The sequence below is a fragment of the Mycobacterium scrofulaceum genome, assembly GCF_002086735.1.
Taxonomy (GTDB): domain Bacteria; phylum Actinomycetota; class Actinomycetes; order Mycobacteriales; family Mycobacteriaceae; genus Mycobacterium; species Mycobacterium scrofulaceum.
Genome location: NZ_MVIJ01000019.1, coordinates 1 through 56330, shown reverse-complemented (window position 1 = coordinate 56330; position 56330 = coordinate 1). Strand labels below are relative to the sequence as shown.

General features: G+C 69.8%; 56 protein-coding genes and 1 pseudogene (1 of these 57 running past the window's edge). 28 read left to right on the top strand and 29 right to left on the bottom strand.

The features are described 5' to 3' along the window. The 5 genes in view from BST44_RS14350 to BST44_RS14330 are tightly spaced (at most 18 nt apart) and all read left to right on the top strand, a layout consistent with a single transcriptional unit that may run on beyond the window. A protein-coding gene (locus BST44_RS14350; RefSeq protein WP_083177768.1) for a CaiB/BaiF CoA-transferase family protein crosses the window boundary here: on the top strand, nt 1–1959 show its 3' portion. The gene continues 375 nt to the left of window position 1, outside the view; 1959 of the gene's 2334 nt are visible here — the last part of the coding sequence; the start codon falls outside the window, past its left edge; the stop codon is at nt 1957–1959. Nucleotide 1960: 1 nt separating this feature from the next. Then, entirely contained in the window at nt 1961–2290 is a 330-nt protein-coding gene (locus BST44_RS14345) for a hypothetical protein (RefSeq protein ID WP_083177767.1), read from the top strand. A gap of 18 nt (nt 2291–2308) precedes the next feature. Beyond that, nucleotides 2309–3469, top strand: a complete 1161-nt coding sequence (locus BST44_RS14340; RefSeq protein ID WP_083177766.1) for a thiolase family protein — start codon at nt 2309–2311, stop codon at nt 3467–3469. After that, nucleotides 3466–3888 carry a Zn-ribbon domain-containing OB-fold protein gene (locus BST44_RS14335; RefSeq protein WP_083177765.1) on the top strand — a complete coding sequence of 141 codons (423 nt, stop codon included), beginning with the start codon at nt 3466–3468 and terminating at the stop codon, nt 3886–3888. Before BST44_RS14340 ends, BST44_RS14335 begins: the two co-directional genes overlap by 4 nt. Nucleotides 3889–3895: 7 nt before the next feature. Then, nucleotides 3896–4549 carry a PadR family transcriptional regulator gene (locus BST44_RS14330; protein WP_083177764.1) on the top strand — a complete coding sequence of 218 codons (654 nt, stop codon included), beginning with the start codon at nt 3896–3898 and terminating at the stop codon, nt 4547–4549. Here the strand turns inward: BST44_RS14330 and fadD1 are convergent. From fadD1 to BST44_RS14315, 3 genes are all read right to left on the bottom strand, one after another. Then, nucleotides 4488–6131: a fatty-acid--CoA ligase FadD1 gene (gene fadD1 / locus BST44_RS14325; protein ID WP_083177763.1), complete on the bottom strand. Its 1644-nt coding sequence runs from the start codon at nt 6129–6131 to the stop codon at nt 4488–4490. The two genes, BST44_RS14330 and fadD1, sit on opposite strands and share 62 nt — an antisense overlap. A gap of 402 nt (nt 6132–6533) precedes the next feature. Further along, nucleotides 6534–7304, bottom strand: a complete 771-nt coding sequence (locus tag BST44_RS14320) for an SDR family NAD(P)-dependent oxidoreductase (protein ID WP_083177762.1) — start codon at nt 7302–7304, stop codon at nt 6534–6536. Between the two features lie 32 nt (nt 7305–7336). After that, entirely contained in the window at nt 7337–8167 is an 831-nt protein-coding gene (locus tag BST44_RS14315; RefSeq protein WP_083177761.1) for an alpha/beta fold hydrolase, read from the bottom strand. Between the two features lie 66 nt (nt 8168–8233). Between BST44_RS14315 and BST44_RS14310 the strand changes: the two genes are divergently transcribed. After that, nucleotides 8234–8842 carry a TetR/AcrR family transcriptional regulator gene (locus BST44_RS14310; RefSeq protein WP_083177760.1) on the top strand — a complete coding sequence of 203 codons (609 nt, stop codon included), beginning with the start codon at nt 8234–8236 and terminating at the stop codon, nt 8840–8842. On the opposite strand, the gene BST44_RS14305 is transcribed toward BST44_RS14310, so the two are convergent. Next, a complete protein-coding gene (locus BST44_RS14305) occupies nt 8837–11869 on the bottom strand; it encodes an MMPL/RND family transporter (protein ID WP_083177759.1) in 3033 nt (1010 codons plus the stop codon). The genes BST44_RS14310 and BST44_RS14305 overlap by 6 nt on opposite strands. A 213-nt stretch (nt 11870–12082) precedes the next feature. Between BST44_RS14305 and BST44_RS14300 the strand changes: the two genes are divergently transcribed. After that, the gene (locus tag BST44_RS14300; RefSeq protein WP_083177758.1) at nt 12083–12775 is read left to right on the top strand and encodes a TetR/AcrR family transcriptional regulator; all 693 of its coding nucleotides are present in this window, start codon (nt 12083–12085) and stop codon (nt 12773–12775) included. Here the strand turns inward: BST44_RS14300 and BST44_RS14295 are convergent. Further along, nucleotides 12741–13373 (bottom strand): TetR/AcrR family transcriptional regulator, encoded by a 633-nt coding sequence (locus BST44_RS14295; protein WP_279628977.1) that lies wholly within the window; start codon nt 13371–13373, stop codon nt 12741–12743. The two genes, BST44_RS14300 and BST44_RS14295, sit on opposite strands and share 35 nt — an antisense overlap. A gap of 1 nt (nt 13374) precedes the next feature. After that, nucleotides 13375–14670, bottom strand: a complete 1296-nt coding sequence (locus BST44_RS14290) for a lipase family protein (RefSeq protein WP_208619795.1) — start codon at nt 14668–14670, stop codon at nt 13375–13377. A 48-nt stretch (nt 14671–14718) separates the two neighbouring features. On the opposite strand from BST44_RS14290, the gene BST44_RS14285 reads away from it, so the two are divergent. Both BST44_RS14285 and BST44_RS14280 read left to right on the top strand, forming a co-directional pair. After that, nucleotides 14719–15093: a MarR family transcriptional regulator gene (locus BST44_RS14285; protein ID WP_083177757.1), complete on the top strand. Its 375-nt coding sequence runs from the start codon at nt 14719–14721 to the stop codon at nt 15091–15093. A gap of 76 nt (nt 15094–15169) precedes the next feature. Continuing rightward, entirely contained in the window at nt 15170–15439 is a 270-nt protein-coding gene (locus BST44_RS14280; RefSeq protein WP_083177756.1) for a nickel-binding protein, read from the top strand. 5 nt (nt 15440–15444) lie between these two features. Here BST44_RS14280 and BST44_RS31335 read toward each other — a convergent pair whose 3' ends face one another. After that, complete coding sequence (locus BST44_RS31335) at nt 15445–18354, bottom strand: helix-turn-helix transcriptional regulator (RefSeq protein ID WP_083177755.1); 2910 nt, start codon at nt 18352–18354, stop codon at nt 15445–15447. A gap of 156 nt (nt 18355–18510) precedes the next feature. Here BST44_RS31335 and BST44_RS14270 point away from each other — a divergent pair, with 156 nt between their 5' ends. Beyond that, entirely contained in the window at nt 18511–19887 is a 1377-nt protein-coding gene (locus BST44_RS14270) for an FAD-binding oxidoreductase (protein ID WP_083177754.1), read from the top strand. 115 nt (nt 19888–20002) lie between these two features. Next, nucleotides 20003–20800, top strand: coding sequence for a pyridoxamine 5'-phosphate oxidase family protein (locus BST44_RS14265; RefSeq protein WP_142274493.1), 798 nt, complete (start codon nt 20003–20005; stop codon nt 20798–20800). A 21-nt stretch (nt 20801–20821) separates the two neighbouring features. Here the strand turns inward: BST44_RS14265 and BST44_RS14260 are convergent, their stop codons facing one another. The 5 genes from BST44_RS14260 to BST44_RS14240 form a co-directional block, all read right to left on the bottom strand. Next, on the bottom strand, nt 20822–21631 hold the full coding sequence (locus tag BST44_RS14260; RefSeq protein ID WP_083177807.1) for a polysaccharide deacetylase family protein: 810 nt from the start codon (nt 21629–21631) through the stop codon (nt 20822–20824). A 194-nt stretch (nt 21632–21825) separates the two neighbouring features. After that, the gene (locus BST44_RS14255; protein WP_083177752.1) at nt 21826–23214 is read right to left on the bottom strand and encodes an alpha/beta hydrolase; all 1389 of its coding nucleotides are present in this window, start codon (nt 23212–23214) and stop codon (nt 21826–21828) included. A 126-nt stretch (nt 23215–23340) separates the two neighbouring features. Further along, nucleotides 23341–25590 carry a heavy metal translocating P-type ATPase gene (locus BST44_RS14250; protein ID WP_083177751.1) on the bottom strand — a complete coding sequence of 750 codons (2250 nt, stop codon included), beginning with the start codon at nt 25588–25590 and terminating at the stop codon, nt 23341–23343. After that, nucleotides 25587–25799, bottom strand: coding sequence for a heavy-metal-associated domain-containing protein (locus BST44_RS14245; protein ID WP_083177750.1), 213 nt, complete (start codon nt 25797–25799; stop codon nt 25587–25589). The genes BST44_RS14250 and BST44_RS14245 overlap by 4 nt, the downstream gene beginning before the upstream one ends. 185 nt (nt 25800–25984) lie before the next feature. After that, nucleotides 25985–26806, bottom strand: a complete 822-nt coding sequence (locus tag BST44_RS14240; protein WP_083177749.1) for a mycofactocin-coupled SDR family oxidoreductase — start codon at nt 26804–26806, stop codon at nt 25985–25987. Between the two features lie 80 nt (nt 26807–26886). On the opposite strand from BST44_RS14240, the gene BST44_RS14235 reads away from it, so the two are divergent. Further along, nucleotides 26887–27360 carry an SRPBCC family protein gene (locus tag BST44_RS14235; RefSeq protein WP_083177748.1) on the top strand — a complete coding sequence of 158 codons (474 nt, stop codon included), beginning with the start codon at nt 26887–26889 and terminating at the stop codon, nt 27358–27360. Nucleotides 27361–27377: 17 nt separating this feature from the next. Here BST44_RS14235 and BST44_RS14230 read toward each other — a convergent pair whose 3' ends face one another. After that, complete coding sequence (locus tag BST44_RS14230; protein WP_083177806.1) at nt 27378–27995, bottom strand: TetR/AcrR family transcriptional regulator; 618 nt, start codon at nt 27993–27995, stop codon at nt 27378–27380. A 99-nt stretch (nt 27996–28094) separates the two neighbouring features. Between BST44_RS14230 and BST44_RS14225 the strand changes: the two genes are divergently transcribed. Beyond that, nucleotides 28095–28826, top strand: coding sequence for a peroxiredoxin-like family protein (locus BST44_RS14225; RefSeq protein ID WP_244184814.1), 732 nt, complete (start codon nt 28095–28097; stop codon nt 28824–28826). Nucleotides 28827–28857: 31 nt separating this feature from the next. Then, complete coding sequence (locus BST44_RS14220; protein ID WP_083177747.1) at nt 28858–29364, top strand: YkgB family protein; 507 nt, start codon at nt 28858–28860, stop codon at nt 29362–29364. A 19-nt stretch (nt 29365–29383) separates the two neighbouring features. Here the strand turns inward: BST44_RS14220 and BST44_RS14215 are convergent, their stop codons facing one another. After that, a complete protein-coding gene (locus BST44_RS14215) occupies nt 29384–30022 on the bottom strand; it encodes a TetR/AcrR family transcriptional regulator (protein ID WP_083177746.1) in 639 nt (212 codons plus the stop codon). Nucleotides 30023–30163: 141 nt separating this feature from the next. On the opposite strand from BST44_RS14215, the gene BST44_RS14210 reads away from it, so the two are divergent. Genes BST44_RS14210 through BST44_RS14200 form a run of 3 tightly spaced genes read left to right on the top strand, consistent with a single transcriptional unit; the run spans nt 30164 to nt 34285 of the window. Continuing rightward, nucleotides 30164–30823 carry a TetR/AcrR family transcriptional regulator gene (locus BST44_RS14210; protein WP_083177745.1) on the top strand — a complete coding sequence of 220 codons (660 nt, stop codon included), beginning with the start codon at nt 30164–30166 and terminating at the stop codon, nt 30821–30823. 49 nt (nt 30824–30872) lie between these two features. Beyond that, entirely contained in the window at nt 30873–32672 is a 1800-nt protein-coding gene (locus BST44_RS14205; protein WP_083177744.1) for a flavin-containing monooxygenase, read from the top strand. Further along, nucleotides 32669–34285: a flavin-containing monooxygenase gene (locus tag BST44_RS14200; RefSeq protein WP_083177743.1), complete on the top strand. Its 1617-nt coding sequence runs from the start codon at nt 32669–32671 to the stop codon at nt 34283–34285. Before BST44_RS14205 ends, BST44_RS14200 begins: the two co-directional genes overlap by 4 nt. Here BST44_RS14200 and BST44_RS14195 read toward each other — a convergent pair. From BST44_RS14195 to BST44_RS14165, 7 genes are all read right to left on the bottom strand, one after another. Next, on the bottom strand, nt 34169–35326 hold the full coding sequence (locus tag BST44_RS14195; protein ID WP_083177742.1) for a Zn-dependent alcohol dehydrogenase: 1158 nt from the start codon (nt 35324–35326) through the stop codon (nt 34169–34171). The two genes, BST44_RS14200 and BST44_RS14195, sit on opposite strands and share 117 nt — an antisense overlap. Before the next feature lie 87 nt (nt 35327–35413). Beyond that, nucleotides 35414–35602, bottom strand: coding sequence for a hypothetical protein (locus tag BST44_RS14190; RefSeq protein WP_083177741.1), 189 nt, complete (start codon nt 35600–35602; stop codon nt 35414–35416). Between the two features lie 70 nt (nt 35603–35672). After that, nucleotides 35673–36512, bottom strand: coding sequence for an SDR family oxidoreductase (locus BST44_RS14185; RefSeq protein WP_083177740.1), 840 nt, complete (start codon nt 36510–36512; stop codon nt 35673–35675). 34 nt (nt 36513–36546) lie between these two features. Beyond that, nucleotides 36547–37839, bottom strand: a complete 1293-nt coding sequence (locus BST44_RS14180) for a calcium:cation antiporter family protein (protein WP_083177739.1) — start codon at nt 37837–37839, stop codon at nt 36547–36549. A gap of 261 nt (nt 37840–38100) precedes the next feature. Then, the gene (locus BST44_RS14175) at nt 38101–38919 is read right to left on the bottom strand and encodes an SDR family NAD(P)-dependent oxidoreductase (RefSeq protein ID WP_083177738.1); all 819 of its coding nucleotides are present in this window, start codon (nt 38917–38919) and stop codon (nt 38101–38103) included. After that, complete coding sequence (locus BST44_RS14170; protein ID WP_083177737.1) at nt 38920–39333, bottom strand: nuclear transport factor 2 family protein; 414 nt, start codon at nt 39331–39333, stop codon at nt 38920–38922. Further along, a complete protein-coding gene (locus tag BST44_RS14165; RefSeq protein ID WP_083177736.1) occupies nt 39330–40175 on the bottom strand; it encodes a zinc-binding dehydrogenase in 846 nt (281 codons plus the stop codon). Before BST44_RS14165 ends, BST44_RS14170 begins: the two co-directional genes overlap by 4 nt. Before the next feature lie 122 nt (nt 40176–40297). On the opposite strand from BST44_RS14165, the gene BST44_RS14160 reads away from it, so the two are divergent. The 4 genes from BST44_RS14160 to BST44_RS14145 all read left to right on the top strand — a co-directional run bounded on the left by BST44_RS14160 (nt 40298) and on the right by BST44_RS14145 (nt 44411). Beyond that, nucleotides 40298–41161, top strand: coding sequence for a helix-turn-helix domain-containing protein (locus BST44_RS14160; RefSeq protein ID WP_083177735.1), 864 nt, complete (start codon nt 40298–40300; stop codon nt 41159–41161). 8 nt (nt 41162–41169) lie between these two features. Further along, the gene (locus BST44_RS31330) at nt 41170–42099 is read left to right on the top strand and encodes a LysR family transcriptional regulator (RefSeq protein WP_083177734.1); all 930 of its coding nucleotides are present in this window, start codon (nt 41170–41172) and stop codon (nt 42097–42099) included. Between the two features lie 112 nt (nt 42100–42211). After that, nucleotides 42212–43600, top strand: coding sequence for an MmgE/PrpD family protein (locus tag BST44_RS14150; RefSeq protein WP_083177804.1), 1389 nt, complete (start codon nt 42212–42214; stop codon nt 43598–43600). Between the two features lie 46 nt (nt 43601–43646). After that, complete coding sequence (locus tag BST44_RS14145; RefSeq protein ID WP_083177733.1) at nt 43647–44411, top strand: DUF2127 domain-containing protein; 765 nt, start codon at nt 43647–43649, stop codon at nt 44409–44411. A gap of 2 nt (nt 44412–44413) precedes the next feature. On the opposite strand, the gene BST44_RS14140 is transcribed toward BST44_RS14145, so the two are convergent. Beyond that, nucleotides 44414–45028: a PaaI family thioesterase gene (locus BST44_RS14140; protein WP_083177732.1), complete on the bottom strand. Its 615-nt coding sequence runs from the start codon at nt 45026–45028 to the stop codon at nt 44414–44416. A gap of 41 nt (nt 45029–45069) precedes the next feature. Between BST44_RS14140 and BST44_RS14135 the strand changes: the two genes are divergently transcribed. Both BST44_RS14135 and BST44_RS30420 read left to right on the top strand, forming a co-directional pair. Next, a complete protein-coding gene (locus tag BST44_RS14135; RefSeq protein ID WP_083177731.1) occupies nt 45070–45921 on the top strand; it encodes an SDR family oxidoreductase in 852 nt (283 codons plus the stop codon). Between the two features lie 256 nt (nt 45922–46177). Beyond that, nucleotides 46178–46342 (top strand): hypothetical protein, encoded by a 165-nt coding sequence (locus BST44_RS30420; RefSeq protein WP_167380203.1) that lies wholly within the window; start codon nt 46178–46180, stop codon nt 46340–46342. Between the two features lie 47 nt (nt 46343–46389). Here BST44_RS30420 and BST44_RS14130 read toward each other — a convergent pair whose 3' ends face one another. Beyond that, the gene (locus BST44_RS14130) at nt 46390–46932 is read right to left on the bottom strand and encodes a CGNR zinc finger domain-containing protein (protein ID WP_083177803.1); all 543 of its coding nucleotides are present in this window, start codon (nt 46930–46932) and stop codon (nt 46390–46392) included. Between the two features lie 148 nt (nt 46933–47080). Here BST44_RS14130 and BST44_RS14125 point away from each other — a divergent pair, with 148 nt between their 5' ends. Together BST44_RS14125 and BST44_RS14120 are read left to right on the top strand one after the other, a co-directional pair. Next, nucleotides 47081–47776 carry an SDR family oxidoreductase gene (locus BST44_RS14125; RefSeq protein WP_083177802.1) on the top strand — a complete coding sequence of 232 codons (696 nt, stop codon included), beginning with the start codon at nt 47081–47083 and terminating at the stop codon, nt 47774–47776. Nucleotides 47777–48017: 241 nt separating this feature from the next. Further along, nucleotides 48018–48482 (top strand): SRPBCC family protein, encoded by a 465-nt coding sequence (locus BST44_RS14120; protein ID WP_083177730.1) that lies wholly within the window; start codon nt 48018–48020, stop codon nt 48480–48482. Nucleotides 48483–48492: 10 nt separating this feature from the next. Here the strand turns inward: BST44_RS14120 and BST44_RS14115 are convergent, their stop codons facing one another. The 3 genes from BST44_RS14115 to BST44_RS14105 all read right to left on the bottom strand — a co-directional run bounded on the left by BST44_RS14115 (nt 48493) and on the right by BST44_RS14105 (nt 51354). Beyond that, complete coding sequence (locus BST44_RS14115; RefSeq protein ID WP_083177729.1) at nt 48493–49236, bottom strand: methyltransferase domain-containing protein; 744 nt, start codon at nt 49234–49236, stop codon at nt 48493–48495. Nucleotides 49237–49343: 107 nt separating this feature from the next. Beyond that, nucleotides 49344–50720 carry a bifunctional lipase/adenylate cyclase LipJ gene (lipJ, locus tag BST44_RS14110; protein WP_083177728.1) on the bottom strand — a complete coding sequence of 459 codons (1377 nt, stop codon included), beginning with the start codon at nt 50718–50720 and terminating at the stop codon, nt 49344–49346. 40 nt (nt 50721–50760) lie between these two features. Further along, nucleotides 50761–51354, bottom strand: a complete 594-nt coding sequence (locus BST44_RS14105; RefSeq protein WP_083177727.1) for a TetR/AcrR family transcriptional regulator — start codon at nt 51352–51354, stop codon at nt 50761–50763. A gap of 111 nt (nt 51355–51465) precedes the next feature. Between BST44_RS14105 and BST44_RS14100 the strand changes: the two genes are divergently transcribed. Continuing rightward, nucleotides 51466–52431 carry an oxygenase MpaB family protein gene (locus BST44_RS14100; RefSeq protein ID WP_083177726.1) on the top strand — a complete coding sequence of 322 codons (966 nt, stop codon included), beginning with the start codon at nt 51466–51468 and terminating at the stop codon, nt 52429–52431. Between the two features lie 12 nt (nt 52432–52443). On the opposite strand, the gene BST44_RS14095 is transcribed toward BST44_RS14100, so the two are convergent. Further along, nucleotides 52444–52878, bottom strand: coding sequence for an SRPBCC family protein (locus BST44_RS14095; protein WP_083177725.1), 435 nt, complete (start codon nt 52876–52878; stop codon nt 52444–52446). A gap of 204 nt (nt 52879–53082) precedes the next feature. On the opposite strand from BST44_RS14095, the gene BST44_RS14090 reads away from it, so the two are divergent. Further along, nucleotides 53083–54177, top strand: a complete 1095-nt coding sequence (locus tag BST44_RS14090) for an AMP-binding protein (RefSeq protein WP_083177724.1) — start codon at nt 53083–53085, stop codon at nt 54175–54177. A 35-nt stretch (nt 54178–54212) separates the two neighbouring features. Next, the gene (locus BST44_RS14085; protein ID WP_083177801.1) at nt 54213–55577 is read left to right on the top strand and encodes an aldehyde dehydrogenase family protein; all 1365 of its coding nucleotides are present in this window, start codon (nt 54213–54215) and stop codon (nt 55575–55577) included. Between the two features lie 15 nt (nt 55578–55592). On the opposite strand, the gene BST44_RS14080 is transcribed toward BST44_RS14085, so the two are convergent. Together BST44_RS14080 and BST44_RS30915 are read right to left on the bottom strand one after the other, a co-directional pair. After that, on the bottom strand, nt 55593–56162 hold the full coding sequence (locus tag BST44_RS14080; RefSeq protein ID WP_083177723.1) for a VOC family protein: 570 nt from the start codon (nt 56160–56162) through the stop codon (nt 55593–55595). A gap of 50 nt (nt 56163–56212) precedes the next feature. After that, nucleotides 56213–56330 (bottom strand): annotated as a pseudogene (locus tag BST44_RS30915) (cutinase family protein); the annotation flags it as partial.

Below are 56330 nucleotides of genomic sequence, written 5' to 3'. Positions count from 1 at the left end.
CGCGTGATCGCCAACGAGTTCATCCTGCAGGCGTTGTGCGGCTCGACGGCCGGCCGCGGCTGGCCGGAGGACGAGCCGGTGCAGGCCGGCGGCCAGCTCGGCGAGTGGCTGGCCGGCACCTTTGCGGCGGCGGTGGCCGCAGCGACCGCGCGGCATGCCGCGCGCAGCGGCCGCGGCGAGATCGTCGACGTCTCCACGTACGAGGCGATGGTGATCGCGATGGGCGGACTGTCCGCCATGTCGGCCAGCGTGCTGGGGGCGGATTCGCTTTTGGGGCAACGCAGTCTGGAGCTGCCGTCGATCGTCCCCACCGCCGACGGGATGGTCGGTTTCTGCACGATCACCGCCCAGCAGTTCCAGGACTTCCTGGTCCTGATCGATCGCGCTGACCTGCTCGACGACGCCGAACTCGCCTCGTTCGACGGCCGGGTCGCCCGCCGCGACGAGTTCCTCGACACGGTCACGCGATGGACCCGGGCCCGCACCACGCGGGAGGTCGTCGACCTCGCGGTCGGCTTCCGGATCCCGGTGGCCCCGATCGCGACGCCCGAAATGCTACCCGCGATCGACCATTTCGTGCAGCGCGGCGTGTTCGTTCAATCGGAGGCGGGGGTGTTGCAGCCGAGGGTGCCATATCGCAGCGGCGCGATGGCGACCCGGCCCCCCGGGCGGGCCCCCGGACTGGGCGCGGACAACGGTAAGGTCCACTGGCCGCCGCGATCCCGTCCGACCGCCGTCGCCGACGCCGACGCACTGCCGTTGGCCGACACCCGGATCACCGACTTCACCGCGTTCTGGGCGGGACCGGTCGCCACCCAACTGCTGGGCACCCTGGGCGCCGACGTGATCAAGGTCGAGGGGGTCCGCCGGCCCGACGGCATGCGCTTTTCCGCCGGCCGCCCGCCGACATGGGACCAGTGGTGGGAATGGGGCCCGGTCTTCCTGTGCAGCAACAACAACAAGCGTGGCGTCAGCATCGAACTGAGCACCGACGCGGGGCGGGCCACGGCGCTGGAGCTCATCGCCGCGAGCGATCTCGTCATCGAGAACTTCTCGCCCCGGGTGATGGCGAACTTCGGCCTGGACTGGGCTGCCGTGCGGGAGGCCAACCCCCGCGCCATCATGGTGCGGATGCCCGCCTTCGGCCTGGACGGTCCCTGGCGCGACCGCGTGGGCTTCGCCCAGACGATGGAGCAGGCGACCGGGATGGCGTGGATGACCGGACACGCCGACGGCCCCCCGGTGATCCCGCGCGGGGTCTGCGACCCGATCGCGGGGCTGCACGCCGCCTTCGCCGCCGTCGCCGCGCTGGCGATCCGCGACCGGGACGGGACCGGCATGCACGTCGAATCCACCATGGTGGAGGCGGCACTGAATGTGGCCGCCGAGATGCTGGTCGAATACTCCCGCAGCGGAGTGACGATGCGGCGCAACGGGAACCGCGGGCCGGACGCCGGCCCGCAAGGGGTCTACCGATGCCGGGGGGAGGACGACTGGGTCGCCCTGGCCGCGACGGACGATGCCGCCCGCACGGCGCTGGCCCGGCTGCTGGGGCGGCCGGACCTCCGCGCCGGTGACTGGCGAGAGCAGGCGGACGAAGCCGACAAGCTGATCTCCGCCTGGACGGCCCGGCGACCGGTGGCCGAGGCGGTCGAAGCGCTGCGCGCCGCCGGCGTGGCCGCGGCGCGGGTCACTCCGGCCCCCGAATTGCTGCGGGATCCGCACCTGCACGCGCGGGGCTTCTGGGAAACCGTCGACCACCCCGTCGCCGGGTCGTTCCTGTGTACGGGGATGCCGTTCGCGTTTCTCGGCAAGCCCCGGCGCTGGATCCGTCGGGTGCCGCCGCTGTACGGGCAGCACACCGGCGAGGTCCTGACCGGACTCCTGGGACGCGGCGACGACGAGTTGTCCGCGTTGGCGCGGTCGGGGACCATCAGCGACCGACCGGCGGGCCTGTGACATGGCGGTCACCCTGTGCGTGCCGCCGCGCCCCGGCGAATTATGCGCGCCCGTACGGTTTCTGGTCCGCGAGGACTCGGTGGTGATGGAGTTGACCGCCCGGCACCGCATCACCAGCGTCGAATGGGACGAGCACGAGCGGGCGGTGGCGATGGTCGTCGAGATCACCGACCCGCAGACCGCGCGGCCCGTGGACGTGCGCATCGACGTGGTGGACGGGGGCGCGGCGTCCACCGACGCACGAACCACGACGATCGGGACCATCACCCGCGACGGGCGACGCTACGACGTCGTCGGCACCTACCTCGGTGTCGTGGCGGACGAGAACTAGACGCGAAGGATCACCGAAGTGGCAGGCAGAAAACGCACCGCGGCGATCGTCGGGGTGCACAACACCCGGCAGGGCCGACGCCTGGACGGCGAGACGTCACGCAGCCTGGCGCTCAAGGCGATCCGCGGCGCCCTCGACGACGCGGGCCTGCGCCTCGAGGACGTCGACGGGATCAGCGCGGGGCCGCTGTCCACCGCGCTCATCTACGACCTGCGCCTCGGCCCGGCCTGGCAGGGGCTCGCGTTCGGCGTCGGCATGGTCACCGAAGCGGTCACCGCCATCGAACACGGCATGGCCGACGTGGTGGTGCTGGTGGCCGCCCAGGCCGGCGAGTACCGCGACCACGAGGCGACGGCGCCGTGGACGCGGCCCGAGAACGAGTTCGTCGCGCCGTGGGGCATGTTCACCACCGCGGAATTCGCGCTCATCGCGCGCCGGCACATGCACACCTACGGCACGACGCGCGAACAACTTTCGATCGTCGCCGCGACCATCCGCAACAACGGGTCGCGCAACCCCGAGGCCGTCTACTACCAGCGTGGGCCCTTCGCGCCCGACGACATCACCGGGTCCCGGCCCATCGCCGAGCCGTTCCACCTGCTCGACTGCGCCACCACGTCCGAAGGCGGGTGCGCGCTCGTGGTGGCCAACCTCGAAAAAGTGGATGGCGCAAGCCAGCCCGTCTACGTCTTGGGCAGCGGCGCCGACTTTCACGGCCCCTCCTACCAGCATCCGCCGGCGTGGGATTTGACCGGGCGGCGGGACCGGCACGTGAACGGTGTGGTCGGCCGGCGTGCGGCCGGGCGCGCGTTCGACCACGCCGGGCTGCGGCCCGACGACGTCGACGTGCTGGAGCTGTACGACCCGTTCTCCTTCGAGATCATCCGGCAGCTCGAGGCTTTCGGATTCTGCGGCGAGGGCGAGGGCGGGCCGTTCGTCGCGGACGGCCACATCGCCATCGACGGCAGCCACCCCATCACCACCGACGGAGGAACCATGTCGTTCAGCCACGCGGGCTCCAATCCCCAGATGATGCAACGGGCCATCCGAGCGGTCCAGCAGCTGCGCGGCCAGGCCGGCGAGCTTCAGGTCCCCGACGCGCATATCGCGTTGTGCAGCAACGGGGGAGCGGGGGCATTGTTCACCACGCTGCTGATCCTGGGGGACGAACCGCGGTGAGTTCCGATGCCCTGCGCCCACAGGCCGGACCGGTGCCCCACGCCAGTAGCCACCTCAGCCTCCCCTTCTGGGAGGGGTGCCGGTCGGGCGAATTGCGCTACCAGCGCTGCGAAGCCTGTGGGTTGGCGAACTTCCCGCCGACCGAGCATTGCCGCCAATGCCTTGCGGCGCAGCTGCGCTGGGAGCGCGGCGCGGGCCGCGGCGAGATCTACAGCTGGACGGTGGTGCACCGGCCGGTGACGGCGGAATTCGAACCGCCGTACGCGCCGGCGATCGTCACGCTGGACGAGGGCTACCAGATGCTGACCAACGTCGTCGGGGTGGCGCCGCGGGAGTTGCGGATCGGCATGCGCGTGCGGGTGCAGTTTCATGCCGTCGGCCCCGACGTGACGCTGCCGTACTTCACCGGACAGGAGTAGGCCGGCCGTGAGCCCCCGACACACCAGCGACGGCCTGCCGGTGACCGCCTACCTGGTGCTGGGCGTGCTGGCCGCCAACGACGAGCAACTCACCGCGGGTGAGATCAAGATGCGCGCCGAATTATCAGTGGGCCACTTCTACTGGTCCCCGTCGGTCAGCCACGTGCGGCGCGAGCTGAACCGCCTGCTGGCGCGCGGCATGGTCGGCGAGATCGGCGCCCGGTCCGGCAAGCGGGCCATCACGCTGTACGAGACCACCGACACAGGGCTCGACGCGCTGCGCCGTTGGGTGCAACACTTCCCGGGCCAGGACCAGGTGGTCGTCAAGCACCCCGTCATCCTCAAGACCTGGCTCGCCCGCGGCGAGGACCCGGAACTCATCGTGGACACGCTGGACCGGCACCTGGAGGCGACCCGGGCGCGGCTGGACGAGGCGTTGTGGTCACGGCAGCGGTCGCGCGACCTCGGCATCAGCGACGACCCGGATCAGCGGTTCTCGTTGGCCGTCCTGGACTATGCAATCCGCGGCCTGTACGCCGAGCTCGCCAACATCGCGCAGCTGCGCGACGAGATAGCCGCGGGCACAACGCGAGACCCCGTCAGACGGGTGAAGCGGTCGAAGGGGCAGATCCGCCGCCGAGTGCCCCAAGGTCCTGGCTAGACGCCGTGACCGCGTAGGCCGTGCCGCGCGACTCGCGCTCCCACAGCGCTTCCCCCGCACCGATGGCCGTGCCCTCGGCGATCAGTTGGCGTTTGAGCACCTTGTGGGTGGCGGTGCTGGGCAGGTCCGTGGCGATCCGGACGTAGCGCGGTCGGGCCTTCGGCGACAGGTCGGGCTGCGCGTCGAGGAACGCCTCGAACGCGTCGGGGTCGAGGGTGTGTCCCGCGTTGAGGACGATCGCGGCCATCACCTGATCGCCGACCCGCTCGTCCGGAACCGCGTACACCGCGACACGGTTGATTGCATTGTGCCGCAGCAGGATCCGTTCGATAGGCGCCGCGGCAAGGTTCTCGCCGTCCACCCGCATCCAGTCGGCGGTGCGACCGGCCAGATAGATCCAGCCCTCGGCGTCGCGGTAGGCGAGATCGCCGGACCAGTACATGCCGTGGCGCATGCGCTCGGCGTTGGCTTCGGGGTCGTTGTAGTAGCCGGTGAAGAAACCCGAACCGGCCGTGTTGACCAACTCGCCGATCGCTTCGTCGGCATTCGTCAGTGCGCCGTCGGCGTCGAACCGCGCGACCGCGCACTCGGTGACGGTGTCGCTGTTGTAGATCGCCACCCCGTCCACCCCTTTGCCGATCGAGCCCTTCGGCGTGCCGGGCTCGCGGATCACCATCACGGCGTTCTCGGTGGAGCCGAAGCCGTCCTCGACCTGGACACCGAAGCGGCGCGCGAACTCCTCGATGTCCTTGTCGTTGGCCTCGTTGCCGAAGGCGACGCGCAACGGGTTGTCGGCATCGTCGTCGCGTTCCGGGGTGGCCAGGATGTAGGCGAGCGGCTTGCCGACGTAGTTCATGTAGGTCGCGCCGTAGTGTCGGACATCATCGAGGAAGTTGCTCGCCGAGAACCTGGCCGGCACGATCGCGGCGCCGGAAACCACCGCGGGTGCCCACCCGGCGACGACCGCGTTGGAGTGGAACAGGGGCATGGACACGTAGCAGGTGTCCCGCTCGGTCAGGGCGAAGCGCTGCGCCAGGTTGAGGCCGGCGAAGGTGGCCATCAGGTGGGAAACCTGCACTGCCTTCGGGTTGCCGCTCGTGCCGGACGTGAAGATCATCATGAACGGGTCCATCGCGGTGACCTGCCGATGGGGCACGAGTTCGCCGGCCTCCTTGACGAACTCGGCCCACTCCGGCGCCGAGGTGTCGAGGATCCGGGTTTCCTGCAGGTCCAGGCCGTCGAGCAGGGGCAGGTGTTCGGCGTCGGTGACCAGGAACTGGCAGTGCGCGCGCCGGATGTCGGCGGCGAGCGCCTCGCCTCGCCGCGTGGTGTTCAGGCCGCACAGCACGTAGCCGCCGAGCCCGGCCGCCGCCATCTGGGCCAGCATCTCGGGGTTGTTTCCCAGCAGGGCGCCCACGTGCATCGGCCGGCCCGGGTCGGCAGCGGCGATCAGGGCCGCCGCCCGCGCCGCCGCCCCGGCCAGGTACCGACTCCAACTCCATTGCAGCCCAAGGTGTTTGACGGCGAGCCCGGGATCGGACAAGCGCTTGCGCAGCAGCGCCTGAATCGTGTCGTCAGTCATCGATCGGATTCACCTTCACTATGCATGGCCACTGCGAGACGAGACGGTCCGTCTTATGGTAGCGGCGGGCCGAAGGCCGTCACACCGCGGCAGTCGGTGGGCGCCGCCCACGCTCGCGACCCCAAGCCTTCGCGACCTCACGCGGTGCAACATTTCATCGCAATTTCTCCAAGGATTCCCGATCGAAGACTGCGTGTATAGCTTCTTGGTTCGCATCGAACGGCGAACATGGCCTCATGCTGTTTGAGTTGCACCGCTCGCTGATCCTGCTCAGGAACCGGGCGCGACATTTCCTCGCCGAGTCCTACACCCGGGGTCGGCGCGCCCACCTGGCCGGTGACGTCACGGTGGTCGGCCGGCGGCCGGGAAAGACCACGCCCAAGGCCAGAAGCCGGGACCGGATCAACCGCCCACCATCATCAGGCCGCCGTCGACGGCGAGCAGTTGCCCGGTGATGAATCCCGATCCGGGGCCGGCCAGGAAGACCAGCATCGGGCCGAGATCGCGCGCGGGGTCGCCCAACTTTCCGCCCATCGGAATCATCATTTGCATCTGTTGGTCGATGAACGCGCTCGCGTCGGGGCCGAGGAACTCGCGCAACCGGTCCGCGCCGGCCGTCTGCACCGCCGGCGCCAAAGCGTTGACGGTGATCTTGTCGGCCGCCCATGCCTTGGCGGCCGACCGCGTCCACGCCTGGACCGCACCCTTGGTGGCGGCGTAGACGGCCGAGATCGGGCTGCCCATCACGGCTTCCGACGAGCCGAAGTTGATGATCCTGCCGCCCTTGGGGTCCTGCTCCTTCATCACGGCGTAGGCCGCCTGATTGGTCAGGATGGTCGCCTTGACGTTCGTGTCCAGCAGGGAGGAGATCTCCTCGACGCCGATGTAGCCGGGAATTCCGGCCTGCCACAACCCCGCGGCGTGCACCAGCACGTCGAGTCCGCCCAGGCGGTCGGCGGCCGCCCGCACCATGCCGGAGACGGCGTCGGCGTCGCGTACGTCGCATTGCAACCAACTGGCCGCGAGGCCGTCCGGCGGCGGGGTGTTGTGATAGGTGGCGGCGACCTCGGCGCCCGCCTCGGTGAGGGCTCCCACGGCGGCCGCGCCGATTCCGGTTGCGCCGCCGGTGACCAGGATCCGCCGCCCTCGCAGCGATGACGTCGTAGCTGACATGGGCAAGACGCTACCGCCGCCGGCGTAGCTGGTTAAGTGCGCACCGCGATCGTCGACAACAGGTCGGCGAGCCGGTCCGGCTGGTCGATCATCGAGAAGGTCCTGGCGCCGTCGATGACCTCGAGGCGGGCGTTGGGGACGGTGGCCGCCAAGCGGGCACCGTCCTCCTGCTCGAAGAACACGTCGTCGGCCGACCAGGCGATCAGGGTGGGCTTGTCGAACTCCGGGAGCCGGGCCGCCACACCCGTCGTGACCTCCGTGCGCATCGACAGCGTGAACCGGCGCAGGTCTTCGGAGATGCGGTGATCGGAGAGCCCCGGCTGCACCCACGCCTCGGTGAGGTCGTCGATGTTGCGATGCGCGAGCCCGTCGAACGCGCGCTTGCGGGCCGCGGGCAGCCGCATGGCCTGGGCCACGGCCCGGAACGTCGCCTTCGACTTGGCGGCCAGGATCACCGGTTTGAGGATCGGCGGCGGAAAGTGTTCGAAGGCATCGCAACTCGTGAGCACCAGCGCCCCGAGCCGGTCGGGGTGGTGCACGGCCACCAGCTGGGTGACGACCCCGCCGGTGTCGTTACCGACCAGCACCACGTCATGGAGGTCGAGCGCGGTCAGCACCTCGGCGACCATGCCCGCGACGCCCGTGATGGTGCGATCGGCGCCGCGGCGCAACGGCTCGGGGTGCGCGCCCAGCGGCCAGGTCGGGGCGATGCAGCGCAGCCCGAGGCCGGCCAGCCGTTCACCGACCTGACGCCACAGCTCGCCGCCCATCATGTACCCGTGCACGAAGACCACCGGCCTGCCGCCTTCGGGTCCGGTTGCTTCGTAATGGATGGTTCCGGCGCTAATGTCGATCGTCGACATAGAGAACTCCTACCTCGGGATACACTTACAAACAGGCTGTCTGTTCGTAAGTTACCAACAGGCTGTATGGAAAGCAAGAGACGGACCCAGGAACAGCGCTCCGCGGCGACCCGCGACGCGCTGATCGCCGCTGCCCGCAAGCTGTGGGGGCTACGCGGTTACGCCGAGGTCGGCACGCCGGAGATCGCGACCGCGGCGGGTGTGACGCGCGGGGCAATGTACCACCAATTCGCGGACAAGGCGGCGCTGTTCCGCGAGGTCGTCGAGGCCGTGGAGCAGGACGTGATGGCCCGGATGGGCACCCTGGTGGCCGAGTCGGGATCGACGACGCCGGCGGGCGCGATCCGCGCCGCGGTCGAGGCGTGGCTGGACGTTTCCGGCGACCCGGAGGTGCGCCAGCTGATGCTGCTGGACGCGCCGAGCGTGCTGGGCTGGGCGGGTTTTCGCGACGTCGCCCAGCGGTACAGCCTGGGCATGACCGAGCAGTTGCTCACCGAGGCAATCCGGGCCGGCGAGTTGCCGAAGCAACCGGTACGGCCGCTGGCGCACGTGTTGATCGGTGCGCTCGACGAGGCGGCCATGCTGATCGCCACGGCCGAGGACCCGAAGCGCATGCGCCGGGAGACCCGGCAGGTGTTGCACCGGCTGATCGACGGGATGCTGGCGGGGTCATGAGGCGCCGGATCGATGCGGCCACCAGCTCCGCTCCCGTAAGAGGGTGGCGATGGCCGGAACGGTGAGCGTTCGCACCACGAACGTGTCCAGCAGCAGTCCGCATCCGATGACGAATCCGGCCTGGACCATCATGTCCAACGATCCGATCATCAGTCCGAACATGCTGGCGGCAAAGATCAGGCCCGCCGAGGTGATGACGGAGCCGGTACGGGTGACGGTGCGTAGGACACCGACGCGCATGTTGACGGAAGACTCTTCGCGCAGGCGCGAGATGACCAGCATGTTGTAGTCGGCGCCGACGGCGATCAGCAGGATGAACGCCAGGAGTGGGACGGGCCAGGCGATGGCGTGGCCGAAACCGTACTGGAAAACCAGCACTCCCAGGCCCAGGGCGGCGAAATAATTCAACACGACGGTGCCCAGCAGGTAGAGCGGGGCGACGACTGCGCGCAGCAGCAGCATCAAGACCACGCCGACGATCAGCAGGGTAGCGGCGGCCAGGCGGTTGAAGTCCGCGGACAGCAAGTGCTGAAGATCGGAATTGACCGCGGTAAAGCCGGCCATCGACATGGTGGTCCCATCCAGCGTGGTGTTGGGTCGGGCGGCGTTCGCCGTGTCGACGATCCGATGGTTCAGCGCCATCGCGTCAGCCGAGTAGGGATCGTACGACGATGTGATGGCGAATCGGGCGGTGCGCCCGTCGGCAGAGATGAAATGCTTTGCCAGGTCGTTGAATCGGCGGTTCTCGAATGTCGCGGCAGGTAGGTAGAAACCCGAGGCGGCATCTGATCCCGAGGTGGCGCGCGCGGCGTTTTGCAGCTGGGCGGCGATCTGGCCCATGCCGCTGAGCAACCGAAGGTTGCTGTCCGCGAGGGCATGCACACCGGTGGCGAGTGCCTGAGCGCCCGCGGCGAGCCGGCCGACACCGTCTTGCAGGCGGTGGATGTCGCCGATGAGGTCAGCGGGGTTGCCCGTCGCACCGAGCGTCTGCTGCATAGCGGCGGCTGCGGCTCGGATGTCGGTGAGTGTGCCTGCAAGAGTGGTGCTTTGGCGAAACGGGTCGCTCAGAGCGGCGACCCGCTCGAAGAACCCACCGTCGCGCAGCGTGACGAGCACCCGTGTTTCGTCGCGCAACTGCGCGCATTGCGGCGTGGTGGCACACCAGGTCGAGGTATCGAGGCCCGCGACAAGGGGTTCGATGGCGGCGATGGCGCCGGCGGCCTGCTGGGCCAGGGGTCGCAGCCCCGCGCCGGTGCGCATGGCTCGATCCACGGCGGGTGCGGTGGCGTTGAGCTGCTCCAGCAGGGGGCGCGCGTTCTGCAGTTGTTGGCCTCCCATTCCGGGCCGGCCCAAGAGGTCGGTCAGCGGCGTGAGCGCGCGACGCAAGGTGGTATCGAGTTGACCCAGGCCGGCCGCCAGTTGGTCGGCGCCGTTGGTGAGCTTGGCCAAATCGTCCCGGTGAGCTTGCCCGTCGGCGACGGCACCGGCCATCTTGTCACCGATTTGGCCGTTCTGCCAAGACAATTGCGCTTGATCGAGTCTGGCACCGGTAGGGCGGGTGACGCCGGAAACGCGCGTGACCCCGGGCAGCTGGGCAACCCGGGAGGCCAGCGAATCGAGGTCCGCGAGGCCTTTGGCGGTGCGCATGTCGGTGCCGGACTGCACCAGCAGAAATTCGTTGATCACGGTGTCTTTGGGAAAGTGGCGATCCAACAGCCGATAGCCATGGTTGCTGTCGGTGCCGGCGGGTTGTCCTTCGCGGTCGTCGTAACTGATCGTCATGGTGGCCACGACGCCGGCCAGGGCCAGCAACGCCACCAGGCTTGCGGCCAGCAATGGCGCCGGGCGTCGTACGACCATGACGGCGATCCGATTCCAATACCGGCGAGACAGGTCGGCGCGGGGCTCCGCGATGCCACGCGCGGCCGCCAACGCCAACAGCGGCGGCAGCAGTGTGACGGTGGCCAAAAATCCGATCAGCACGGCCACCGCACACGCGGGGCCAACGCCCTGGAACACGCTCAGGCGGGCGAACACCATGGACGCCAAGGCCAGTGCAACGGTGGCCGCCGAAGCCAGGATCACGCGTCCGATGCTGCCGCAGGCATGGACGATCGCCTGTTCCGCCGCGATGCCCTGCCGCCGTTGCTCGTGATAGCGGCTGATGAGGAACACGCTGTAGTCGGTGCCGGCGCCCAAGAGAACCGCCGTCATGAAGGCGATGGTGAATTGCGAAACCGGAACGCCCACTTCACCGAGTGCCGACAGCACGCCGCGGCCGACGGCGACGCTCGCGCCGATGACGAGCAGCGGCAGCACGGCGGTGGTCACTGACCGATATACCAGCAGCAAGATGAGCGCAATGAGGGCCGCGGTCGCGACCGAGATGAGCACCAGCTCGTGCTCGCCGGAGCCGATTTGATCACGGAACGTCGCGGCCGGACCGGTGACGTAAGCGACGGTCGAGGACCCGGTGAAGGCGGACGAGACGTGGGCACGCACGGCGTCGACCGAGTCGGCAGCCCTGGGGTCGCCGAGTGTGCCGGCGATCCCGATCGGCAGGAACCACGCCTTCCCGTCTTTGCTCACGGCGCTGGCTTTGGTAGCGGGATTCGCGAGAAGGTCCTGCACCAGTAGCACGTGCGCCCTGTCGGCGCGCAGCCTGGCGACGAGTGCGTCGTAGCGTCGACGCGCCGGCGGGGTGAGCCCCGCGGGATCCTCCATCGCGATGACGATCGAGGTCTTGGCGCCCCGCTCATCGAACGCGGCCGCCATCCGATCGAGCGCCTGGAACGACGCCACATTGCCGGGCAAAAGCTGGACCGACTGCTGGCGCACGACCGTCTCCAGCTGCGGGAAGGCGACGGCGAGGAACACCGCAACGCCGATCCATCCGCCGATCACCACCCCTTTGCGTCCGATGGCAAACCGGCCCAGTGCGGCCAGGCGGGCGCTGTATTCACCGGTGCGCCCAAGCGGCGTGCGGGCGCGGCGCGGGCGCCGGGCCGCGTCGACGGACGCCGTCATTCCGGTCCCCTACGCAACGGCAGCCCCCTGCACCAGCCGCCGGCTTGCCCGCGGCACGTTAGAACGCTCCCCGCAAAGATCCCCCGTCGCACGGCTCCCCCTACTACGATCGTTTGGTGAAACAGTTCACCAAACCAGCTTTGGTGAGATACTTCACCAAAGCTGGCGCGGGCGCAAGTCCGCCGGCCACACGACATCGGGAGTGACCCCTGAATGGCAGTGCACCGCGGGCTCACCGCCGATCAGCGGCGTGAACAGCGCCGCAGGCAGCTCATCGAGGCTGCCTTTGACACCATCGCCGAGCACGGGGTGGGCAACCTGCGGGTCCGGGCGGTCAGCGCGCGCGCGGGCCTCAACGACCGCTACTTCTACGAGAGTTTCCGCGACTGCCAGGAGCTGCTGGTCGCGACCTTTGACGACCAGTTCACCCGGGCACTGACGGGAATCATGGCGACGGTCGCGGACTCGCCTCCCGAACTTGCAGCCCGGGCCCGGTCGGTCATCGCGTTCGCGTTCGCCTTCATCGACGAGGATGCACGGCGGCCGCGGCTCCTGATCGAGCTACAGACGGCCGAAGCGCTCGCCGGCCGCCGGCACGAGGTGATCGACGTCCTCACTCAGGTCATGGTCGGGCAAGTGCGCGCGCTCCTCGGTGAGGCCGCGGGAACCGACGAGAACACTTCGCTGACTGCGCTGACGGTCGTCGGCGGCCTCCTCGAGCTGACCACCCAGTGGTACCGACACCAGATTCGGGTCGGTCAACCTCAGCTCATCGAGTTCATGACCGCACTCGTCGTGACGACCACAGACATCACCGGCGCGCTGGAACGCCAACTCGCACCCCGAAGCGCCGACGACGCACCGAGAATCTCTAGTCGCCGTGCACGCCGGCGACACCCGCGATGACGCCCCGGATGAGCCGGTCGAGGTGTTCGGCGCTGTCGACCGCCGGCTGCCCCGCGACGAACGTCAGCATGATCCCGTTGATGAAGGCCAGGGTGGCAATCGCCTGATCGTCGACCAGCGCCGGCTCGGCAGCGCTTTCCGCCGGATGCCACTGGGTGACGACGTCGCGCGCCAGCGCGTAGAGCCGCTCCGCCGACCCGGCGAGCGTCGCGGCAAGTTCGGCGTCCCGGCCGGCCAGCAACGCGAGCTCGTAGCGCGCCTTGGCGCGGGTCAGCCACGGTTCGCTGTTGACGTACATGACGATGCGGGCCAGCCCGGCGGTGCCGGTGAATTGGCTGGAATCGTCGGCGAGTTCGGCCATCCGGGAGAAGTCGGCCACATCCAGTTCGGCCAGCCGGGCCGCGATCGCGTGCAGCAGCGCCTTGCGGGTTCGGAAGTAGAACGACGCGGTGCCGGTGGGGACGCCGGCACGATCGTCGACCCTGGGGTGGCTGACGCCGTGGACCCCGTTGCTGCCCAACAGCTCGATCGCGGCGTCGGCGAGCTGGCGGCGCCGTTCGGGCGCATTGTGTTTTCTACGTGCGGCGATGCGTTCCAGCCTAAAACTGACCGCAGTTGGGCGCGGTGGGTTCTCCGTTGAAGCGGGCGGCGATCCACTGCATGGCCGGTTCGCCGTCGACGAGCATCGGCAGCGCATGGTTGATGACGAGCTTGTTGAGGAACGGCGGCTCCTCGTTGGTCCGGAACTCGACGTCGGCGCCCTGGGCGCACCAGTCGCGGCCGAGCTGGTTGGCTGCGGTCCACGGCACCAGCGGGTCGTAGCGGTTGCTGTTGATCAGCACCGGCGCGTTGGGTTTGTAGCGCCCGATCCGCTGGTCTTCGAACAAGGTGTTGAATGGCTCCTCGTTGACCAGTTGATTGATGTCCTCGGTGAAATACGGCTGGATATGACGAAACATGAAGTCCAGCAGGGTTTGTCCGACGCACTGGCGGGACACCGATTCGAGCATCGCCAGCCCGCGGGGAGTCATCTTGGACCGGATGGCGTCGGCGAACTCCGGGTAGGCGGCCATGACGCTGTTGAGCGCGTACCCGACGACGCCGACCAGGGCACTGCCGTCCGCGTACGGAAGGAGCTCCTTGAGGTTGGCCGGCGGCGCCCCGGCGTAGGTGCCCACGATGTGCAGATCCGGGGCGTAGGCCGACGCCAGCTCGGCCGCCGACGCGGTGGCGCCCCCGCCCTGCGAGTAGCCCCAAAACGCCACCGGCCCATGAGGATCCAGCGACGTTCCGGGCAGCCTCATCGCGGCGCGGGCGGCGTCGAGCACGGCCTGCCCCTCGGCGACCCGCCCCACGTAGGTGTGCATGGACGTGGTGCCGAGGCCTTCGTAGTCGGTCATCACGATGGCGTAACCGCGCGCGACCATCGTGGCGACGAAGAGTTCCTCGTAGTTGAACATGATGTCCCAGCCGCCCGAATAGTGGATGCCCTGGTTGAACATCCGGGACGGGGCGCACTGATTGCCCTGGCCTTGGGTGCCGGGTGCGTAACTGATCAAGGGGCGCGGCCCGCGTCCCGGCCAGTCGTTATAGGGCTCGAAGTAGGTGCCGGTGACCGCGATAGGGTTGCCACGGGTATCGGTGCTGCGGTACATGATTCGGGTGCCGGTGGCCATGATTGCGCCCAGCTGACCGGACGGCTCGAGCACCAGGCGCGAAGGCTCGGTGCGGATCAGGTCGCCCGGGTGCCCGGGCGGCAACGGGTCCGGCGGGGTGTAGAACTCCGCGTATTGCGGTTCGTCCCCGTCGGCGCGCGCGCTCCCGGCGGTCCCGAAACCGGCCACGGCGGAGGCGATGATCAGCACGACGGCGAAAACTCCCCCAACCCGGCGCATCACGGAACGGTAACAATCGGCGCCCACCGGCGGAAGGGAAATCTCTAAATTCTTAGAGAACCGGCGCGTCTTAGCCGCGATTCCGCGGCGCCGCGGCTGCGAGCGGCGTTTGCCGCGGCGGGGCTTGACGGGATCCGCCCGGCGCAAGCGGTCGCGCTAGTGCCGCTGGCGACCGGCGGGGTGCGCGCCTCGGATCTGGCCGATCGGCTCCAGGTGAGCCGGCAAGCGGTGGCCCAGGCGATCACCGGACTGGAGCGGCACGGCTACATCGCCCGGGTGCCGGCAAGCCCTGCGGGTAATGCGTTCGAAGGCAGTCGATTTGGGCAACGCTGGGAGCGGGTGCTGGGACGGCGGCGATTGGCGGAGCCGCGCGCGACCTTGGAGGCCCTGCTCGCCGAAGAGACCGATGCCGCGGGGGATTGAGGGGCCGCCGAAAAAGGCCATGTCCTTGCCGTCGTTGACGGCTTAGGCTCGACCCAACAGGGAACAGGAGTCCGCCGTGCCCATCTTCATGGTCGAGCGCAACTTTGCCGAGGAACTGGAGCCCGGCCTCGAGGTTGCCGACGGCATCAACCGGATCAACGACCAGGAGGGCGTTCGCTGGATGTACTCGTTCCTGTCGGCGGACAAGCGCAAGACCTATTGCCTGTACGAGGCGCCGTCCCCGGAGGCCATCAGGGCCGCGGCCGCGCGGGCCGGCCTGCCCGCCGACGCGGTCGTCGAGGTGAAGGAGCGCCTGATGCCGGACGGGGCCCTGTCCGACATCTGAGGGCGTTAGCCGAGCAGCTCGTGATCGGCGGCATACATCGCCGCCTGCGTGCGGTTCGCCGCGCCCGTCTTGATCAGAATGTTGCGCACGTGGTTGGCGGCGGTGTTGGTGCTGATGAAGAGGCGTTCGCCGATCGCGCGGTTGCTCAACCCCTCGGCAAGCAACCGCAGCACCTCGACCTCGCGCTCGGTCAGGCCGTCCGGGCCCACGGGACCCGGGGCGAGGAGCGGATCCACCAGGTCGACGACGCGGGTCTGGCCGATCGCCCCGGCGGCCGCGCGGGCCTCCACGGCCAGCGACCGGGCCTCTTCGGTATGACCAAGCGACGCGGCGAACAACGCGTGCCGGGCCAGCGTCTCGCTGATGTGCACCACCGAACCCATCCGGCGGTCCATCTCGATCGCGGCGGCGAAGTGCCGCTCGGCCGCGGCGCCGTCGCCGCAGAGCGCGGCCATCCGGGCCAGGTATCGGTCGGCGCTGCCGAACAGCGCGACGAACTGGCCCGCCACCAGGTTCTTGCCGGCGTAACGCGCGACGAACGGGCGCAGCGCGTGGACCGCTTCGCGACGTGAGAGCGCCAACGCCGCCTCGACCATGAACACCAGCTCCATCGGCCACTGCGCGTCCTCGATGCGATCGCCGAGATTGCGGTTGAGCAGCTGGTTGAGCGCGCGGTGCATGCCGCGTTCGCAGTCCAGCTCGGTGTAGAGGGCGAGCAGCCCGGGGACCCAGCGGCCGGCGAACGTCTCGCTGCCGTCGACGAACCCGCCGAACCTCTTCAGGTCGCCCGTCTCGCGGCGGATCATGAACATCTGCACCCCGTTGGAGCCCTCGGTGTCGTCGGCGCCGAACAAATCCCCTGTGCGCAAGGCGATGTCGGACCACCGCTCGGCGCCGGCGAAGTCGCCGCGCAGGTAGGTCAGCGCCTGTTCGATGCACGCGCCGACAAAGCCGAAGGCCGGTTGGCCGCAGGTCTGGGCCGCTCGCCGCATATCGGCAGTCGCGGCGGCGAGGCCGTCGGGCCGGCCGGCCAGGTAGCTGACCATCGCATGGAAATGCGATGCCGCGCCAAGGGATTCGTAGTCGCGGCGCGCCAGCGCCATGGTGGACACCTCGACCGCACGCTCGGCCTGGATCGCGGTCATCTCCGGCGTGAGGCCCTGCCACAGGCTGGTCTTCAAGGTGTGCAGGAGCACCGCCTCGTCGCCGATCGCCCGCGCCCGTTCGATCGCGTCGGTGCCGACCTCGCGGGCACGGGCCGCCTCGCCGGCGAAGGCCAGCGCCCGCCCGAAGCTGCCGAGCGCCTGTATGTAGCGGGGGTCCTCGGCGTCCAGGCCGCACGATTCCAGCGCCGACGCCAGCAGGTCGGCGGCCTTCGAATTCGAGTGGCCGGGGCGCCAATTGGCTTCCTCATAGCCGACGGCCGCCTCCAGGCGCATCAGTGGGTCGTCCATCGCGCCGATGCGTTCGTAGATCGCCCGCGCCCGCGCGAACGACCCGCCGCGCACGTGGTTGGCGGCCGCGTCGAGGTGCAGCCTGGCCCGCCCGGCGAGGCTGAGCTCGGGAAGCGACGCCGCCCGCTCGAACCACTTCGCGGCGTCCTCATAGGCCAGGCTCTGCTCGGCCATCCGCGCCGCCTGACGCGCGTACCGCAGCGCCCGCTCGTGATAGCCCAGCACGTGCGCGACCAGGAAGTGGTTGGCCAGGCGGGGGACGAGCGCGGGGTCGCCGCGTCCCTCGAGCGCCTCGGCGGCGCGCGCGTGCATGATCCGCAGCCGCGAGGCCGCCATCCCGGCCAGCACCGATTCCCGGGTCAGGGCGTGCACGAACGCGAATTCGCCGTCGGTGCCGTGCACCGCGCGGACCAGCCCGACCGCCTCGGCCGAATCGATCGCCGCCAGCGTCGCGCCGACCTCGGTCTCGCAGGTCGAGATGAGCGCCGGCAGGTCGAACGTCTGGCCCAGGACCGCCGCCTGTTCGATGACCGCCCGCACGCCGGACCCCAAGCCGGCAAGGCGGCGGGCGATCGCGTCGCCGATCGATGCCGGGACCGTGCGCTGGGTGCTCAACGTGGCGAGGCCGCCGCGGATTTCGAGGTCGTTGACGAGTTCGGTCAGGAAGAACGGATTGCCGCCGGTCCGTTCGCGCAGCAGTGCGGCGGCCGTGCGCGCCGAGGCCGGGGCCAGCTGCTGGGTGCGCGCCACGAACTCGGCGATGGCTTCGGTGTCCAGCCCGGCCAGGTCCAGGCGCCGGACGCCGTCGAACCGGTGCAACTCGGCCAGCCGGGTGGCCAGGTCGTCGGACCGGTCGGGCTCGGTCGTGCGGAACGTGACCACCACCAGCATGCGGACATCCGCACAGCCGACCAGCACGTGCTCGAGCAGGGCGAGCGTGGGGAGCTGCGCCCAGTGCAGGTCGTCGAGGATCAACGCGATCGGGCGGTCGACGGCCAGGCGCCGCAGCAACCCGGTCAACGCGTCGAAGAGCGCCTGCCGCGCCGACCCGACCTCCGGCGCCGGGGCGTCGTCGGGCAGATGCCGGCCCACCTGCGGCGACAGCCGCCGCAGCTGGACGCCCAGGTCGCCCAGCGCCTCGGCCATCGAACCCGGGGGACCGGCGATCAGCAGCCGGTCGAGCGCCTCGGCGAAGGGGGCGTAGGGCAGGTCCTCGTCGGCGGTCGAGCTGCCCACCAGCACCGCGACGCCGTGGTCGAACAGCGTCCCGGCCACCTCCGCGGCCAGGCGCGTCTTGCCGGCCCCCGGCTCACCACCGATGAAAACCGCCTGCCGGTTGCCCCGCTCGACCCGCTCCCAGGCCTGCTCGAACACCGCGAGTTCGGCGCCGCGACCCACGAGCGGGCCGCGGCGACGGGCGATCAGTTCGGCCGGGAGCGGGGGTGGCACCCACAGCGCCATGCAAACAAGGTAGCCGCGCCGATATCGGTCGGTCGATAGTCAGATGTGACTATCGTGGAAGCCCTCGGAAATGCTCGGTTGTGGTCATGACGCCCGGCTCGCCGGTCTCGTAGCGTCGCGGCATCGAGACCCGTGAGCAAACAAGGAGGTGTGGCCATGAGCCGCACAACCACAACCGACGAATTACGCGCCCGGCTCGGCTCGCAGGTGATCCTGCCGGGCGACCCCGGCTACGACGAGGCGCGGTCGGTCCACAACGCCATGATCGACAAGCGGCCGGCGGTGATAATGCGCTGCGAATCGGTGGCCGACGTCGCGGGCGCGCTCGAATTCGCCCGCGACCGCAAGCTGGTCGTCGCGGTGCGCGGGGGTGGTCACAACGGCCCCGGCTTCGGCACCGTCGACGGTGGGCTCGTCGTCGACCTCTCGCCGATGAACCGCATCGACGTGGACGCCGACCGGCGCACCGCGCGCGTCGGAGGCGGCGCGACCTGGGCCCAAGTCGACGGCGCGACGCACGCGCACGGCTTGGCGGCATCGTCCGGCATCATCTCCTCCACCGGGGTCGGTGGCCTCACCCTGGGCGGCGGCCACGGCTACCTGTCGCGCAAGCACGGCCTGACCATCGACAACCTGCTGGAGGCCGAGGTCGTGCTGGCCGACGGCCGCGTGGTGCGGGCGTCGGAATCCGAGCATCCCGACTTGTTCTGGGCGCTGCGCGGCGGCGGCGGAAACTTCGGCGTGGTCACGTCTTTCACGTTCCGGCTGCACCCGGTGCACACCGTGATCTGCGGTCCCACCGCCTGGCCCGCGTCGGCCACCGCGGACATTCTGAAGTGGTACCGGGAGTTCATCGTCGCTCAGGACGAGGACCTCTACGGGTTCTTCGCGGCCATGACGGTCCCGCCGGTGGCGCCGTTCCCCGAGGCGTTCCACCTGCAGAGGGCGTGCGCCGTGGTGTGGTGCTACACGGGCGATCCCGCGGGTGCCGAGGAGGCGTTCGCGCCGGTCCGTCAGATGGAACCCGCCTTCGACGGCCTGGGGCCCGCCCCCTTCCCCGCGTTGCAGTCCACCTTCGACGGGCTGTATCCCAAAGGGCTGCACTGGTATTGGCGCGGCGACTTCTTCCGGACCATCGCCGACGGCGCGGTGGCGGCGCACGCCCGCTTCGCCGGGGAACTGCCGACCATGCACTCCACGATGCACCTGTACCCGGTCGACGGCGCGGTGCACCGGGTGGGCCAGTCCGAGACGGCGTGGGCGTACCGGGACGTCAACTTCTCCCAAGTGATCGCGGGCGTCGACCCGGAGCCGGCGAACGCGGAACTGCTGAAGCGCTGGGCCGTCGACTACTGGGACGCCACGCACCCGTACTCGGCGGGCGGCGCCTACGTGAACTTCATGATGGACGAGGGCCAGGAGCGGGTCCGGGCGACCTACGGCCCGAATTACCGGCGGCTCGCCGAGGTCAAGGCGCACTACGATCCGGGCAACGTGTTTCGGATCAACCAGAACATCCTGCCCGCAGGGTGACGCGGCTTACCGCGTGCTCGGGGCGGCTACCGAAAGGCGGCTCGTGATCACTCGCGACGTTGAGCCGAGCGCGGTAGCCGACTTGGCCCTCTCTCCCCGGCGCACCACGTTGGCCGTGACCGTGGACGATGACGTCCGTGTGCTGCCGGTGAGCGTGAGGCTCGACAAGCCCGCCGATCCCGCACGCTCGCCGCGCATCATCCAGGCGCCCGTGGGCAGCCCAAACCTTGGCGATCGCAATGTCGTTGTGGTGGCCGACGACGGTCCGCAATGGTTCCGTCTGCGCTCGTTGACTATCAGAGGGACGGCCGAGACCATGGGCGATCGCACCTATCGGGTCATCCCGGAAAGGATCGTGGCTTGGGACTACGGTTCGCTTCGTGAGGCATCGGTGTCGCCGGCTGCCGCGACACGGAGACAGGGGCCAACCCCGGTCGCCGACGGGGGCGACGACCTTCAGCCTTGCCGATCGCCCAATATTCAAGCGGCAGTGGGTAACTCGTACGTCATGGTTCTGGCCAGCCGTTCACCAAGGGGCACGCCCTTTGCTGTGCCGTTGTGGTTTGTCGCGCACCGCGGCCGCTGGTACGCGACGACGTCGGCATCTTCCTGGTCAGTAAGAAACGTTGATGCTTCGCCGCGGGTTGCGGTGTTGCTCGGGGGTGAAGATGGGCAAAGCGCCAACCGACTTGTGGTGCGCGGACATGCCAGAGCCGTCCGGGGTATACCGCCGCTGGCCGCACTCGCCGAAATCACTTGGCGTTACTATCTGCAACCGCAGTTCGCAGCCGTCGAGCTGAGTCACATCCGGCTATGGGCGCGGCGGATGCGTTACTACGGCCAGTCGCGTCCGGCGTACATCGTCATCACGCCCCTGGCAGCGATCGAATGCGAGGCCCCGCAGTCGCCATGACGGGCCGAAAGCGCACCGATGTCAAGGCGTTTTCAGGAAGACGTCGTTGAGCGTGACGGTGCGCAGGTTGCGCTCGCGGATGGTGTCTACGAGTTGCGGGTAGACGTGCGTCACGGGCAGGTGATTGAGGTGCCCGATGACGATGGCCTGCGGTGTGAAGTACTGATCGGCCATCTGCACGATGTACTCCTCGGTGATCAACGTCGAATCCGACAGCGACCCCGACCACAACGTCGGCACGGTGTAACCCAGGTCGGCGGCGACGGCGTCGACGGTGGCGTTGCGCTTCGCGTACGGCGGACGCCAGTACGGTTTTGCGCCGATGCCGTAGGTCTTCTTCAGGAATTCGTCGTTGCGGGTCAGCTGCTCGGCGACCTTCTCCCTGGGCAGCGTCGTCAGGTCCGGGTGCGACCAGGTGTGGTTGCCGAGCTGGATCTGCCCGCTGTCGACCAGGGGCCGCAGCATGTCCTTGTTCTCGGTCCAGGAGTCGTACGTGCCGTTCACGAAGTAGGTCAGCCGCACGCCGGTGTCCTTGGCGAACTGCGTGTACGCGCGCACGACCTCGCTGTTGACGCCGTCGTCGACGGTGAGCGCGAGCAGATCACCCTCGCCGGGGATCTTCATCAGCGCGCCCCCGCCGGGTAGCGGGATGCGGGCGCTCAATGGCGGGGGCGGCAAGAGGGCCGCCGGTGCGGTGGGGCCCGACGTCGCCGCGGAGCCCGGCGGTACCTGGGCGAATGTTCGCGGTTGTGGGTCGACGATCACCCGGGCCGCGCCCACCCCGGCGACGACCGACGCGGCGAGCGAACCCAGAAATTGCCGGCGATTCATCGCGGGCAGACGAAAGCCCGGCGCAACGGAACCGGGCGGGACCCGGCGGTGGTTGCGCCGCGGCGCGCCGCGGGCCGGCCCGCCGAGGGGTCGCCCGTCGTGCATAAAATCGCCGGTCATCAGCAGCGAACGGTACCACTACCAGGGCCGATATCCCGGCCACGTTACGGGTGGGTCAGCTGTGAATTTTGGGATCAGTGTGATTCGCCACCGCGTTGCGGCAAGGGCACGGGCGGAACTTCGGGCGTTCCCAGCGCCGAGGCCAGCCAGGGCAGCGCCGCGGCGAACGCCCCGGCGGCAAACGGCCAGTCATGCCTGCCCGGCTGGCTGACCACGGCGCAGGCGACGCCGTTGGCGCTGGCGGCGGCGCACAGCGCGTTGGCGGCGGCGTCCTGGCCCTCGGGGTTGGCGGCTGGATCGGTGCTTGCCGCGCCGGCGCTGGCATTGGCTACCTCGGCGACGTTGTGCGGCTCCGGTGGTCCCGGCACGTCGAACCAGCCGGACAGTCCCGTGTAGCGGCCATGGCGCGCGATCACGGTGAGCGGGTCGAACGCGGCCCAGGCGGTGCGGTTGCCGCCGAACAGTTTGGCGATCGTCTGGTCGGTCGGGCCGACATTGGGGCTGCGGTCACCGGCGATGTCCACGAAGGCGCTGAACAGCTCCGGGTGCATGACGGCCAGGTCGACCGCGCAGGTGCCGCCCATCGACCAGCCGGCGACACCCCAATGGGCGCGGTCCGCGCTGACGCCGAAGTTCGACACCATGAACGGGACGACGTCCTTGGTGAGGTGGTCGGCGGCGTTGCCCCGGCTGCCGTTGACGCACTCGGTGTCGTTGTCGAACGAACCGGTGGGATCGACGAATACCAATACCGGGGAGAAGCCGCGGTGCGTCGCGGCGAAGGTGTCGACCGCGGTGAAGGCGCCACCGGGGCCGAGCCAGTCGGCCGGGGTGTTGAACGCCGAGCCGATCATCATGACGGCGGGCAGCCGAGGCGGGGGATTGCTGTTGAACCAGGCGGGCGGCAGGTAGACCAGTTCGCGGCGATGGCGAAAGTGGGAGGCGCCGTCGTCGATGTCCACCGGCACCACCACGCCCTTGGCCGGCCTGGTGCCGGCGACCTGCATCTCGGTGACCCGAAGCCGGTCAATCTGGTCGGGCAGCGGCACCGAGGTGAGCTGATTCCACGCGGCCAGCGCGGTGGGGAAGTAGCCCACCCACCCGTTGAGCGCCAGGCCCGCGCACAACACGCACAGAGGTATCGACAGCACCGCCACCCCGCGGCGCCACCAGCGCGCGCCCCGCCATCCCACCAGGAACACCGCGGCGGCCAGACCGGTCATCGCGATCCAGAGCCAAAGAGCGGTCGGCGCCGGGTCCCCCGCCACGCCGAGCGTCGTGATGTACCAATACGAGAGCGCGGTCACCGCGGCGGCCGCGATCAGGGCCACGGGCAGCACCCGTTTGAGCCAGGGCCGGGCACGCCACTGGATCGCGACGATCAGCAAGAAAAGGGTCAGTCCCTGCACGGTCGGGGGGAACCAGCCGTGCAGCAGGGACAGTCGTCCGAAGAATTGGTCCAACGGTCGTTGCCTTTGCTGAGTCGATCGCTGCGGACCCGTGGTGTCTTCGAAGGCGGTGGGTCGGAATAACTATCCCACACCGGTCCCGCTCGACCGGCCGCCTTCGCGGCGGGTGAGCGTGCCGGCCTAGGCGGTTGCGACGCTGGTGAACGAGCGCAGCCGCAGGCTGTTGGCGACGACGAACACGCTGGAAAAGGCCATCGCCGCACCCGCGAGCATCGGGTTGAGCATGCCCAGCCCGGCGAGCGGGATCGCCGCGATGTTGTAGCCGAAGGCCCAGAACAGGTTGGCCTTGATGATGGTCAGCGTCCGGCGGGACAGCCGGATCGCGTCGACGGCCGCGCGTAAGTCCCCGCGGGTGACGATGAGGTCGGCGGCCTCGATCGCGACGTCGGTGCCGGTGCCCATGGCCACCCCGAGGTCGGCTGTCGCCAGCGCGGCGGCGTCGTTGACGCCGTCGCCGACCATCGCGACGACCTTGCCTTGAGACTGCAACCGCTTGATGGCGGCGACCTTGTCGGCGGGCATCGTGTCGGCGATGACCTGCGCGATGCCGACCTCGTCGGCGATCCGCCGGGCGGCGGTCGCGTTGTCCCCGGTCAGCAGGATCGGCGTCAGGCCCAGCCGCTCGAACTGGCGGACCGCTTCGGCGCTGGTGGGTTTGACGGTGTCGGCGACCACCAGGACCCCGCGGGCGCGGCCGTCCCAGCCGACGGCGACGGCGGTCTTGCCGTCGCCCTCGGCGCGGGCCTTCCCGGCCGCCAGCGCGGCGTCCAGCGGCTGGCCCCGGTCGGCCAGCAGGCTGGCGCGGCCGACGACGACGGTGTGGCCGTCGACGACGCCCCGAACCCCGTTGCCTTCCAGGTTGGTGAAGAGTTCGGTTGCCGGGAGGGAGCGAAGCTCGGCCTTGGCGGCCCTGGCGATGGCCCGCGCGATGGGGTGCTCGGAGGCGTCCTCGAGCGCCCCGGCGTAGCGCAGCAGCGTTCGGCGGTCCGCGCCCGGACCGGTGATCACGTCGACGAGGGTCATTTCTCCGCTGGTGACGGTGCCGGTCTTGTCGAGCACGATCGTGTCGACGCCGCGGGTCGACTCCAGCACCTCGGGCCCTTTGATCAGCACCCCGAGCTGGGCCGCGCGGCCGGTGCCGACCAGCAGGGCGGTCGGGGTCGCCAGGCCGAGCGCACACGGGCAGGCGATGATCAGCACCGCGACGGCCGCGGTGAGGGCCGCGCTGAGCGGGAAGCCCAACGCGATCCACGCGCCGAGCGTCGCCAGGGCGACGCCGATGACCACGGGGACGAAGACGCCGGAGATGCGGTCGGCGAGCCGCTGCACCTCGGCCTTGCCCGATTGGGCCTCCTCGACCAGCTTGGCCATCTGCGCCAGCTGCGTGTCGTCCCCGACGCGGGTGGCGCGCACGACAAGGCGACCTCCGGCGTTGACCGTGCCGCCCGTGACGGCATCGCCCTCACCGACCTCGACGGGCACCGACTCGCCGGTCAGCATCGAGGCGTCCACGGCCGAGGATCCCGACACCACGACGCCGTCGGTGGCCACCTTCTCGCCGGGGCGCACGACGAACTGGTCACCGACTGCCAGGCGGTCCACCGGGACGCGGGTCTCGGCGCCGCCGGACAGCACCGCGACATCCTTGGCGCCGAGCTCGAGCAGGGCGCGCAACGCGGCGCCCGCCGTCCGCTTCGAGCGTTTCTCGAAGTACCGGCCGGCGAGCACGAACAGGGTCACGCCCGCGGCTACCTCGAGATAGATGTTCCCGGCACCGTCGGAGGGGCGGACGGTCAGCTCGAAGCGGTCGCGCATCCCCGGCTCTCCGGCGGTCCCGAAGAACAGCGCATACAGCGACCACAGGAACGCCGACAGCGTCCCGATCGAGACCAGGGTGTCCATGGTGGCGGCGCCGTGCCTCAGGTTGGCCCAGGCGGCGGAGTGGAAGGGCCGGCCGCCCCACACGACGACCGGCGCGGCCAGCACCAGCGACGCCCACTGCCAATAGCGGAACTGCCACGCGGGGACCATCGCCAGGGCGATCACCGGGGCGGCGAGCGCGGCCGAGGTGATCAGCCGGGCGCGAAGCGCGTTCAGCCCGCTGTCGTCGGCCGCTTCGGACGGCCGGGAAGCGGGCTCTTCCCGGCGTTGCGGCAGGGCCGCACTATAACCGGCCTGTTCGACGGCGGCGACCAGCAACCGCGGGTCGTAACCCGAGGGGACGGTGAGCGCCGCCTTTTCGGTGGCGTAGTTGACGGTGGCGGCGACGCCGTCGAGCCTGTTCAGCTTCTTCTCGATGCGGGCGGCGCACGACGCGCACGTCATGCCCGCGATCGTCAGCTCGATATGGCTCACCGGTGTCGCGCTCATGCCACCGGGGCGGCCTCGTAGCCGGCCTCGTCCACCGCGCCGAGGATGGCGGAGGTGTCGAGGGGACCGGAGCTCGTCACCACCATCGTGCCCGTGTCGGCACTGACGTCCACACGCTCCACGCCAGGCAGGCGGCCGACCTCGTCCTTGACCGCCGCCTCGCAGTGGCCGCAGCTCATCCCGTCCACCCGGAATTCGGTCGTGGTCATGGTCTCCCTTTCTAATACCCCTCGGGGGTATGTGCAGTCACAACCTGCGCGCCCCCCGAGGTATTCCCCGCCGGGCCCGTGTTATCCGGATGACGTCAGGCGGACGCGGCCAGGGCGACGAGGGGAGCCTCCATTCTGCCTGGTCGACGGCGGCGGGGCCGCGGGAGGGACCCTCCCCGCCGGGATCAGACGTAGCCCACGCCGATATCGACAGACACCTGGGTCGCCGTGACCAACCGGGACTGGTCGGAGGCGAGCCAGGCGACGGCGTCGGCGACGTCCTCGGGTTGGGCGATTCCCTCCGGCAGCAGCGGCTTGTGCAGGCCCCGCAGGTGCGGATAGCTGTCGGCGGCCGCCCGCAGCGCGTCGCGCATCCGTCCGGTGCCCATCGGCGTCGCGACCGCTCCGGGGTTGAGGCTGTTGACGCGGATGTTGTGCCGCCCCAGCTCGGCGGCGAACGCGCGCGCCATCCCGACGACGGCGTGCTTGCTCGCCGTGTAGTGGATCATGAACGACTGCATGTTGATGCCGGCGGCCGAACCGATCAGGATGATCGAGCCGCCGCGGCCGCCGTCGATGATGTGCTGAGCGCCGGCCATCACCGTGTTCCAGGTGCCGGTCACATTCGTGTCGATGGTGTCGCGAAACGCCTCGGCCGTGATCTGGTCCCACGGAGCGGGGCTGCAGATCCCCGCGTTGGCGACGATGATGTCGAGACGACCCAGTTCACCGACCGCCCGGTCGACGGCGCCTTTGAGCGCGTCGAGGTCGCGGATGTCGACCGTCGCGGTGATGACCCGTCTGCCGGTGGCCCGCACCAGCCGCGCCGTCTCCGCCAGATCCTCGGGTGTCGGCGAGTCATACGGCACGCTCGACGGCAAGGGACCGGCGATGTCGACCGCGATGATGTCGGCGCCCTCGGCGGCCAGCCGTACCGCGTGCGCCCGGCCCTGCCCTCGCGCGGCGCCGGTGATCAGAGCCGCCTTCCCCGAAATTGACTGGCTCATCGGTTCTCGAAGTCCTTTCTGACCAACCCGGCGAAGCGTAGCGTCGACTTCGCTGTGCCGGCTCACCGGAGGGAAGCATCGTGACCGTCAGCATTGTCGACGCGGGACCGCGGCAGGTCAGCCGGTCCGTCGAAGTGGCCGCGCCGGTCGCCGAGCTGTATGCGATGGCCGCCGACCCGCGCCGCCATCCCGAGCTCGACGGGTCGGGCACCGTTCGCGCCAACATCAAGATGCCGACGGAAATGGTTGTTGGATCCAAGTTTTCGACGAACATGAAGATGTTCGGCCTGCCGTACCGCATCACCAGCACCGTGACCGCCCTCGAACGAGACGAAGTGGTCGAATGGCGCCATCCGGTGGGCCACCGCTGGCGGTGGGAATTCGAATCGCTCTCACCCACCCTGACACGGGTCACCGAGACGTTCGATTACCGCGACGCCGGCGCGTTCAAGAACGCGCTGAACTACTACACCCTGATCGGCGCCACGAAAGCCAACGCGGCGGGTATCGAGTCGACCCTGACCAAGCTTCGCGATCGCTACGCCGCGCGGTAACCGCCTCTTCCCCGGCGTCACCGCATGCCGAGGCGCCTCAGGTGTTCGATCATGGTGTCCACCGCGGCCTCCAGTGGCGCGGTGTCGCGACGCACCTGGCTGAGCAGCAGGCCGCCCTGGATGCCGGCGAGCATGGCCAGGGCGACGCGCTCGATATCCGTGCCGACGGCCAGTTCGCCCCGCGCGGAGACTGCGACCAGGCTGTCGTGGATCATGTTCTCCCACTGGGCAAATGACCGCGCAAGCTGCGCGCGCGCGACGGGGTCGGACTCAGACAGCTCGTTGGCCATCGAGCCGATCGGACAGCCTCCCGCGCAGCCCAGGCTGCGCACCAGGTTCACCATGATGTCGCGCCAGCGGTACATGTCCTGGATGCTGTCGATGCGGTCGAGACCCAGGTGCTGAACGCCGAGCACGCGGTCGGTCTGGAAATCGATGACGGCGGCCACGAGATCGCTTTTGTCGGCGAAATAGTGGTACATCTGCGACGTGCTGACGGTCGCCGCCTGCTGGATGTCTTCAATGGTGGTGCGCGCGACACCACGCTGCAGCATCAATTCCGAAGCGGCGGCCACGATGCGCTCGCGGGTCGCGCGGCCCTTCGCGGTCAGCTTGTCGTAAGGGACCGGCGCCATGAAGACCCCTTCCTTGGAGCGGACCCCCACAACCTACCCGTTTTGGAGTTGACACTCCATTCTGGGTTCAGCATGCTGAACGCCATCGTCCACTGATCGGTGCCGGAAGCCGTTGTGCGGCAACCCGGCACGCACGCGAAGGGCAAGGAACTCATGACCAGCACCGCCGACACCAACCAGACGACCATCGCGGACCGGGTCGCGCAATTCCAGCAGGGGACGGCGAGCCAGCTGCCCGAGGATGTCGTCAGCACCTTCAGCGCCGAGCAGGCACAGCTGCGCGCCGCGGGCGTGCCGGCCGGCGCCGCCGCCCCCGGCGGCCCCATGCCCGACGCCGAACTCCTCGACGTGCGTGGCGAGCCCACCACCCTGGCGCAAAGCGCCGGCGGACGCAGCGCCGTGGTCGTCCTCTATCGCGGTGCGTGGTGCCCCTACTGCAACCTGACGCTGCGCGCCTACCAGGAGGAGCTGGTGCCGCAGCTGGCGGAGCGCGATGTCGCGCTGGTGGCGATCAGCCCGCAAAAGCCCGACGGCTCACTGTCGACGCGGGAGATCAACGAGTTGAGCTTCATCGTGCTGTCCGACCCGGGCAACCAGATCGCGGCCGGCCTGGGCGTGCTCACCGCACCCGGCGAGGCCGCCCAAGCGGCGCAACGCGACCTGGGTCTGGACCTGGCAGACGTCAACGCCGACGGCACGCACGGGCTGCCGATGCCGACCGTCGCCATCGTCGACCGCGCCGGGACCATCCGCTGGATCGACGTCCACCCCGACTACACCACCCGCACCGAGGTCGCCGACATCGTCGAGGCCCTCAGCGGCCTCGGGTGAACCCCGGGCACTGCCGGCCCGTGCTCAATACGTGAGTGAAAAGCACGTCGTAAGCGGTCCGGACCTTCTGCCGCAACGGCTTACCCGGTTGGGACAGTTCGTCAGCCGTTACGGATTGGCCGTCGTGCTCGCCTGGATCGGGTTCGGCAAATACGTGAAGATGGAATCCCGCGTGCTCATCGAGCACAGTCCGCTGATGAGCTGGATCTACGACGTCTTCAGCGTCGCAACGGTCGCCCGCGGGCTGGGGACCGTGGAAATCGTTGCGGCGGTGCTGATTGCGTTGAGGCCGAGGTGGCCGCGGGCGTCGGCGGCCGGCAGCGCGCTGGCGGTGGTGCTGTTCCTGGGCACGTTGAGCTTCCTCGTCACCACCCCCGGGGTGGTCGCATCCCGCGCCGGTGGCATCCCCGTGCTGTCGGCGCTGCCGGGCCAATTCCTGCTCAAAGATCTGGTGCTGATCGGCGTCGCGGTCTGGACACTGGGTGATGCGCTCTCGGCGAGCAGAGCACGCGTCGTGCAGCATGCGCTGATCGGGTAGGCCACCGATCAGCGGTTCATCACGAGTCCCCTTCTGCCACGGCGAACAACGTCCCGGCGATCAACAGCTTCGCCGAGGCCAGCGCGGCGGCGTAGGCGTCGGCGTCCAGGCTCGCCGCGCGCTCGGTGAGGCCCCGCGCCAGCGCATGAATGGCATCGGCCGCGGCGCCGGGTTCGGTGCCGGATGGTAGTGCGCCGGCCGCCCGGGCATCGTCGAGGACCGCAGCGATCGTGTCGCGCAACGCCTTCGGGCCGGGATACTTGGGCCGACCGCGCTCGGGGTGCTCGTTGCTTTCCGCGCGGACGGCCCGGTCGAACGCGGCCAGGTGCGGATGCTCGCGCATCAACCGGCCGGCCTCGTCCAACACGGAGCCGAGGCGATCGACCACCCCGTCGGCCCGCCCGGCGGCGGCGCGCAACCGGGGCCGTGCGATCCGCTCGACGTCCGCGGCGACGGCGTCCAGCAATTCGGACTTGTTCGGGAAGTAGTGGTACAGGCTGCCGCTCGTCATGTCGGCGGTGCGGGCGATTTCGCGAATAGTGCTGCGGGAGTAGCCCATTTCAGCCACGCATCGCATGGCCGCGGTAATGATGCGGGCGCGGGTCTGCTCACCGTCGGCGCCGACCGGACGTCCCAGCGGCGACCGCGTGACGCTCATGCGGCGCGGTACCCGCCGCGGAGCGGTCCCTCACGCACTGCGCACCTCCGCGCGGACACCCGGACTAATCGATCACTCGATTATATTCGACGTGCCGGCGGCGATGACCGGCGGACAGGACGCGACAGTGGGCAGAGCACGGTGACGCGGGCGCAGTTGGGCCGTCCGGTCGGCGCCAGCGGTGAGGACACCCGCCAGCGGATCATCGCCGCCACGATGCGCTGTGTGGCCAGGGCCGGGTACTCCCGTGCCACCATCCGCGAGATCGCCCGCGCCGCGAACGTCACCAGCGCCAGCCTGTACAACTACTTCCCGAACAAGGCCGAGCTGATGAAGGCGGCGATCGCGGCGCGCACCGACGTCGCATTGCCCCGACTGCGCGCGGCGGCGGCGCACCCCGGGACCGCCGTCGACCGCATCGAGGCGGTGCTCGACGAGTCGGGGCGGCTGATGCGGGAGTATCCCGACCTCGCCGCCTTCGAATGGGTGATCCGCGCCGAGGGTGCGGCCGGCCCCGATGCGCGGCTCGCGGGCGCCGCAGGATTTCAAGCGTTCCGCGAGATCATCGAGGGAATCGTCGACGACGCCTACCGCCGGGGCGACCTCACGCACCGGTTCGATCGGCAGGGCATCGTCGAGGCGGTCTACGCGCTCGTCTACGGGTTGGTGGAACTGGCGGCCACGGCCGCGCCGGGGGACTACCACGCCGCGCTGGAGTCGGCCAAGAGCATGATCAGGGGAACGCTGTTCGCTCGGGCCGACCCGAATATCCGCAGGCAGGGGACGGTCGGCCCATCTTGATATGATCAAGCGATTGATTATATAGTCGGCCCACGAGAGGAATCGGGCCGTGACTGAAACCGTTGGCGTGACGTTCGACATCGACGCGCTGCGGCGCAAATACGCCGAGGAGCGCGCGCGGCGATTGCGCCCGGACGGCATCGCGCAGTACGTGGAGACGGCGGGCGCCTTCGCCCACTTCGCCGATGACCCGTGGACGGACGGCGATGTCGAGCGCGAACCGCTGACCGACGAGGTCGACGTCGCGATCATCGGTGCCGGCTTCGGCGGGCTGCTGACGGGCGTGCGCCTGCGTGAGCTCGGCGTGGACGGCGTGCGGCTGATCGACCGGGCGGCGGACGTCGGTGGTACCTGGTACTGGAATCGGTATCCGGGAATCGCCTGTGACGTCGAGTCGTACGTGTACATGCCGCTGCTGGAGGAGCTCGGCTACGTCCCCAGCGAAAAGTACGCCAAGGGGCCGGAGATCTTCGCGCACTGCCAGCGCATCGCCCGGCACTACGACCTCTACCGCAACGCGTGCCTGCGCACCGAGGTGCGCGAGGTCCGCTGGCAGGCAGACGAATCGCGCTGGGTGATCCGCACCAATCGCGGCGATGAGATGCGGGCCCGGTTTGTGTCGATGGCCAACGGCTACCAGGCCAAACCCAAGCTGCCCGGCATCGAGGGCCTCGGCACGTTCCGAGGGCATGCGTTTCACACCAGCCGGTGGGACTACGCCTACACCGGGGACGGCCTGCAGAACCTGGCCGACAAGCGCGTCGGCATCATCGGTACCGGGGCCACGGCAATCCAGTGTGTCCCGCATCTGGCCCGCGCGGCGCAGCGGCTCTACGTTTTCCAGCGCACGCCGTCGTCGGTGGACGTGCGGGCCAACCGCGCGACGGACCCCCAGTGGGCCGGCGCGCTACGGCCGGGCTGGCAGCGCAGGCGCATCGAGAACTTCCAAATCCTCACCGCCGGTGGCCAAGCCGACGAGGACCTGGTGGCCGACGCCTGGACGAGTATCACGCGCAAGCTTCCGGTGATGCGCCACGACGGTGACGGTGTCGCGGATCCGGCGCAACGCAGCCGCGACATCGAGATCGCGGACTTCGCCAAGATGGAAGAGATCCGGGCGAGAGTCGACGGCATTGTCACCGACCCGGCGACCGCGGAGGCGCTCAAACCCTGGTATGGGTACTTCTGCAAGCGGCCCTGCTTCCACGACGAGTACCTGCAGACGTTCAACCGCGACAACGTCACGCTGGTCGACACCCGCGGGCGCGGAGTGCAGCGCATCACCGAGCGGGCGGTCGTGGTCGACGGCGTGCCCTACGAACTCGACTGCCTGATCTTCGCAACGGGTTTCGAGGTCGGCACCGATTACTGCCGGCGCACCGGGTTCGAGCTCATCGGCCGCGATGGGGTGTCGTTGACCGAGCACTGGCGCGACGGGGTGCGTACCTTCCAGGGCCTGTGCACGAGCAAGTTCCCCAACTGCTTCATCGAGAGCATCGCCCAAGCGGGTCTGACGGTCAACTTCCCCTACCTGCTCGACGTGCAGGCGACCCACGCGGCGTGGATCATCGCGCGGGCCCTCGAGCGCGGCGTCGTCGAGGTCGAGGCCACACCCGCGGCCGAATCCGCCTGGGTCGACACGGTCGTCACCCGCTCGGCCGCCGGCGCCGAGCGCGCCCAGACGTGCACCCCGGGCTACTACAACCGGGAGGGCAAGGCCGACAACAAGACCCGGCAGGGCAGCTTCTTCTTCGGCGCCCCCACCGAATACGCCGACATGTTGGGGGCGTGGCGGGCCAACGGCGACATGCGGGGCTATCGGATTCGCGGTGACGAGGCCGCGCCGTGACCAGCCGGCGCGCCCGCTGGCACTACGGTGTCGGCAGGCTGCGGGCGGCGACCCGGCGCCACCGCCCGCCGAAGGTGGCGATCATCGGTGCCGGCTTCGGCGGCCTGGGCGCGGCCGTCGCGCTGCGCCGGGCCGGTATCGACGATCTGGTGATCATCGAGGGCGACGACGGCGTCGGGGGCACCTGGCGGCGCAATACCTATCCCGGCGCCGCGTGCGACATCCAGAGCCACCTGTACTCGTTCTCGTTCGCGCCCAACAAATCCTGGAGCCGCACCTACGCCCGGCAGCCCGAGATCCTGGCCTACCTCGAGTCGGTGGCCGACGACTTCGACCTGCGCCGGCATCTCATGCTGGGAACCCGGGTCCGTTCGGTCCGCTGGAACGGCGTGTCCTGGGATTGCCGGCTGGACCGCTCCGGGGACGCGCTGACCCTGACTGCCGATGTCGTCGTGAGCGCCGTCGGATTGTTCGGTGCCCCAAGGCTTCCCGACCTCGCGGGCCTCACCGACTTCACCGGCACGCTGATGCACACCGCCGAGTGGGACCACCGGATCGAACTGGCGGGCAAGAAGGTGGCCGTCGTCGGCACGGGCGCGAGCGGGGTCCAGGCCGTTCCCGAGCTGGCCAAGGTCGCCGACCGGGTCAGCGTCTTTCAACGCACGCCGCCGTGGATGGTGCCCAAGGACGACCGTCCCTACAGCGCGGCGGAATTGGCGCGGTTCCGCCGCGATCCGCTGGCCGTGCGCCGCACCCGCTGGCAGATCTGGAAGTTTCAGCACGACAACACGGCGACCTTCGCCGACGACCCCGTCGTCACGGCGCGCACCCATGTCGCGACGTCGTTCCTCGAGCGCACCGTCGCCGACGAGCGGCTGCGCCGGGCGTTGACGCCCGAGTACCCGTTCCGCTGCAAGCGGGTGTTGCTCGGCGATGAGTTCTACCGGGCGCTGCAGCGGGACAACGTCGAGTTGATCACCGAGCCCATCGACCGGATCGGCCCGTCGTCGGTGCGCACCTCGGCGGGTCGGGCGGTCGACGTCGATGCGATCGTGTTGGCCACCGGGTTCGAGACGTCACGCTATCTGGCGGGCATCGACGTCATCGGGCGTGGGGGACGCCGGCTGCACGACCACTGGGGCGATGATCCGAGCGCCTACCTGGGCGTCGCGGTCAGCGGCTTTCCCAATTTCTTCATGCTCTATGGCCCGAACACCAACCAGGGCGGCAACTCGATCGTCTACATCCTCGAGGCCGGCGCACGACTGGTCGCGAGCGCGGTCAGCAGGTTGGCGCGCCGGGGCGGTTACGTCGACGTCCGGCCCGAGGCTGAGAAGCGTTACAACGCGGAGCTTTCCGCGGACCTGGAGCGCACCATCTGGACCCGGTGCGACAGCTACTTCCGTTCGCCCAGCGGCCGCATCGTCACCCAGTGGCCGTACACCGAACTGGAATACGCCCGCCGCACCTGGCGGCTGCGGCCGCGAGACTGGCTGCTAGGCAAGGCCGAAGTCGATGACACCGCGGATCAGCCAGCCGGCGGTCAGGTCGGCGTAGGCGTCGTTGATGTCGTCGAGCCGGTAGCGTCTGGTGATCATCTCGTCGAGGAGTAGCCGGCCCGACTCGTACAGGGTGGCCAGCAGGGCGATGTCGCTCTTGGGGTTGCACGAGCCGAACACCGTCCCGCACAACGTCTTGTTCATCAGGATGAAGTCCTGCAGCGCGACGGCGATCGAGTGGGTCGCCGGCGACGGCAGCCCGGTCAGCACGCAGGTGCCGCCCTTGCGGGTGAGCGTCAGCGCCGCGCCGACATCGGCCGCGCCGATCATGGCGGGCGAGACCACGACCGCATCCGCCATCACACCGCGGGTCAGGTCGCGGACCAGTTCGACCGCGTCCGCCGCCGTCGCGGCGGTGTGGGTGGCCCCGAATTGCACCGCGGAGGTCCGCTTGAAGTCGCTCACGTCGACCGCGACGATCCGGGCCGCGCCGCTGATGCGCGCGCCCTGAACGGCCGCGGTGCCGATGCCCCCGGTGCCGATCACCACCACCGTGTCACCACCCCGCACCCCGGCACGCCGTGCCGCCGAGCCGTACCCGGTGGGAACCGCGCAGGCCAGCAGCGCGGCAGGCACCAGCGGAAAATGCGGGTCGATCTTCACCAGCGAATTCGCCGCCACCACAGTGTGTTCGGCGAACGCGCCGATCTTCGACACGTGGCCGAGGTGGCGCCCGTCGATGGTGTGGTGGCGGAAGGTGCCGTCCGTCGGCATGCCCGGCGCCAGCGTCCCCGATCCGGTGTCGCACAGGTACTCCATCCCCGAGGCGCACCACCGGCACTGCCCGCAGACCGCGACGAAGGATGTCACCACGTGGTCGCCCGGCGCGAACCCGGCGACGCCCGCGCCGACGTCGACCACCACGCCCGAGCCCTCGTGGCCGCCGATCGTCGGTGACATGGCGGGTAATTCCAACGCGCGCAACGTTTCCGGTGGGGGAGCGAGCTTCCCCTGCCGGATGTGCTCGTCGGAGTGGCAGAGTCCCGTGGCGGCCAGCCGCACCAAAACCTCGCCCGCCTTGGGCGGATCCAGCTCGAATTCCTCGACGCACCATGGACGGCCGTACTCATAGAGGATGGCCGCGCGGCTTCGCATCGATTCGTGCCGCCTTTCTACCCGGGGCCAGGCACCGGCACGAATACTATCAATCGATTGATTACTCGGCGGGGGCCGCGGAACTCGCTACCGGGCGGGATCCGCGGCGACCTCGATGTCAGCGGCCGCCGCAGCGGCGCTCAATTGGTGGAGATCGTCGAGCGAATTGTCGGCGTAGGTGTAGCACCGACCAGGTCGGGCGGCTATGACCGCGGCCGACCCGCGGTAGAACGAGAACGGGTCGGTCAGGCGGGCCCGCGCCACCCGTTGCGGCATCCGCCCGGCATAGGTGGCGACACCGTGGCCGCGGCGCGGCTTTGGCCGCCCCGAACACAGGGCGCTGCGATCAACCGCTGGCGGCGGCCACCCTGGCACGCTCGGCCATCGAGGCGATCACGCCACCGTCGTTGAGGATGTCGGTTCCGGTCAGGTAACCCGCCTTGTCGCTGGCGCAGAAGGCGAGCAACTCGGCCATCTCCTCCGGCTTGCCCCACCGCGGCACCGCGGCTTCGGCAACCATCGCGCCCGCCCCGGCCTGCTCCTCGAGCCGCCCCATCTCCGTGTCGATGGATCCCGGCGAGACCGAGACGATGCGCAGTCCGCGCGCGTTGAACCTCTCCGCCTGCGCCTGGCTGTACCACTTCACGAAGCTCTTGCTGATGGCGTAGGCGAGGCCGGAGCGTCCCTCTTCGGGCACGATGTCACACGTCGTCATCATGGCGGCCATGAATGCTTCGGCGTCCTGCAGCGCGAGCGGAAACTTTTCTACCGGAACCATTTCCGCGGGCAAGATGTGGGCGGCCATCGATGCCACGTTGACGATCACCGAGCCCTCTCCGGCCACCGGGTAGAACGCCTCGTTGACGTTGACCGTGCCGAGCGCGTTGGTCCGCATGACGTAATCGGCGGGTCCCATGCTCGGGCTGACCCCGGCGGTGTGGATGACCGAGGCGACCGTTCCCAGATTCCTCGCGGTGTCGAACAGCCCCGCGACCGCCCGCCGGTCGGTGACGTCGCAGTCGACCAGCGCGGGGCTGATCCCGAGCCCCTCCAGGGTCGCCGCCGCGGTCCTCAGGCGGTCGTGCCTGACGTCGCAGAGGACCACGGTGTGGTCGCGGCCGACGACCTTGGCCGTCGCCAGCCCCATCCCACCCGCGCCCCCGGTGATCACCGACACTCGAGTCATATCTGGACCGTATACGGCCGGTGGTCCCCGGCGGTCAGGGGTCCGGCACCGGATGGTGGGGGTGACCGCTGTGCCGGACGGCGGTCCCGAGGAACGGCGCCCGCACGGTGGCCGGCAGGTTGCGGCGGTAACGGACCAGCGCGACGACCGCCACCGCGGTGTAGACGCCGCAAAGCAGCAGCCGGCCATGCGTGGTGGCGATCGGGAACTGCACGACGAACAAGGCCAGCAGCGCGCACGCGGCGCCGCGCTGGAAGCGCAGCGCCAACAGCAGCGCCACGCCCATCATGGTTTGGGTGGCCGTCAGCAGCACTTCTTCCACCTGACGCGGGTCGAGCTGCAGGGAGAACCCGCCGCCGCCGAGCAGGTGGGCGATCGGCAGCGACCCGATCAGCAGCGTCCACTGGTTCACCTTGGAGGAGATCAGGGTGGCGATGGCCGCGGTGCCCTTGCCCCGGGCGGCGAAGATGGTCGCGACGATGAACTCCGGGGCTTCCGACGCGAGCGGTGCGAGCCACTGGACCAGCAGGAACCGGTCGATGCCCAGTTCGGTGCCGGCGGCGACCAGGTTGTCGGCGAACGGCTTGGCGCACAGCAGGATCACCGCGCCGGACGCCAGGAAGAGGCTCACGACGACGATGCGCCGACGCCGATCGGGGAGCTCCCCGAGGGCGGCGGCGGTCCCGATCAGATCGGGCTCCTCCACGTCGCCGTGGCCGACCTTGTAGAGGTAGAACCCGAACCACGCCAGCAGCGCGAGCCCCAGCCCGAAATGGATCTGGCCGCTCGCCGGTATCGCGAACGCGATGATGCCGGCGATCAACAGGAATCCCAGTTCGACCCGGTTGCTTGGCTGCAGCGCCAAGCCGGTGGCCCGTTGGGAACCGGCCTTGCGCGCCACCACGATGCTGACCAACACCACGACGGGCCAGCCGAGTCCCATCAGCAGCCGGTTGGAGCCGGTCATGTTGGCGGCCGCGTATTGCGTGTAATCCGCGTTGTGGCCGGACACGTACGCGTAGTACAGGTCGACGGCGTACTCCGGCAGTACCGCGATCAGCGCCAGCACCGCCGTCGCCATCCCGCCGGAGACATCGATCTGGGCCGCCTCGGCGGCCCACGCCAGCAAGAAGCTGGCAGACACGACCGCGGCCCCGAAGATCAGCAGGGCGATGACCGGGTCGGGATGCAGCCCGAGTGTCCGTACCACCACCGCCGGGGCGATGAACGCCGCGGTGATGAATGCCGAGCGGGCCAGGGTCCGCCGCCGCGAGCGTTCGGCCGTCGAAACCGTGGCCGCGGGCCTGTCTGTGGCGAGCATCGTCATCCTTCGATACGGAGGGGTGGCGACTGTGGCGGTTACCCCGCCCGGGTTAACCGTGCCGAACGACTACCCAAGCTACCCGCGAAGCCCCCCGCCAGCAACGTGATCGATCGGAGAAGGCGCCCGGCGTCACAACTCATCTTTGCTGGCCAGATGCGGCGAGGCAGAAAAGTTAGGCTGCCCTGATCGCGAAGTTTGGCAAACCTTCTGTCCCCGGTTGCGTCCCCGTGCAGTACGACGCGGTGCCCAGGGCGGTGGTTCCCGCTATTCGTCGGGGCCCATGGCTGCGGCCGCGGCTTGGGCGAACAGCTCGACGGCCTGGTTGCGGGTTAGCGACGCCAGCATTTGTTCGGCCGCGCGCATCATGTCGCCGACCATCAAGGTCGGGCCGTTGCCCAGATTCTCGAACGCCTCCGCAATGACGTCCGCCACGGCGGCCGCGCCCGGCGGCACCTCGTCGAGGGAACCGATCTGGCCGCGGCTGTGCTCGAGTTGCCGCAGCGCGGGCGTATCGGTCTTGCCCAGGATGAGGCCCAGGACGTCGACGCCCTTGTCGTGCAGCTCGGCCCAGAGCGCCTCGGCGAACACCATGTCGAACGCCTTCGTCGCGCCGTAGGCGACCATGTTGGCGCCACCGGCCAGGCCGGCGCCGGACCCGAACAGCACGATGCCGCCGCGACCCCGCTCCACCATGGGGGCGGCGAAGTGGTGGCAGAGCTGCATCGGCACCATGCAGTTGCGTTGCACCATCGCTTCGGCCACTGCGATCGGATTGGCCAAGAACGGCTCGAAGTTCGGGTCGGCGCCCGCGCAATACACGAGAAGGCCGACCTCCAGGTCGGCCGTCGCGGCGGCGATTGCCGCCGCCGCGCCCGGTTCGGCGAGATCGATGGCGAGGGTGCGGGTGGACGCCGCCGTATCGTCGCGGATCTTCCCCGCGACCTCGTCGAGCACGGCCTGCCGGCGAGCGATCAGCACGACGTTGACGCCACGATCGGCCAGGCCGCGGGCGAACGCCGCGCCCAGCCCGTCCGAGGCGCCGGCCACCAGCGCCCACGGCCCGTACTTGGTTGCGAACGCCATCTAGGAACTCCCTACCGTCGTCAGGCGCACCTGGGTGTAGCGCCGGCGCGCGACGCGCCAACCCTCCGCGGTGCGCACGATCTCGTCGTCGTAGAAGCCGATAGCGTTGACCCCGGAGTCGTTGTCCGCGGCCATGATCAGCCCGTCGATGTAGGTCCGCGCCGTCGCGCGGTCGCCGTCGACCGTGACCGCCTGATTGGTCAGGCGGTGCAGCGTGTGCCCCGCCAGGGCGTGCACCCGCTCCATGAAGTCCGCGACCGCGTCGACGCCGGTCCACGCGCCGATCTCGCCGTAGTCGAGTTGGCAGTCGGCGGTGAACACGGTGCGAAACAGCGACCAGTCGCGCCGGTCGATCCCGGTGGCGTAGCGGACCAGCAGCTCGCAGATGTCCTGGCGGTCTTCGCGTTCGGTCATGTCGGGTCTCCGTTCGGGTGGACCACGATCCGCGGCGGGCCGTCCGACCGGCGGGCCAGCTCGAGCGCGTCGGGCACTTCCTCGAGGGTGATGATCTTGCCCACACTGGGCAGCGCGTCAAGCCTCCGCGCCGCGATGGCGTCGAGCGTGCCGTACCAGCCCTGCGGGTGCGGACCGCCGCCGAATTGGATGGTGACGCCCTGGCGGGTGGCGGCGGTGATGTCGAGCGTGTCACCGGTGTACCAGCCGCCCCCGCAGTACAGCCGGGTGCCCATCTCGGCGGATTCGACGATCCGCTGGATCAGTCCGGGGGCGCCGACGCACTCGAAAACGACTGCCGGGCCGGGCAATCCGCGCTGCGCGCGGACCTCGTTGAACGCGTCGGACGGAGATTTCTGGGCGGGGTCGACCACGAGGTGCGCGCCGAAGCGCTCGCGGGCCAGCTCGCGGCGGTCGGATTTGTAGTCCGACACGACGATCGGCTCGATGCCACGGCCGGCCGGGGCGGCGACGGCCGAGAGCCCGATGGCCCCGGCGCCGATCACCATGGCGACCTCACCCGGTTGCATCCGCGCCGACCGGACGTAGAACTCGCCGACCGCGAAGGCGTCGGTCAGCGCGACGGCGTCATTGGAAACATCGCCCGCGACCGCCTTGGCCGCGACCTCCGAAACCACCAGCAGCTCGGCGAAACTGCCCTGCGCCTCGGGATGCTGGCCGATGATCCGCATTCCGCCCGCCCCGCCGTCGACGAGGCGCAGCGTGCGCAACAACAACTCACCGGGCCCGGGCTGCGGGTCGGGCGTCTCGCGGACCCCTAGCCGGCCGTCCCTGAGCACCACAGCGCGCAACGCGTTCGCTGTCTCGAATAATCGATATAGAATCTCGAATGTTCGTCTAACTCTAAAACGTGCGGCAGAGGAGTCAAGCCATTCGCGGATCGACGTCTGCGCCGACCGCCCGGGTGCTCGACGTCGTCGAGCTGCTCGCGCGGTCCGGGAACGCGCGGTTGCGGTTCTCCGACATCGTGCGAGAGCTCGATCTCACGCAGGCGACGGCGCACGCGATTCTGAAGACGCTGTGCGACCGGGGCTGGGCGAGCCGCGATCCGGTCACCAAGACGTTCACCCTCGGGCCCGCCCTCGCCGTCGTGGCGGCACGCACGGACACCGCCCGGCCGCTCGCGCACGCGGCGCGCGCCGCCGCGCTGCGCGTGTCCCGCGAAGTCGGCTACGCCTGCTCCGTCGTCGAGCGATTCGGAGACTCGTTGGTGGTCACCGCGTTTGAGGGCGAGCCCGCCAGCCAGCCGTCCGGGATCCCGGGCGATCGCATCCCTTACACCCCGCCGTTCGGGGTCGCGCTGGCCGCATGGGACGACGAGGAGGAGCAGCGCGCGTGGATCCGCCGCGGCGCGGGCAACAATCCCGATCGCATCAGGCGGCTCGAACAGGTGCTGGAACATACGCGTGAGCGTGGCTTCGACGTCGACTGGACGACGCCCGCGCTGGCCCAGGCCGTGCAGGTGGTCGGCACGCTGGACAGCGACGAGATGCCCACCCCCGTGCGCCACATCCTGGATCAGTTGCTCGTCGAGTTCACCACCATCGGATTCCTCTCCGACGACAACCCGGGCCGGCGCAAACAGCCGGTGGTGACCATCGCCGCACCGGTATTCGATGAACGACGCGTGGCCCTGATGCTGGCCGTCCATCCGCTGTGCCCGCTTTCCGCAAGGCAGATCCGGGTGATCGGGAAGCATTTGACCGACGAGACCACAGCGATCAGCGTGTCCGCGCCGCGGCCGGGCGCGGTCGATCGCGCCGGCTAGGAGAAACGATGGAACTGCGGCAGCTGCGCTATTTCGTGGCCGTCGCAGAGGAGTTGCACTTCGGCCGCGCCGCGCAGCGCGTGCACATCTCGGGGCCGGCGCTGTCGCAACAGATCATCGCGCTCGAGCGCGAACTGGGGACGCAGCTGTTGGCGCGGGACCGGCGCAGCGTGCGGCTCACCGAAGCCGGGCGCACCTTCCTTCCGGACGCGCGCCGGATCGTGTCCCTGGCCGACGACGCCAAGCGCCGGCTCCAGCGGGCCGCCGCGCGCAGTACACCGGTGCGGCTTGGGTATGTGAGCTGGCTGCCCGAGGACATCATCGCGATGGTGGGAGGCGCGGCGGACCTGCGCCTCGACGAGTGGGTGCTGCCGTCGCACACGCAAGCGGACCGGGTGGCCGAGGGCACCCTCGACATCGCGCTGGCGTGGGTCACCGCCGGGCAGGTCGAGGAGCGGGGCCTGGCGGCGCACCTGCTGCGAACCGAGTCGCTGCACGCCGTCCTGCCCGGCGCCGGATCAACGGAACCGATTGCGGCTCAACAGGTCAGCGTCCTCGTCGATGCCGACGAGTCAGCGTGGTCATCCTGGAATCGATACGCCGGGGAATTCGCGGGACACACCGGGGCCCGCGTCATCCACATCGACGACGGCGGCATAGCCGGCGACGCGTTCTATGCGCACGTGCGCAGGATCGGCGGGGCCGTGCTCGCGTCACCCAAGCGCCACACCGCGGCGCTGCCACCCAGCCTGGGTCAGCGTCCCGTCGCCGAACCGGTTCCGCTGTGGACGTGGTCGCTGCTGCACCGCCGCGACGACGACCGCGCCAGCGTGCGGGGGGCCGTGCAAGCGCTGCTGGCGGTCGCTCGCGCCCGCGACTGGCCGGCCCGTCCCGTCGGCCCGTGGTGGGCCCCGGTCGACGACCCCCACCTGCGGTGAGAAGTCCCGTCGAGCACTGGTAAGAGAACGGACCTGGACGCCCGGCCGGCCCTGCGCTTCAGTGGAGCCAAGCATCAAGGGAGGGCGAAAAGGCATGGCGGAGAACTACGTTGTGGACGAGCTGGCCGGCTTCGTCGTCCGCGCACGGGCGGCCGACCTGACGGGACGGCCGCGCGCGCTGCTCAAGCGCAACGTGCTGGACAGCATCGCCTGCGCCATCGGATCCCTGGACGGCGAGCTCGTCGCGACGATCCGCGAACACACCGGCCAGTTCAGCGGGGCCCCCACCGCCACGCTGGTCGGCGGCGGCCGCGCATCGGTCGACCAGGCCGCGTTCTTCAACGCGGTGCTGGTGCGCTACCCGGACCTGCTCGACACCTACCTGACGGTCGGCGGGCTGTGCCACCCCGCCGACAACTTCGGACCGGTCCTGGCCGTCGCCGAACACGTGGGCGCCAGCGGCGCCGACTTCCTGCTGGCCCTCGCGGTCGCCTACGAGGTGCAATGCCGGTTCAGCGCGCAGGTGCCCGTCATGGCGCGCGGGCTCAATCACGCGTTGCAGCTGTCGATGTCGGTCGCGGCGGCCGCGGCGAAGCTGCTCGGCCTGAGCGTCGCCGAGACGGCCAACGCGATCGCGGCGGCCGCGACCGACAACGTGTCGCTGGCCACGGTGCACGCCGAACCGGTTTCCAACTGGAAGGGGGTTTCGCCGGCCATCACCGGCATGCGGGCGGTGTACGCGACGATGCTCGCCGCCCGCGGCGTGACCGGGCCCCGGTCCCTGTTCGAGGGCCCGCACGGGCTGGTGCAGCTCTTCGGCCAGCCCATCGATCTGGCCACCGCCGACCGGCGGCTCACCTGTGTCGAGCAGACCTACCTGAAGCAGTACTGCGCGCTCATCCACGGGCAGGTGGTGATCGACGCCATCTTGGGCCTGCGCGCCGAGCATGGGCTGCGCGCGGAGGACGTCACGCGGGTGACCCTCGCGGTCTTCCAGGGCGCCTACGACTTCGCGGGCGGCGGAGCGTACGGCGCGAAGGACGATCCACGCACCAAGGAGCAGGCCGACTACAACCTGAAATACCTCGCCGCGGTCGCGCTGCTCGACGGTGGCGTGGGTCCCGAACAGCTGGAAGCCGAGCGGGTTTCGCGCGCCGACGTGCGGGAGCTGTTGGCGCGGGTGGACGTCGAGCCCGCCGCCGACCTGACCGCCGACTACCCGCGACGCACGGCTGCCCGGGTGCGCCTGGTGACCCGGGACGGCCGGGAGTTGAGCCGCGAGCAGGCCGACTACGAGGGATCCCCGACCCGGCCCATGTCGTGGGAACGGGTCACGGACAAGTTCGGATGGCTGGCCGAACCCTTCTGCGACGGAGCGCTGCGCGCCGGCATCGTCGCGGCGGTCGAGCACCTCGAGGAGATTCCCGCCGCCGAACTCGCCGGCCTGCTGGGCGCGGCGAGCCCCACCGCCCAACGGCCGCGCACCGGGCCCCGGTTCTGACCCGCGCCCCCTTGCGTGGCCCGCCGCCCGCGGTCGATGATCGGCCATGCGCAAAGATCAGGGCAGCAATCGGTGGGAGTTGGTCACCTGCGCCGTCGCGGGGCACGCCACCTACGCGCCCGACGAAGAGGATCTCGCCGCCCGGTTGAGCGGCACCACCGGGCTCGGAGAGGTGTGGCGCTGTCTGCGCTGCGGTGAATTCACCGTCGGTGAGCCGCACGGGCGGGGCCGGCCCGAAGACGCGCCGATGATCATGCGCGGCAAGGCTTTACGTCAGGCCATCATCATCCGCGCGCTCGCGGTGGAGCGCCTGTTCCGGGCGGTGGCGATCGCGCTCGCGGCCTATGCGGTGTGGAAGTTCCGCGGAGCACGGGGAGCAATCCAGGCCACCCTCGACCGCGACCTGCCGATCTTCCGGGCCGCCGGGTTCAAGGTGGATCAGATGACCGCGGTTCACGAGCTGGAAAAGGCGTTGGCCGCCAAGCCATCCACGCTGGCCCTGCTGACCCTGATGCTGGCCGGCTACGCGCTGCTGGAGGTCGTCGAAGGCGTCGGCCTGTGGTTGCTGAAGCGCTGGGGCGAATACTTCGCGGTGATAGCCACCTCCGTGTTCTTGCCGTTGGAGATTCACGACCTCGCCAAGGGCATCACGATGACCCGGGTGGTCACCTTCACCATCAACGTGGCCGCCGTGCTCTACCTGCTGTTCTCGAAACGCCTGTTCGGGTTGCGGGGCGGCCGCGCGGCCTACGACGAGGAACGCCGCGGCGAGCAGCTGCTCGACGTCGAGAAGGCCGCCGCCCGGACCTGACGTCAGGCCGGCGCCTGCCTCGGGTGGATGAAGATGCCTTCCGCTTCGACCGTGACGCCGTCCGCATCGGCCAGGTAGCCCACCACGAACGCCTTGACGCCCTCGGTGCGCTCGATACGGGCCTGCGCGCGCAACGGCCGCTCCAGCGCGGTGCGGCGCCGGTAGCGCAGTGTGAGGGTGCCGGTGTAAGCCGGCCTTCCGGGCTGGTGCGCCGCCGCGCCGAGCACGTGGTCGAGCACCAGCGCACAGACACCGCCGTGAACGTGGCCCGGCGGCCCCTCGTAGGCGGCGCCCAGCGTGAATCCCGACCACACCAGGCCGTCGGCGTCGTGGTGGACCACCAGCGGCGGCGCCAGCGGGTTGCGCACACCGACGACCGCGTTGCCCCACGCGATGGTCTGACCGTCGGGCAGGTGGCGCACGCCCACCGGCCCCGGCTGCGCCGTCTCCGCCAATTCCGCTGCGGCCGCGTCGATCTTGGCCCGCGCCGCCGCCGCTGCGGCGGGCTCGGCCTCGGTGCGGATGCTGACGTCGATGAGCCGGCGGATCGACGCGGCGAGCGGCGCGTAAACCGACTCGAGCTGGCTGAGGTCGACGCAGGGCGTGTGGTCATGCATCCCGGCAACCTAACAGGACCCCGACTGGTAAGAACGGAGCGATGGGAACCTATGCGGTCACCGGGTCGGCGTCCGGGATGGGCCACGAGACCACGCAGCGGCTCAGGGCCGACGGGCACACCGTGATCGGCGTCGACATCAAAGACGCCGACATCGTCGCCGACCTGTCGACGCCGCACGGACGCGAGCTGGCCGCCGCCGGCGTGCTGGCGGCCTGCGGCGGCAAACTCGACGGCGCGGTGCTGGCCGCCGGGCTCGGGCCGGGCCCCGGGAGAGAGCGGCTCCGCCAGATCGGGCAGGTCAACTATTTCGGCGTCGTCGAGTCCCTGGTGGCCTGGCGACCGGCGCTGGCCGCGGCCGACCGCGCGAAAGTGGTGGTCGTGGCGAGCAATTCGACGACGACCGTTCCGCTCGTCCCGCGCCGCACGGTGAAGGCGTTGCTCGCGCACGACGCCGACAAGGCGCTGCGCTCGGTGCGGCCGTTCGGCCCGGGCGCCCCCACGATGATGTATGCGGCGTCGAAGATCGCCGTCAGCCGTTGGGTGCGGCGGCACGCGGTCCTGCCCGAATGGGCGGGGTCGGGAATCCGCCTCAATGCCCTGGCGCCGGGCGCGATCATGACGCCCCTGCTGCAGGAGCAGCTTGCGACGCCCCGGCAGGCCAAGGCCGTACGGTCGTTCCCGGTTCCGCTCGGTGGCTTCGGCCAGGCCGGGCACATGGCCGACTGGATGTGTTTCATGCTGTCCGAATCCGCCGAATTCCTCTGCGGCAGCGTGATCTTCGTCGACGGCGGGACAGACGCGTACTTCCGCCCCGACGATTGGCCCAAAGCGCTTCCGGCGCGCGGGTTGTTGGGCTACCTGCGGCGGTACCGGCGTTCGCGCAGTCTGTGACCGGAGGCCGGCGCTTGGGCGGTTTCCACCCATTGCCGGCCGCCGACTGTGGGGCTTAAGTACCTGAACCGCCGTGAATTCGTCCATAGCCCCCACACTCGATCGGTGTGACGGCCGGGCGGCGCTCCCGCCGGATGTGTGTCCCGCCACAAAGGGGCTTTTCGTGGCGTTTACCCCGGCGCGGCGCATCCGTAAAGCGGCTCGGGTGCAATTCAATGAGTCGGCGCCCAGGCCGAACTGACGAAGGATCGAAACCGTGGCAACACTGCCGTCGTGGATCAGCCGAAGACCCGCCAACGTCGATGTGGTGACCCCGATCAAGGCGCGCGCCTGTGACGCTTGGCAGGCGGTGCGCGGGAGCGGGCCGCGCCGGCCGCACCCGGGGGTCACGCTGATGCGGCGGGGGGCCGAGCGCTGCTGACGGCGCCAATCCGCCTCGCCCGCCAACGGCCGCACTGCCAACGCCGCCTACTGTGGCGGAACCGCTGAGCCCGCCCCGCGCTCGCGTTCGCGCCGGCGGGCCCGCGAGGCGCGCAGGTTGGCGGCGTTGCCGCACGTCTTGACGTCGTGCCACACCCCGCTGTTGTTCTTGGAGCGGTCGTAGAACGTCGACCCGCACCGGTGGTTGCGGCATTGCTTGACGCGTCGCCAGGTGTCGGCCTGCTGGCTGAGCAGAATCTCGGCCCATAGCGCCGAGGCCAGCCAGCGCCAGCCGCCGCCGCTGGGCTCCAGCCACACCTCGCCGTCGCCGGAGACCACGAGAGACGCGGGAACGGAGGTCGTTGCGCCCGGCGGCGAGTCGCCGGCCACCAGTGCGTCGAGCCTGTCCCGCAATGCCCGCAGCTTGGCCAGGTCGGCGTCTTCGAGCGTGGGCGCTGGCAGGTCCACGCCCCGGGCGGCCGTCCAGGCCCGCACCGCGCCCGCGACCCAGTCGCCGGCGCGCGCGGCGTCGGCGAGCAGGTCCGGGCCGTAGCCCTCGATTCCCCTGGTGTTGAGGAAGTCCTGAACCAAGCCGAGGCCCGCCGGCGCGGTGCTGACGCCGTATCGCTGTGACGCAGGCCATGAAATAGACATAACTAAAACATACTTGACTATGTCGACACCGGCAACTACGGTGACATAATCAAAATAGATTTACCTAAGTCAGGGAGTGTGGATCATGGTCAACATCAACGGATCGACGGTCGTGGTCACCGGCGGCCAGCGCGGACTCGGCAAGGCCATCGTGGACGAGTTGTTACAGCGCGGGGCGGCCAAGGTTTACGCCACGGCGCGCGCACCCCGGCCCAGCGCGGACCCCCGGGTGGTCAGTGTGGCGCTGGACGTCACAAAGCCCGAGTCGGTTGCGGCCCTGGCCGTCTCGGCTTCCGACGCGGGCATCGTCATCAACAACGCCGGCGTTCTCGGCGCCCCGAAGCTGCTCGACAGCGACATCGAGGAGGTTCGGGCCGTGTTCGAGACGAACTACTTCGGTGCGCTCCGGGTTGCCAAGGCGTTCGCGCCGATCCTGGCCGCCAACGGGGGTGGCGCCCTGGTCGACATCGCCTCGATCCTGTCCTGGATGCCCGGCTCCGGCGGGTACGGAGACTCCAAGGCGGCCCTGTGGTCGACGACGAACTCGCTACGGGTCGAACTCGAGAAGCAGGGCACCCTGGTCGTCGCCGCGCACCTCAGCTTCACCGACACCGACATGGCGTCCGGCTTCGACGCGCCCAAGAACGATCCGCGCCAGGTAGCGCGCGCGATCGCCGAGGGCATCGAGCGGGACGACACCGAGGTGCTCGCCGACGACGACACCCGCTACGTCAAGGCGGCGCTGTCCGGGCCGGCCGAGGCGCTGCCCCGGATGCCGTGAGCATGAAGGTCTGCCCGAAGGCAGGTCCCCGTCTTACGACGGTGGGTCAAGCAGGCCCTTGCGGATGGCCTCGCCCAAAAATGGGCTTGCTGCACTTCGGGCAGACCACCGGGTTGCCCCGGCATCCACCACGGTCGCACCCCGGAGGCCGGCGCATCGACGGCCGAAGGTCCCCGGCGGTTCGGCCGAAGGTCACATTCACACCGGGCGGTGCCGGCGGTCGACGTGTTTGGATGGCGATATGTCCGACACGGAAGCCGAACGCATCGTGAGCGCCACGCGGGTCATCGCGGCCAACGCCGCGCGGATCTTCGAACTGATCGCCGACCCCGCCCGTCAGCCGAGTTGGGACGGCAACGGCAACCTCGCCTCGTCCGCCCCGGGACAACGAGTCCGGGCGGTGGGCGACGTGTTCAAGACGACGTTGACCAACGGTGCAGTGCGGGAGAACCACGTGGTGGAATTCGTCGAGAACAGCACAATCGCCTGGTGTCCCGCCGAACCCAGGAAGCAGCCGCCCGGTCATTTGTGGCGCTGGGAACTCAGCCCGGTGAACGCCGAACTGACCACGGTGACCCACACCTACGACTGGACGGCGCTGAGCGACCCGACCCGTCTCGAGCGCGCCCGCGCGACGACGCCGGACATGCTGCGCGAGTCCATGGACCGGCTCGCCGTCGTCGCGCAATCCCCCGACGCGGGCTGAGGCGGGCGGCTCAGCCGTTCTTGGCGCGCACCCACTGCACGGTGCCGTAGTTCTTCACCCGCACGCTGACGAATCCGTGGTCTTCCAGGATGTCGCCGATCTCGTCGTCGTCGAAGACGTGTGCCCCGACGTTCGGCAGCCTCTGGAAGAGGCGGGCGGCCGGACCGACGGTGGGCACCATGACGGCCAGCCTGCCCCCCGGCCGCAGCACCCGTGCCATCTCGCCGAGCGCGGCCGCCGGACTCGGAACCAGCTGCAGCACGGCCGTCGAGACGACGGCGTCGACGGTGTCGTCGCGCAGCGGAAGTCGTTGCGCGTCGGCCTTGATGAAGCCGACCTGCGGCCCCGCCTCGTTGCGGACGGCGCGCTCGAGCATGGGCTCGGAGATGTCGATCCCCAGGGCCAGCCCCTCCGGGCCGGCCGCGCGTGCCAGCGATGCGGTGACGTTGCCCGGGCCCGAACCGACGTCCAGCGCGACGCCACCCGGCGGGATGTTCAGCCATTCGAGGGGCGTCTGCCACGCGCCGATCAGCCGCCGCGACAAGGCTTGGGCGTTGTCGTAGAGCATCGACCCGATCGGCGACGCCCAGGCCGCCTGGATCGGCCCGGTGTTCTTCGCGACGTCGCTCTTGCCGGAATCGCGGCCGAGCAGATCGAGGTAACCCCTGCTCACGTCGGGATCCGCCGGCGGGTCGGCGAGCAGATCCAACGCTCGCCGCAACGCGGGAGGCGGCGAGACGTGCACGTCGGTCATGCGTACTCCTTCACCAAACATCAAGCCGTGCGCCGGAACTCGGCCGGGAAGCCGGACGCATCGGTCCGGGCGCCCCCTGTTGGCAGCCTACGCCGCGGTGCGGTTGGTCACCGCCGGACGATGGCGTGGTCGCGCACCAGGGAGTACAACCGCCACTGGCCCGGCACGCCCTTGAGGGCGGTCTCGCCGCGGTCGCCGAAGCGGTGCCGCGATCCGGTGACGATGTCGCGCAGGGTGGAGGACACCAGCACTTCGCCGGGGCCGGCGAGCGCCGCCACCCGGGCGCCGATGTGCACGGCCATCCCGGCGACGTCCTTGCCGCGCACCTCCACCTCACCGGCGTGAATGCCCACCCGCACCTCGATGCCCAGCACCCGGACCGCGTCGACGATGGCGTCGGCGCAGGCGATCGCGGCGCTGGGGCTGCTGAACGTCGCGACGAAGCCGTCGCCGGCCGTGTTGACTTCGCGCCCGGCAAACCGGAGCAGCTCGTGGCGGACCAGGGTGTCGTGGTTGTCGAGCAGGTCGCGCCAGCGGTGATCGCCGAGCAGAGCGGCGCGCTCGGTGGAGCCGACGATGTCGGTGAACACGATCGTGGTGAGCAGGCGCTCGGCGTCGGAGGCGCCGCGCACGCCGGTGATGAATTCCTCGATCTCGTCGAGGACCGGGGCGGTGTCGCCGACCCAGTACAGGGCGTCCCCGCCCGGCAACTCGACGAGGCGCGACCCCGGGATGTGTTCGGCCAGATAGTGGGCGTGTGCCACGGGGCTGAAGTCGGGGTTGTCGCGATGCAGGATCAGCGTCGGCACGGCGACGCGGGGGAGCCGGTCGCGGACGTCGCCCTCCCGGATCTTGTTGATGAAGGCGCGGGCCATGCTGGGCGACGCGGCCCGGTTGCCGGCCATGTCCCACCACGAGCGGAACGCGGCGTCGCCCGCTACGGAGGGCGCGATGATGCCGAGCATGTCGAACCCCTGCTCGACGGCGTCGGGCTCCATCCCCACCGTCGTGAAGCGGTCGGCGTCGTCGAGGTCGCTGCCGATGGGGTAATCGGGACCCCGCAGTGTGCGCGCCGCACCATTGGCTATCACCAGGCTGTTCACCCGGTCGGAATGGTCGGACGCGAGGACGACTCCGGCCAGCGACGTGAAACCCGGGGCGAAGATCGTCGCGCGCTCGCATCCCGCCGCGTTCATGACAGCGATCGCGTCCTGGGCCCACGATTCCGGCCCGAGCATGTCCAGCGACGCCATCCGGGATGAGAGCCCGATCCCGCGCTGGTCGAACCGGATCACCCGGCAGAACGACGCCAGGCGGCGATGGAATCGGTACATCGACGGCTCGAGGTCGACGCAGTCGATCGGGATCAACGGGCCCGGCAGCATGAGCAGGTCGACCGGGCCATCGCCGAAGACCTGGTAGGCGATGTCGATCTCGCCGCAACTGGCATACCGGGTCCGCGGAGCCGCAGAACTCCCAGCCACAGATTCAGGCTAATGCAGGTCACCGACATGCCGGAACCGGTCAGCGGCCGATGATCGGGACCAGGTAGCGGGCGGCGTAGTCGCGGACGGCCGCGGGATCCGACGTGTCGAGGCGGTCGGTGGGGAAGACGATGATGCCCAGCGCGACGCGAAGCAGGATGTCGGCGATGTTGTCCAGGTCGGGCCCCGGATTCTCGGCCCCGCAGCGGCGCAGCGTGTGCGCGATGCCGTCGGCGAACTGGCGGATCGGGAGGACGTCCGAGCGGGAGAACATGCCGAGCAGCTCGGGTTCGCTGTCGGCGATCCGCGAGTACAGCGGCGAATCCTGGACCAGGCGCACCCCGAGCGCGAACGCCTCGATCACGGCGTGCCGCGGGTCGCAGCCGGCCGTGGCCCGGTCCAACGTGGTGAAGAACGATTCCGCCTCGCGGCGCACCACGTGTCCGAACAGGTCGTCCTTGGTGGGAAAGCGCCGGTACACGGTGCTGCGGCTGACACCGGCGCGGGCCGCGACGTCTTCTATGTTGGCTCGGCGCACGCCGTAGGTCTCGAACACGGCGCGGGCGGTGTCCAGGATGGTGCGGTCGAGGTCGGTGAGTTCGCCGAGATCGCCGCCAAGGCTGTGGTTCGGCATGGATCACGACCCCCACGGCAATCTCGGCATGCACTTGCTAGGCTTTGACACAAAGATACGGTTTTGTGTCTTTGACTCGCAAGGACGTACATCGCTCGGGGGGAGGGGAGCATGACGGCCCACGACGACGCGTCGACCGCCCGTCTCACGGCGGGCGCCCGCTTCGACACCGGTGTGCGGGAGGCCTTGCCGATGCCGGTCGACGGGCCGGCCGGCGGGACGGACGCCGTCGCGCGGCTGGGGCCGGGGTCGCTGATCTGGAAGTTCTACGGCGACAACCGCACCCAGTTCTTCGGGTTCCAGCGCACCGCCGGCGTCGAGAACTGCATCGAGCAGCTCGCACAGGGCGTGCTCGACCATTCGGTGGTCTTCAGCGACACTCTGGGCCGGGCCAAGCGGACCGCGCCGCCGCTGATGAAGACCGTCTACTCCGACGAACCCCGCGAGTGGGGCCGCAGGGTGCGCGATTTCCACAAGAGCATCAAAGGGACGATCAGTGACGGATCGCGGTATCACGCGCTGAACCCCGAACTGTTCTACTGGGCGCATGCCAGCTTCGTCGACCAGGTCATCTACAACACCGACACCTTCGTTCGCCGGTTGTCGCGTGCGGAGAAGGAGCAGATCTTCGACGAGGGCAGGGTGTGGTACGCCCTCTACGGTGTCAGCGACCGCGGCCAGCCGCAGACCTACGACGAGTTCCTGGCGTACTGGGACGAGATGCTCGAGCGATTCGTCCCCCACAAGACCGTCCTGTACGGCACCGGCTACATCAGGAAAGGGATTCCCGGCCCGCGCTGGATCCCGAAACCGGTGTGGAAGCTGGTTTTCGCGCCCCTCAACGCCTACACCCGCCTGGTTCTGGTCGGAACCATGCCACCCCAGATGCGCGAGGTTTGCCAGCTGGAGTGGAATGCGAAGAAGGAGAAGCGGTTTCAGCGGTTCGCCGCCGCCATGCGCGCGCTCAACCCGCTGATCAACCGGCTCCCCGTCGCGGCGATCTACACGCCCTGGGCGGCCAGGGCGTGGCGCCGGTCGGGCGTCGACCCGCGCCGGCTGCACAACCGCGCCGCTTAGCGCGACGCACCGTCAGCGGCGGCGTTCGGCGGCGGCGATCCCGCCTTTGAGGAGTTCGTCGATGACCTTCTTGAGCACCGGCAGCATCAGCCGGTCGACACCGGGAACTTTCAGCGTTGTCCGCAGATGCCAGCTGACCTCGGTCCCCATCTCTGTTTCGCGCAGCCGGATCGTGCCGATGTGGTTCCGGGTCGGTGCGCCGGAGAGCATCTTGTACGCGTAGCCGGTGGGTCGCTCGTACTCGATGATCTCCTCCACGAACGGCGGCCCGAACGCCGCCAGACGCCTGATCGCGCCGACACCGTTCGGTGCCGGGGTCCCCTCGCGGTCGAGCGTGCTGCGCCGGATTGCCCACATGTAGTCCGCGATCCCGCGGTGGTCGGTCATGGCGTCGAACACGGTCTCGATCGGCGCGGTGGAGGTCCGGGTCAGGGTGAACTCGATCATTCGCACTCCGTGCTGTCCGCCGCCATATGATTCGTCCCCTCTCGCTGCAGTGAACATAGCCCAGAGCGCGTTTCACCGGCGATTCCGCCGCGCCCGGCCCCGAAAGTGAACAGCGGGTACACGGCGCCGAAAATGCGTGCGAAGTAAGCCAATACGGCGGCGGGCGCTTGGCCAGCGGTTGCGGATGGGCGAGGATCTGTTGATATGGCCGGTATCGACTTCTCGTTGTTGGACGTCCCGCGATCGGACCCGGTCGAGGATCCCGGGGCCTACCTGCGCGCGGCGATCGCGTGGCACTTCGGCGCGGACACCGGATCCCCATTCTGGTTGCGGACCGCCGCGACGCTGGACTTCGATCCGTTGACCGTCGTGCACTCCTACGCCGATCTGCGGCGCTTCCCCAACCTCGTCAACGAATTGCGCGGGGTGCCGGTGGAGGACCTCATCCCGCGCGGCTACGGCGAACCGCGTCCGGTCCCCCAGGTATTCGAATCCGGCGGTACCACCGGCGCGCCGAAACGGACTGCGCAGCTGCCGGATTGGGTCGCGCAGGTGGTGCGCTGGCAGACCGAGGATTTCGCCGGCGGCGGGTTTCGCCGCGGCGAGGGCTTCCTGTGCCTGATGCCCAGCGGCCCGCACGGGGTGGGCTATTTCTCGCGGCTGGTCTCCGAGCGGCTCGGCGCGACGTTCCACGCCATCGACATCGATCCCCGCTGGGTGAAGAAGCTCGCCGCCCGCGGCGCCGCCACCGAGGTGGCCGCCTATGTAGACCATGTCGTCGAGCAGGCCGTGTTCGTCCTGCGTACCCAGAACGTCGCGAACCTGCACACCACCCCGCCGCTGCTGGAGGCCATGGCCCGGGACGACCGGGTGGTGGATCTGATGAACGACAAGATCCGCTACCTGTTGCTCAGCGGGGCGCACGTGGACGCCGACACCCTCGACCTGCTCCGCGACATCTTCCCGGCGACGACGATCACCGTGGCCTTCGGCAGCACCATGGTGCTCTCCCAGGCGGTCACCCGAACCGGTGATGACGACGCGTTCGTGTTCGACCCGCGGACGCCGTACGTGGTGTTCTGGGTGGTCGACCCGGACACCGGCGAACGGGTGCCCTACGGGCAGACCGGGCAGGTGGTGATGCACCACGTCAGCAAGGGCATGTTCATCCCGAACAACCTGGAGCGCGACCTGGCGGTCAGGGTGCCGGGACCGGCGGGCGAGCTCAGCGACTCGGTCAGTGCGGTCCGCCCGGTTCCGACCTTCGAGGGCGAGGCCGTCATCGAGGGCGTGTACTGATCGTGGTGGGCGAATGGGCCGGTGCCGCGGCCGATTTGGTGGCGATCGATGCGCTGGGCCTTGGCGAGCAGTACCGTACCCGCCGCCGCGAGGTCCTGCTCAGCACCGCCGGCGCCGCGGTCGCCGAGCTGAGCATCGTGCCGCCGCTGTACGTCTCGCGCACCCTGGCCGGGCAGCGCAAGGCGGCGCCACTGCCCGTCGGGCAGCGCGCGGCCGCGCTGTCGGCGGCCGCGGGCATCTTCATCGACGGCGTCGTCGCCGGGCTGGACTTCGAGGGCTACGTCGGGTTGGCCAGCCGGATTTCCGGGCTGCCCATCGCGGTCACCCGCGCCGGGGCGCGCGGCGTGGCGGACGCCGTCGGCGGCGCATTCGACGCGGTCCGGCCGGCCCGCCCGATGGGCGCCACGCTCGATTGGCGCGACGAACGCACCCGCCGGGGAGGCGCGGTATGGGCGCGGCGTGGGGAGGTGTTCGCCGTGCACGCGGCGGGAAACGGTCCGGGCGTGCACGGCCTGTGGCCGCAGGCCCTGGCGCTGGGCTACCGGGTTGCGGTGCGGCCGTCGCGCCGTGAGCCGCTGACCGCCCACCGGCTGGTGCACGCGCTGCGGCAGGGCGGCTTTCGCCCCGAGGACGCCGTCTACCTGCCGACCGACCATGCGGGCGCCGACGAGATCATCCGGTCGGCCGACCTCGCCATGGTGTACGGCGGGCAGCGCGTCGTCGACAAGTACGCCGCCGACCCGACGGTGATTGTCAACGGCCCCGGGCGCAGCAAGATCCTGATCACCGCCGACCAGGATTGGCGCGAGCACGTCGACCTCGTCGTCGACTCGATCGCCAACCTCGGTGGGATGGCCTGCGTCAACACCACCGCCGTGCTGTACGAGGGCGATCCCGCCCCGCTGGCGCGGGCGATCGCCCAGCGGCTGGCGGCGATCACGCCGCTGCCCACCGACGACGAGCGCGCGATCCTGCCCACCCAGCCCGTCGGAGACGCCCGGGCCCTGGCCGAGTACCTGGCGGCCAAGGCCGCCGGGTCGGCGCCGGTGCTCGGCGCCGAGCAGGTGGTCGCGGACCTCGGCGACGGCTACGCGGCCCTGCGCCCGGCCGTGCATCTGCTGGCCGCGCCCGACCCGGACAGGCTGAACGTCGAGCTGCCCTTCCCGTGCGCGTGGGTCGCGCCCTGGTCGCGCGACTCCGCCATCGAGCCGTTGCGGCATTCGTTGGTGCTCACCGCGCTCACCGATGACGAGCGCCTGATCGACGGCCTGCTCGCCGAGAAGACGATCGCCAACGTGTACTTCGGACCCCACCCGACCTGGTACGCGGCCCCCGCCATCCCGCACGACGGCTTCCTGGCCGACGCCCTGATGCGCAACAAGGGCTTCGTCCACCGGTGACCGGTGGCCCGAAAGTCAGACCGGGCCGGCCCCGCCGCCGTCCGGGCGGGGCACCAGGGTGGGCGGAACGCGTTGGCCGGGCTGGGGCCAGTTGCTGAACGCCTCGGCGTAGCTGTGGCTCATCACCTCCAGCACGGTGCCCCAGGGGTCGGCGGCGTAGGCGAGCGTCCACGGACGGCCCGGCACGAACTCGTACGGCGCCGCCAGCAGCGCCCCACCATGGTCGACGACGCGATCGGCCACGGCTTGCACGTCGGGGTGCGTGATGCAGAGATGCCACAGCCCGCGGTCGAACCACGGCTCCCGCTCGTGCGGCCGCCCCGTCGCGCGCGTCGGCGGATCGATGAATTGAAAAAGCTCGATCCCCACGGAATTCCCTGTCAGCAAGTGCGCCTGCCAGGCGCGGCGAAACCCGCTGCCGAAGACCGAACCCGCCTCCGGGTTGCCGGCGCCCTCCAGCACGCGCGGTCCCATGATGCAGCGAAATCCGAAAACCGCGCCGTACCAGTCGATCGCGGCGTGGATGTCCGGGACCGTGACCCCGACATGGTTGATGGCGAGCGCTGCCGCTCGCTCGGTCGGCATCGTCAGCGCGTCACGCGTCGAGCGACGAACTCACCAAGGGCGCTTACCACTCAGCTGCCGAAGCCGCCGGTGGATACCTGGGTCGCCGGGGCGCCGGTCCCCCCGTCGAGGTGGCTGGAGGCGAAGGCGACGCCTTTGTCGATCATGGCGCCGTCGTCGGCGTAGGTG

What these genes read in the sequence shown, in the direction of transcription:
- BST44_RS14345 (WP_083177767.1), top strand. Translation starts at nt 1,961, where the DNA reads ATGGCGGTCACCCTGTGCGTGCCGCCGCGCCCCGGCGAATTATGCGCG.
- fadD1 (WP_083177763.1), bottom strand. Translation starts at nt 6,131, where the DNA reads ATGACTGACGACACGATTCAGGCGCTGCTGCGCAAGCGCTTGTCCGAT.
- BST44_RS14320 (WP_083177762.1), bottom strand. Translation starts at nt 7,304, where the DNA reads ATGTCAGCTACGACGTCATCGCTGCGAGGGCGGCGGATCCTGGTCACC.
- BST44_RS14315 (WP_083177761.1), bottom strand. Translation starts at nt 8,167, where the DNA reads ATGTCGACGATCGACATTAGCGCCGGAACCATCCATTACGAAGCAACC.
- BST44_RS14310 (WP_083177760.1), top strand. Translation starts at nt 8,234, where the DNA reads ATGGAAAGCAAGAGACGGACCCAGGAACAGCGCTCCGCGGCGACCCGC.
- BST44_RS14305 (WP_083177759.1), bottom strand. Translation starts at nt 11,869, where the DNA reads ATGACGGCGTCCGTCGACGCGGCCCGGCGCCCGCGCCGCGCCCGCACG.
- BST44_RS14300 (WP_083177758.1), top strand. Translation starts at nt 12,083, where the DNA reads ATGGCAGTGCACCGCGGGCTCACCGCCGATCAGCGGCGTGAACAGCGC.
- BST44_RS14290 (WP_208619795.1), bottom strand. Translation starts at nt 14,670, where the DNA reads ATGCGCCGGGTTGGGGGAGTTTTCGCCGTCGTGCTGATCATCGCCTCC.
- BST44_RS31335 (WP_083177755.1), bottom strand. Translation starts at nt 18,354, where the DNA reads ATGGCGCTGTGGGTGCCACCCCCGCTCCCGGCCGAACTGATCGCCCGT.
- BST44_RS14270 (WP_083177754.1), top strand. Translation starts at nt 18,511, where the DNA reads ATGAGCCGCACAACCACAACCGACGAATTACGCGCCCGGCTCGGCTCG.
- BST44_RS14260 (WP_083177807.1), bottom strand. Translation starts at nt 21,631, where the DNA reads ATGAATCGCCGGCAATTTCTGGGTTCGCTCGCCGCGTCGGTCGTCGCC.
- BST44_RS14250 (WP_083177751.1), bottom strand. Translation starts at nt 25,590, where the DNA reads ATGAGCGCGACACCGGTGAGCCATATCGAGCTGACGATCGCGGGCATG.
- BST44_RS14245 (WP_083177750.1), bottom strand. Translation starts at nt 25,799, where the DNA reads ATGACCACGACCGAATTCCGGGTGGACGGGATGAGCTGCGGCCACTGC.
- BST44_RS14240 (WP_083177749.1), bottom strand. Translation starts at nt 26,806, where the DNA reads ATGAGCCAGTCAATTTCGGGGAAGGCGGCTCTGATCACCGGCGCCGCG.
- BST44_RS14230 (WP_083177806.1), bottom strand. Translation starts at nt 27,995, where the DNA reads ATGGCGCCGGTCCCTTACGACAAGCTGACCGCGAAGGGCCGCGCGACC.
- BST44_RS14215 (WP_083177746.1), bottom strand. Translation starts at nt 30,022, where the DNA reads ATGAGCGTCACGCGGTCGCCGCTGGGACGTCCGGTCGGCGCCGACGGT.
- BST44_RS14195 (WP_083177742.1), bottom strand. Translation starts at nt 35,326, where the DNA reads ATGCGAAGCCGCGCGGCCATCCTCTATGAGTACGGCCGTCCATGGTGC.
- BST44_RS14190 (WP_083177741.1), bottom strand. Translation starts at nt 35,602, where the DNA reads ATGCCGCAACGGGTGGCGCGGGCCCGCCTGACCGACCCGTTCTCGTTC.
- BST44_RS14185 (WP_083177740.1), bottom strand. Translation starts at nt 36,512, where the DNA reads ATGACTCGAGTGTCGGTGATCACCGGGGGCGCGGGTGGGATGGGGCTG.
- BST44_RS14180 (WP_083177739.1), bottom strand. Translation starts at nt 37,839, where the DNA reads ATGACGATGCTCGCCACAGACAGGCCCGCGGCCACGGTTTCGACGGCC.
- BST44_RS14175 (WP_083177738.1), bottom strand. Translation starts at nt 38,919, where the DNA reads ATGGCGTTCGCAACCAAGTACGGGCCGTGGGCGCTGGTGGCCGGCGCC.
- BST44_RS14170 (WP_083177737.1), bottom strand. Translation starts at nt 39,333, where the DNA reads ATGACCGAACGCGAAGACCGCCAGGACATCTGCGAGCTGCTGGTCCGC.
- BST44_RS31330 (WP_083177734.1), top strand. Translation starts at nt 41,170, where the DNA reads ATGGAACTGCGGCAGCTGCGCTATTTCGTGGCCGTCGCAGAGGAGTTG.
- BST44_RS14145 (WP_083177733.1), top strand. Translation starts at nt 43,647, where the DNA reads ATGCGCAAAGATCAGGGCAGCAATCGGTGGGAGTTGGTCACCTGCGCC.
- BST44_RS14140 (WP_083177732.1), bottom strand. Translation starts at nt 45,028, where the DNA reads ATGCATGACCACACGCCCTGCGTCGACCTCAGCCAGCTCGAGTCGGTT.
- BST44_RS14135 (WP_083177731.1), top strand. Translation starts at nt 45,070, where the DNA reads ATGGGAACCTATGCGGTCACCGGGTCGGCGTCCGGGATGGGCCACGAG.
- BST44_RS14125 (WP_083177802.1), top strand. Translation starts at nt 47,081, where the DNA reads ATGGTCAACATCAACGGATCGACGGTCGTGGTCACCGGCGGCCAGCGC.
- BST44_RS14120 (WP_083177730.1), top strand. Translation starts at nt 48,018, where the DNA reads ATGTCCGACACGGAAGCCGAACGCATCGTGAGCGCCACGCGGGTCATC.
- BST44_RS14115 (WP_083177729.1), bottom strand. Translation starts at nt 49,236, where the DNA reads ATGACCGACGTGCACGTCTCGCCGCCTCCCGCGTTGCGGCGAGCGTTG.
- BST44_RS14105 (WP_083177727.1), bottom strand. Translation starts at nt 51,354, where the DNA reads ATGCCGAACCACAGCCTTGGCGGCGATCTCGGCGAACTCACCGACCTC.
- BST44_RS14100 (WP_083177726.1), top strand. Translation starts at nt 51,466, where the DNA reads ATGACGGCCCACGACGACGCGTCGACCGCCCGTCTCACGGCGGGCGCC.
- BST44_RS14095 (WP_083177725.1), bottom strand. Translation starts at nt 52,878, where the DNA reads ATGATCGAGTTCACCCTGACCCGGACCTCCACCGCGCCGATCGAGACC.
- BST44_RS14090 (WP_083177724.1), top strand. Translation starts at nt 53,083, where the DNA reads ATGGCCGGTATCGACTTCTCGTTGTTGGACGTCCCGCGATCGGACCCG.
- BST44_RS14080 (WP_083177723.1), bottom strand. Translation starts at nt 56,162, where the DNA reads ATGCCGACCGAGCGAGCGGCAGCGCTCGCCATCAACCATGTCGGGGTC.